Origin of the sequence: Brevibacillus brevis (assembly GCF_022026395.1) — a bacterium.
Lineage (GTDB): Bacteria > Bacillota > Bacilli > Brevibacillales > Brevibacillaceae > Brevibacillus.
Window position 1 is genome coordinate 5,557,672 of record NZ_CP041767.1, and the last position, 57,671, is coordinate 5,615,342.

Consider the following 57,671-nt stretch of genomic DNA (forward strand, 5'->3'; position numbering starts at 1 on the left):
AGAGCCATCGTATTTACTGCGTCATGGATGGACATTTCACCTTCATAACCTGCATTACCGGAGAAGTGTATTACCTGATTCAAGAAATGCATCATTTGTTCAGCAAATCCTGGCTTTGTATCCCGATCCACTTGATTGGGGGTTAAACGATAAGGCTCTTTATTTCGAAAAGAAACTAGTGCCTCTTCCATATTGGTAAACTGAATTTTTCCATCCTGCAAATACAATTCGTAATTCCAGTTCCCCATTGAATGCCAATACGCTTGGAATGTAATCGGTATGTTCCTCTTTGCGACGATCAATGCTGCATATCGATGATTAAAAGGCTCCTCAGACGATTGATTAGAAAAAGCATGAATGGCATCAAGATCCCCGCAGTAATAGCGTATTAAATCTATGCAATGAATACTATTAGCTGTGAACAGCTTCTCTAATTTCTCTGAAGGATAACCGTTTTCTCGCAATAGTCTATAGCGTTCAAAAACATCCATTCTCATTCCCAGCAGACCGCCTGATTCTTCTATCAGTCGTTTCGCTTGATCGACTACACTATAGAAGCGGCGGTTAAATCCTACCATTACACTTGCCTGATGCATTCTCGCTAACTGCGACAATTGTCGGGTTTGCTCCATAGTTAGACCCGGCGGTTTTTCAATTAGCAGGGGAATCCGCGTAGGAATTAGATTCATAGTTACTTCATAAATGCTAGGAAAAGGAACAGCAACGATAATACCGTCCAGTTTCTCCGCAGAAATCATATCGTGAATACTAGTGTAAGTTTTTGGGATGCCTAGCACATTTCTTGCTCTTTCATTACTGGCTTCTGTGCGATTAACAGCTGCAATTACTTTTATTTCCGTTTCTCTGTGTTGATTTAACCAATGGATGGCTTGTATATAATGGGGGGCTATTGACCCCGTACCTATTATTCCTAGCGATATCATCTGTCTCCCCCCTCACTACGTAAACGAAAACAGTTTGTTACAATATTCTTCATCGGTTATAGGTAAATTGATTACTTTGTTACCTAAGTGGTGAGAGTAATGAATCCCAATGACTGTTTCTAACGCATCGACAGCAAATTGAGGATTGGCTGGTATGTGGTCCTGTAACATGTTCATTAATAGATTTTGGCAAAACTCAATAATGTTTAACTCCAGTTTACACGTTTGCGTTTCATGTAAAGGTGTCCCATAACGAGTGACAGGAAGTTCCCGATCCTGCTCATTCCGCGCTTCTATAAAATAAGATCGTTGGAGCTCGTTAACAGTAATCCGCCCATATTTCCCGTTAATAACTAGCACAGGAGGAATGCCAAGATCTTCGGTTAATTCAAAGAACATACGAGTTCCAGCACTGAAGTGTATAATGGCATATCCACCAGGGTCTTTAAAATTTGCTCCTCTTGGATTCGGTACACCTTCATCATTTAAAAATCCGCATACTTGTTCAACCTTATCGTCCAATAGGAAACTGGCAAGATCAATAAAGTGAGTACCATTACACCCCATTTGACCACCTCCCATAGAAAACATCATGCTTTCTACAGGACCGATAACGCCAGATTTCAATTTTTCCCGTAAAAGTAAGTAGTCAGCCGCCCATCTCCGACCATGATTGACAGCTAGCTTCACTCCTTTTTCACGTGCAATCGACACCATTTCTTGCGCCTGGTGAATTGAAGTGGCAATAGGTTTCTCACAGATAACCCTGTTAACTCCAAATTTTATTGCATCTAAAAACAAAGAGTAATGACTAGGTCCATTTGTAGCGATAATCAAGACATCTAGCTGCTCACTCTTCAACATGTCCTCATGATTGGTGTAGACACTAAATTCCTGTTTCGGATACTTTGCCTTTGCTTGTTCGATCACATCTGTTCTTAGATCTGTAACAGCGATTTTAACTGGTTCAGGCAACATTTGAATTGCTTCTACGTACCTATGTCCCATCGGTCCTAAGCCAATAATCCCTATGGTACTCATACTCATGAGTTCATTTGCTCCTTTATCATGTCCACAAGTTGAGGTAAGGCTGGATGCTGTATTTGATTCATCCGAACAAATTTTATATACTCAACTGTCTTTCCCCAGTCTTGCATTTGGTAAGATAAGTAAATCAAATTGTATAAATTATCACCAAAGTACGGAAAAATTTCATACGATTTTATAAAATGCTTGTAGCTAAGCTCCGCATCAGTCTCAAACATCTTGCAACCTGTAACATTTTCTTGAAATGCCTTTATTATCTCTACAAGACGTCTACTGATTAATTCATTGCCTTTCTTATTCAAGTGATGATCATCTGGCAAGAGATAGACATGAGGATTGTGACTGTTAATGTACGACTCCATCTCCATAAAAAATACTTGGTGATGATTTTCTCCACTCTTCAATACTTGATTGTACAAGTTTATCTGCTGCAGGATTCCTGGATAGCGCTTTTCCATCTTAATAGAAGTAGGGCAAATTCCCACGACAATAAGTTTGGTTTCTGGCCGTTTCTGCAAAAGGGTAAGAATAGCACGATAATGCTGTTCAAATTCGACAATATTGACCAGTTGTTTACCACCAAGCTCATCTCTTATCCAGCAATCAACAATGCCTACCTGCATAACGATAACATCTGGCTGAAAGTAAAAAAGATGATCGCCAAATTGGGCAGCTATATCCTTAATGGTTGTAAGCCGTTGCGCACGATTGGTAACAGTAAACCGAACTGTCGGGTATGCGTTCAGTAGTTCGTTCTGTAACAAACAACCGTAAGTTTCATCAAAATGAACGGCCAATTCTTTATCCACTTCAGGATCGAAACTTTTTATTCGATGTGGCCTTGGTAAGGCAAGCGAGTCCCCAAGTATGATTATTTTCATGTTAATCCCCAACTTTGTGATGTAATTAGTAGTGATCGATTACCAGACTGACAAACCGCCATCAACTACTATTTGTTGGCCGGTAACATAACTAGATGAATCTGAAGCTAGATACACCAATGCTCCTACCAGCTCTTCTGGCTGCGCCATTCTTGCTAAAGGTACACGATTCGAATATTTTTGTTTAAACTCCTCATTTTGGCCACTTTCTACACCACCAGGTATGAGTGTATTGACTCGAATCCCTTGTGGTGCCCAATACGTCGCCAAGTACTTCGTCAGCCCAAGAACAGATGATTTCGATGCGGAGTAGACTGCTGGGGTATTAATTTGCCTGTTCAAATAAAACGAGCCATCGTATATTCTATTATCCGGTGCAACAATTCCGTAAATAGAGGCTGTTTGTATAATGGAGCCCCCCTTACCCTGAAGGACCATTTGCTTGCCAACGGCTTGTGCAACTAAAAACATGCCATCTATATTGACAGACATAATTTCCCGCCATTGTTCCATTGAATATTCTTCAAATGGCGCAAAAAAAGCATCTAGATCCTTTGATTTACTAGCAGCATTATTATGCAGAATATGTATCTCCCCAAATGCATTTACGACTTCCTCTACCATCTTATTAACCGACTGCTGAGAAGAAACATCACAAGAGACACCTAAGCACTTTACTCTATACGAGGCCTCGAGTTCTTGAGCAAATGCCCTCGCACCTTCTAAATCAAGGTCAACTACTGCGACATTAGCTCCGAATTCGGCTAATCCTCTGCAGAAGTGCCTTCCCAAGATACCTAGTCCGCCTGTAACAATTGCTGTTTTTCCCTGTAAATCGAACAATTTTTTATAAGAATAAGGTTTCATATAGATCCCTCTTTTGGTTTAGTAAAAAGTCAACAAACATAAAATCAACTTCAGAGTCGATATCAATAGACCGCTCCTCTGGCATTTCAAAAAGCATGGTATCTTCATAAAAAACCGAATTTGCCCCGTAGAACGCATCGCGACTCCAAACATATATCGAAGCATTCATGTCATAGCATTTTGGTGAATCTTGTCTTCTTACAATAGCTTGGTCTAGCTTTTTTGATAGTTGAACAAATCCATTTGTGTTTAACTCCACTAAATTAAAGTAGGGTGATCTTCTAGCTGGTGCAGCCGTTATCACATTGGAGCACTGCTTCCTCTCCAACAATTCAACTGCTCCTTGAATATCCTCAACTATTCGCAACGGGGATGTTGCATCCAAATCAACAAGGGTACCAAACGTGACCTTTAATTGTTTTTCAACTTCACTAACGCAATGTTGAATAGCAGGAAGTTTTGCTGACTCATCCGTTGCCATTTGATCGGGTCTCTCAATAAGAATGTCTGCCCCATATTCCCGTGCTACTTCCAGTATTTCCCTAGAATCACTACTAACTGCTACGCAATCGAACAAGCCCGATTGTTTCGCCTGTTTTATACTAAATGCAATAAGAGGACGATCCATCAAGGGACGAATATTTTTATTCTTCACCCCTTTTGAGCCTCCTCTTGCGCAAATCGTGCACAGCCTTTTCATTTCGAGACCCAACTCCTTTTCTCATTTGCCTCTTCAATTGCGTTTATCATATTCATTACATCCATTGCTTCTTCTGAATGACAGACATCCCATACATTGTCTGACAAAACCGCTTCATGTTGCATTTTATATGTATAATCTCTAGAAACCTCAAATGGCTCTGTCCGTTCATTCACGGTTAATGTATTTCCTATCATATCCACTTTTATCGTATCCTGATCTGTATTCACGATAATAAATCGCTTAGGACTCTTCTCGATATAATTAATATTTATGCTTGCAATAGGACACTTCTTCGTCTTTAGCATAATGGAGTAAATATCATCACTATCTATTTCTAAAGAGCTGAATTTCCCGCCGACTGCGGTTAAGCTTTCCCATCCATCTAATAACCAATTTACATAATCCAACTCGTGACTCAAGTCTCTGAGAACCCCTCCACCCTCACTTTTCTTAGCTGAATACGTCTTTCGGTAGTCTGCGTGAGGGCGCCATTGGGGAAGATACTGACCAGTATAAACATGAAGAGATAGTATTTTTTGACCCTGCATGAGCATTTTCAGCTTCTGAATTGCAGGATGGAAACGGAGATTATAGCCAACAAAAATGTCAAAGCTATGAGGCGGCATACTTGCTTCCAAATGAAAAAGCGGCTTCTCTACAAGAACCTTCCCTCTATAGCCTTGATTTTCTAATTCCAAAAGCGTCTGATAATGCTCAGATGTTTTATTTGCAACAATAACATACTGAGGGTTCTCTTTTTGCAAGGCTTCGGAAAGAGCGTGGTAGGAGCAATCCCAATCAACCTCTCGACTGCTAACCACACAAACTTTGCACCCTAACTCTCTCAATACACGTGCATGTCTCATTCCGATTGATCCAAAGCCAATGACGAGCGCCCTCAACTGAATACCTCCATATACTCTTTGTTCGCTTTTTCAAAATCAGCAATGCGCCCAATATCCAACCAATACTCTCTAATCGGGAATGCGATTGTTTGCTGTTCTTGCTTCATCAATTGCTCAAACAAACTTGGCATATCCAAGTTTTCATTATGTGGAATGTGTTCTAAAACTTGCGGATCCATGACATAAATGCCTGCGTTGACAAAATATCGCTGAATCGGCTTTTCCTCTATAGCTGTCAGTCGATGCTTATCTAACCGGACAACACCATATGGAACTTGATATTCGTACTCTCGAACGCACATTGTTGCTTTTGCTTGATACGTCTTGTGAAAATCTAATAGTTGTTCAAAATTCACCTTTGTTAGTAAGTCACCGTTCATGACAAAAAAAGGTTCCACTGGCTTGTCTGGCAATAAACTTAATGCTCCTGCCGTACCCAATGACTCCTTTTCTTGCAAATAGCAAATAGTAACACCCCATCGCTCACCGGTGCCAAAATAGTCCTGAATCATCTCTGCCTTGTATTTCACTGAGATATAAAACTTATGGAATCCTTGATCAATGAAACTCTGCAAAATCGTTTCCAATAATGGCTTGTTCCCAACTGCCAATAAAGGTTTGGGGCAATCATGCGTTAATGGATGAAGGCGAGTTCCCAATCCACCGGCCATTAGAACCACCCAATTGTCCTTTTTTTTCGGACGCAAAAGGTCATTTAACATCTCTACATGCACAATTCGCCCGTCTTCATCAACAATCGGAATTTGATGAAGATGCTTGATTTTCATGAGGGCAAGGATATTCTCTTTTGAGTCATACGGAGAAGCTACCGTAGGATATGGATTCATAATTGTGGAGGTAGGATCTTGAAGCCCCCTTCCCTTTAGCAAGCCTCTCCGGATGTCACCATCTGTTACAGTGCCGAGCAATCTATCATTTTCATCTGCAACTAAAGCAATTTGTCTGGCATTCTTATCGATAATTTCCAATGTATGAATGATAGGCGTTTGCGGTGATACCAAAAGGTCTCTCCAATTCACCACTCCCCACCCCTTTCTTGTTGCTTATCCAATCACGTGTGCAGGCACACCTGCTACTTTTCTATTTTTCGGAACATCCTTGATAACAACAGCTCCGGCCCCAACAATACTTCCTGTCCCAATCTGAATACCTTGAATAACTACAGCACCAGCGCCAACGAATGCACCTTCTTCAATATGTACACCACCGGAAAGAGTTGCCCCTGGTGCTATGTGTACATGGTCATTAATCCTGCAATCATGATCAATAGAGGCTCGTGTATTTACAATAACATTACCGCTTATATGTACATCTGCTTGCACGACAGCGCCAGCCATTATTTGAGCGCCTTCATCAATGACTACTCGAGGGGATATGATCGCAGTTGGATGAATAACACTTGCGAAACTGTATCCCCGCTCTTTATAAAAACAGAATAATTTCTTTCGGATTGAATTATTGCCGACTGCACCGATCCCATTTACTAGTACCAAATCTTTGGGAGAAAATTTTTCGATCTCTACATCATGACCTAGATACGGAATTCCCCATATGCTAGCTTGGGACTGGAGGTCCGTGAATCCCAAGATATTATGACCCTGTAAAATTAACGTATCCAATAATACTTTGGCATGTCCACCGCCACCAAGTACAATTACAGGCTTCATTCCTGAATCAACTCATCTTGTTCGTAATCTTTACTTGCGACTTTCCCAATCAAGTCCCAGATTCGAATCGGAGGAATACCTGTTCCTGGTCGTTTTGCAGTTAGATTGTCGATTGTCAATATTTCACCTTTTTGAATACTACATGCTGCAACCAAGCTCTTGCGGGCGATAAATTTGTTTTTTTGTTCCGAAGGTGTAGGCATTTTATACGCTTTACCCAGCGATAGCTCCACTTGCCGAATTGAATCAATCATTTGCTTGAGTTCTGCCCCCTCTAGGGAGGCCTGATGATCAGGCCCTGGCAAAGTTCTATCCAGCGTAAAATGCTTCTCGATGACCTGCGCACCTCTAGCCACAGCCGCAATCGGAACAGCTATTCCAGCGGTATGATCGGAGAATCCTACTGGAAGTTGAAAGGCCGCAGCCAAGGTATCCATTGACCTCAAGTTCACATCGACATATGGTGCTGGATACTCAGTTGTACAATGAAGTAACGTTACTTTTTCACGAAGAACTTGTTGCCCCTCCTCACTTGCATACGCCTCTTGAAACTCTCTGATAGATGGCGCCTGCGAGAAACGTAAGTAGCCAAAAGCCAAAACTCCTAGAGCCTCTTCTATTTCTCCTAGATTAGACATTCCAGTGGAGAGGATAATAGGTAGCCCCGTTAGAGCTGCTTTTAATAAAAGCGGCGCATTTGTTATTTCTCCCGAAGGTAGCTTAAGTAAATCTACACCGATTTCCTCAGCCAACAGGTCTACACTTTCAAGATCGAACGGGGTGGACAAAAATTTAATGTTACATTGTTTACAAGTTTCTACGAGTTCATGATGCATTTCCAACGACAATTCCAATTTCTGCACCATTTCTAATTGCGATTCTTCAACACCGGTCGTTCTCTTCTGATAATCGGCTTTTTCTGCATATTTACTTATAATACTTTTGGCCCTAAACGTCTGGAATTTCACCGCATCAGCACCTGCTTCTGCAGCACAATAGACGAGCTCTTTGGCCATCTCCAAAGATCCGTTGTGATTTACACCAGCTTCGGCAATAATAAATGTCTTCGTCATAATAGTACCTCCTAGAGATGTTTGCACATCTCTACTAATCCTCGATGTCAAAAAAAGTTTTATGCAGCAAATTGTCCAGGCTTACTTCCTTCAGTACATTTTTCACTTTCGCCGAAACGTATTCCTTACCGTAAGGAGACTCCATACTTCGTAGCTTTTCCTGGAACTCGTTTGAGAGAGCCTGTCTAATCGCTGAAATAATGGAATCTTTTTGTTCTACACAATCAATAACGGATTCCGCTCGAATCCTCCCTTTTTGGCGATCCCCGATATTAACGGTGCCCTTCTGAAAAAAAGGCACTTCGATAATGCCACTTGATGAATTTCCAATTACGGCATCTACATGTTGCAGTGCGCTTAAATAACGTAATTGCCCAAGAGAAGTAAATGAAACACATCTGGAAGAATTAATCTCCACGTATCTATCGATCATTTCACAAATGATGCGTCCCCCCATATCCGCATTTGGCTTTGTGAATATACAGGTTGCATCAGAAAAATGATCAAGTGCTTGTAAAAGCTCGAGCATTGCAGATTCAGAATGGTTCTTCTTCAATGTAACGGGATGATAAGTAATAAGAAAACTTGGCTTGCTTAAAGCAAAATCGATAGACTTTTCAAAGGCTTCCTTATTTAGAAGCGGTAATTTTCGTATATTATCAAGCCCAATTGCGCCCACGTTGAACACTCGATCTGGATTCTCACCTAGTTGAATGACTCTTTTTCTGTATTCATCTGCTGCTACAAAGTGTAGTTGCGACATTTTGGTCACGGCGTGTCTTATCGATTCGTCAATGACTCCTTCGGTTGTTTCCCCTCCATGCAAATGAGCGATGGGTATTCTTGCAATCATTGCAGCTTGAGCCGCAGCCAAAATCTCAAAACGATCCCCAAGCAATACGACCAGATCAGGTCTCAGACGTTCATACGCCTGTGAAAACCCAATTGTCCCTATGCCAACCGAAGTTGCAATTCCGACCGAGGTATCGCTGGATAAAAGCATTTCAATTTTTTCGTCAATAGCAAAACCATCCTGCTCTATCGAGCGATAAGTCAACCCAAATTCAGGAGATAAATGCATGCCAGTTACAATAATCTGTAATTGCAAATCTGTATCTTCTTGTATTTCTTTCATAAGGTGATACAGAAGGCCATATTCGGCACGTGTACCTGTAACTACACAAAGTTTACGTTGTGACATAACTAGCCCCCAGGTTAGAGCTGCTTGGAATATTTATGATTCTTTCTTCTAGCTGTTTTGCTACCACGATATCCATCTTCGGAGCATTCTTATACATTGGCAATTCGTGAAGCAGTTTCCAGGCGGGACGAGTCATCAAACCTTGTTCGTTTGTCATTTCCAGCAATTGATCACGATTTTTCTCCAACTCAGGCGATAGCAAAAGCACATGTAACCAGTAATTACTCGTCGCTAATTTGGGCTCATGAAAGAATGTGATTTCAGGAATAGACGCAAATACCTGGGCATATTTTTGTGCCAGTGCCCTTTTCCGCTCAATAAACATTGGCAACTGTTCTAATTGCGCGCATCCTAATGCTGCATTGATGTTTGGAAGACGATAATTGTAACCGATTTGGTCATGTTCAAAGGCCCATTTATGCGGCATTTTCGCAGTTGTTGTAATATGCTTTGCGTATTTGCCTAAGGCCTCATCGTTCGTTAATATTGCTCCTCCGCCACCAGTCGTAATTACTTTATTTCCATTAAAACTGAGAGCCGACACACGTCCCAAATTTCCCGTATGAACCCCTTTGTAATAGGAACCTAGTGATTCAGCTGCGTCCTCTACAAGTTCAAGATGAAACCTCTCGCATACATCTATCAATTCATCTAATTCAACAGGATGCCCAAATGTATGCATAGGAACGACAGCTTTTATTCTTTTGCCAGTTATTTTATTAAAGCACTCCTTGCCCCTTATCTCTGCAATTTCAAGCAAATAATCATTTAATTTCTTGGGATCTACACCAAGAGTAGTAAAACTGCTATCGATAAAATGTGGGGTCGCTCCACAATAGGCAATTGCATTAGCCGTAGCAATAAACGTGAGAGCCGGCATTAATACTTCATCTTCCGGCTCTACTCCAACTAATTTCAGACATATATGCAAAGCGGCCGTGCCATTCATTACGGCCACAGCTCGCTTCACCCCCGTATATTCTTGTAGCTTTTCTTCAAACTGATCTACGTATTTTCCTACTGATGATACCCATCCAGTATCTATACACTCTTTCACATACTTCCACTCATTCCCTTGAAAGCATGGCTCATGCAAAGGAATAAACTTGTCCGCAAAATGGGTGACTTCTTTCAGTTTGGCGACTATTTGTTCTAGCGAGGTTAGCTGACTCATAGGTTATAAATCCCTGCCTTGTATTGGGATAGATGAACGGGATTAGTGAACCACTCGATTGTTTCACTTAGTCCCCGTTTGAAACCTTCTACTCCCCCATATTCGGGGTGCCATCCAGTTAAATTCTTCGCCTTCGAATTATCCGCCCATAAGCGCTCTACTTCGCTCTTCTCTGGACGAATACGCTGGTTGTCTGTCTCAATGTGTATTTTTTCACCCATTAACTCTGCTATAAACTCTACTGTCTGGCCGATTGAGACCTCGTAATTACTTCCTATATTTATTACTTCTCCAATGGATCTGTCAGATTGAGCGACCGACAGAAATCCTCTAACTGTATCTTTCACATAATTAAAGTCTCTTGTAGGTGAAAGCGAACCAAGTTGAATGGTTTTCTGTCCATTGGCAATTTGTGTGATAACTGTAGGAATCACCGCACGTGCTGACTGCCTAGGACCATACGTATTAAAAGGACGGATTATGGATACTGGCAAATCAAATGAGCTAAAGAAAGACATCGCCATCTGGTCGGCACCAATTTTACTCGCAGAATAAGGAGATTGTCCTTGAAGTGGATGTTCTTCAGTAATCGGGACAAAACGAGCAGTTCCATAAACTTCACTGGTTGAAGTGTGTACCACTTTTTCCACGTTTAATTCTCGAGCAGCTTGCAGTATGTTCAATGTACCTTTTATGTTCGTGTCCACATACGTTTCTGGAGAATGATAAGAATATGGAATCGCAATTAAGGCAGCCAAATGAAGAACAACATCGCATCCCTTCATCGCTTGTTTAACTCCATAGGGATCACGAATGTCCCCGGCAAATACCTCAATTCCTTTCAAGGTTTCTTTCGGTAAATGATCCAGCCATCCCCATGAATTAAATGAATTGTAATAAACGAAAGTTTTTACATCATGACCTTGACGTACTAGTTCTTCTGTTAAATGTGAGCCGATGAAACCATCTGCTCCTGTTACTAGTATTTTTTTGTTTTTCAAATCCATTAGATCATCTCCGTATCAAGTTGCACTGCCTTCCTCAATCACTTTCTCGTACATATCTTCTAGTAATCTTTTAATTGCGATACTGTCATTTTTAGTGGCAAACAAATAGTTTTTAAACTGATCGATAACTCTGCGTGCTTTCATCACGATATCTGAAGAGGATCGTACCTCATCAAACATTTTAAGTATCAAATTAAACTCAATATAATTCATGGATTGAATTATTCTTAGGTAGTACTTATTTCTTTGCAAGCGATCAAAAAGCTTATCAAATTTGTTAAAACACAGATCAAGCTGTCGGGAATTTTGACTAGAGATGTAATGCTCCATCTCATCAAACAACTCTTCAAAGCGCTTGAAAACAACATCTAGTTCCGTACTTTCTTTTGTCATTGTTTTCACAGTCATCTTGAAATGTTCCAAGTCGTAAGAAAACGTATCTTTAATTAAATCTAGCCAATCTTGTTGAACAATCCCCGTTGTACTGAGTCTTTCACGAATGACGGTTTCCAAGGGTAAGAAGACTGTTCCTTCAATATGAGCCCCTTCTTTTGTGGAATTGATGATATCTGGATGTGAGACACGTTCGATCAACTGCTCCATCTCATCTTTCATAGACAAGAAGAGCTTACTGGTGTATGTGTCTTTCCCTTCAACATCCTTTACAACGATAGCCTGCTCTTTTCTCCAATCAGTCAACTCAGTTTCCGTATAATTGATACCTTTTGCATATATTTCATTTCCACGAAAAGCAAGGTTGATCCCCACTAAAATAATGGGTGAAAATTGAATCTGGCTCAAAACTTGTAGTGTTAAGGTCGCAATACTTCCAAATCTATCAATGTAATGGAATGTATTTTCGTCATTTCGTTTAATAAACATGTCCATGATGTAATCGTCACGAACCAAGAAGTTCGCCATTTTACCATGATAGTTATTAACGGTTTCAAAACCCATTGTACTACCAAACACTAAGGGAACATTATCGATTTTGCTATCAATCACTTTTTCAAACACCTTGGAGTTCAATGCACTACCATCATAAGCAAAAGTCGCATCCGGTGTAATACCAGCATTAATCAATTGGTTAATGGCTGAACCTACGGAAAAAATGTATGCAAGTCCATTTTCTTTGATGTAGCGCAAGTTCTCAAACTCATCGTTTAAGGATGGACCTGCCCCCACAATGATAGCCGGCTTGTCTTTAAAATGTCCTCCATGACCATCTAAAATATTGGGTGTTTTCATAATATGGGGCATGTTGAACAAGCCATTGATAGCCATCCTTTTCGCAAAGACTTGACCTGTTAACAATCTGTTACGCGCCTCATAGACAACATCTCTAAATGTATCAATAAAAGCTTTTGTTTGCTCTGCAAAAATTCTCTCGTAGCTTGGATGAACGACCACATATACTTCTTTATCTTGCAAATGCGTAAACTGCGATAATTGGCTCTTCACATCTTCTGCCCGTACCTCTAGCATCAAATGGACAAGCTTTTTCGAAGGACCCCAATCCTCCAGCGATCTACTTTCCACTAACTTTGAAAAAATAGCAGCATTAGGCTCATAAATGGAAAACATAGCCGTTGGATGCAATTGTATAAATTCATCAATGTGATAACCGAAACCGACACCATAAAACAGGACATGGCGATCTCCGATATCTTCGAGAGTTTGAATAAAGCGTTGTGCTTCTTGTACCGGATTGTATTTGCTATGTATATAGTTCCATCCGGAATTGGCTAGAACTGCGATCGTGGTTCCACCTGTTTTCGTTTCTTCCACACGTACTTTTTCATTCTCATTTCGATCATATTTCTGAAAGTTGTCCCATAGCTGTGGGTAGTACTTTTTCAAACACGTTAGGTTATCAATTTGCATCATGCTGGCCCACCTCATGCATGGAGAGTTCACCAATTCCTTGATGCAATGCTTCATATTTTGTAATGATTTCATATTGAATAATATCTGCAATCATCGTATGGTCTTGTTGCATAACAGCAGTATTCAAGTCTTCAAGCTGTTGAGTAAAAACAAAGCTATCAACAAAATCAAGGTCAGCGTAATATTGTGAAGAGTTCTGTATCCACTGTACACCCTCGATCATTTGAGATAATTTCGTCCACTCCTCTGAAGAAGGGCTACCAGAATAGAACGCCTCAACAACCCCTGGGAGAAGTGCTAACGCTCTGCTCACATACTCACGAATGGAGATAAGCGTTTCTTTTGCAAGTTGCTCTTTTGTCACCAAAATTAGCTCAATAACTTGAATCGATTCCCTCTCGGATAAGAGCTCTTCAAAATGATCGTAAATTTCTTCTCCATCCACTTTCATCCCACAGAAAACCATTGAGCTTTCAGCAATGATTTGGTTTATAAAAGATATGATAGAGGTAACGCTATTGGTTTGTTGATCTTGTATATGAAACTCTTGATTATTCGCAATAATTTTCATAAGTGCCTCCTTAGTGTCAGTCATTATGTATATCGGAAACTTTTAGACGTTCAATTATATGATAAAGATGGAAATAAAAAAAAGCACGACTTCTGTAAAGAAGTTCGTGCTTTTTTAATGGAGAAAAGATTAACGCAGCAATTGCAGAACACCTTGTGGCAATTGGTTTGCTTGTGCCAACATTGCTTGAGAAGCTTGAGTCAGAATGTTGTTCTTAGTGAACGCCATTTGCTCTTTCGCCATATCTACGTCACGAATACGAGATTCAGCAGCAGTCAGGTTCTCAGCAGTGATGTTCAGGTTGTTGATTGTGTTTTCCAGACGATTTTGGTTCGCACCCAGGTAAGAACGAGCTGCGGAAACTTGGTTGATCGCAGTATCGATGCTACCCAATACGCTCTTAGCGCCGCTTTGAGTACCGATTTTCCATTTTTTAACCATATCCTCAACGGATTTCAGGTCAAATTTGGAAGTAACAAGAGTCAAAGTTTGAGCTTTTTCTTGACCAATTTGCAAATCGATGTCTTTGCCACCGTTACCATCCAGCAAAGAGATGCTGTTGAACTTGGTGTTGGACATGATGTTTGTTACCTCTTTAGTCAACTCATCCAACTCTTCTTGCAGACGGGAGCGGTCAGTAGTATCTTGGTAAGTACCGTTCGCAGATTGAGTAGCGATTTCTTTAACGCGAACGAGCATGTTGTTAACTGTTTGCAATGCACCCTCAGCAACTTGGATCAGAGAGATACCATCTTGGGAGTTGCGGGAAGCTTGTTCCATACCACGAACTTGTGCGCGCATACGCTCGGAGATGGAGAGACCAGCAGCGTCGTCAGCAGCACGGTTGATGCGGTAGCCGGAAGACAGTTTCTCAACGTTTTTGGACAGGTTGCTGGAGTTTACACCCAGTTGACGATGAGTGTTTTGAGCAGACATATTGTGTTGGATAATCATGTAAAGTTCCTCCTTGAGTTGTCGACAGTCACGTCCCTGTGACTGTTGCAATATTTTGAGACGATTCACAATCGCGCGCTTGTGACTTTGTCTCTACACTATAGTTATCGGTTGGGAGCATTTGTGTGTTTAGTGTTTTTTCTACTTTTTTCTGCAAAAAAAGAAAAAAGATGATCTACTGACCATCTTTTTTCTCCTTGCTGGTTTCAAAAAGCTGTTTCACAGCAGCCCAATCACTCTGATTCTTCGTAGCAAGTCGATTCTCTTCCTGAATGGCTTCAAAAATCTCTTTTCTATGCACATCCAAATTACGCGGTGCTTCGATGCCAAGTTTGATCTGATCTCCATCAACGGAAATAATTTTAATTTCGATGGTGTCTCCAATCATGATCGATTCATTTTTCTTTCGAGAAAGGACGAGCATGCAAACACCACCTACTTTCTATTGACAGCTTGTTGCTCGAACAACGGCTGACGAATGGAGTATATATCTTCCTGTATAATGACCTGCCTTCCCATCCGATTCGACAGGTTGACAACAATTGGAGCCTTTAGGTTTACTGTTGCTTGATTGTTTCCGCGGATTGTAACGATAGAAAACACTCCGATTGGCGAGTCCTCTTCCACTCGTAATGCTTCTTTTGCTACATTGGATAATTCAAACTTGTAGTCTGGAAAAAAGGAAAAAGGATCAATGACCCAAAAACCAATATCCTTCTCTTCTGTCGATTGAATTAGAAAAAAGGGACTATCCTCTTCTTGCATCAACTGAAAAAACTGCAAATGAGAAAACCCTGGGATGCCATCCTCAAAAAAGAGCCTACCCAATTCAACCTGTTGACTTCCACTCATGTTTTCCCCTCGCTTACATCATTTGATCCAGTTGACTTCCTGCCACGCTAATCTTCAGGCTATTATATTGTATCATATAAGGCTCTACCTTACCCGGTGTATAGGAAAGTTCTGGAGGTCTTGATACAGGATCAATGCTCATGCCATTCCGCGTGACATGGATGGAGACCGGGTGTACCTGAAAATTAATATCTACACCTTCATCATTAGATGTTGACGATGGTCTGTATCCACCCTCTAAGACTTTTAAGCCTTTTTCTCTGCCAATTTCCGCGATTGCATTCTCTTTTGTATAAATTTTCATCATACGGTCGCCATCTTGACTTTTCTCAGCGATCGCTTGTAACCACTTTTCCCGCCCATAGGCTGCATTCTTGTCACTAAACTGCATCGAGGTCATGATGCCGATGTTTGCGCGTGCCTGACTAGAATCGATCTGTAGCTCGATCCTTCCTTGTTCAATATTAAGCTCTGCAGGCTTCTGACTAAGGTTCATTTCCGCTTGAGGCTGCTTGATTTCCTGTATCGGTTTTCGGATATTTAGACCAAGCTGCGCAAAAGTGCTTTCCATGCGTATCTGTGGAATCTGCATCACGCCATCCTCCTACTCTCTATCTCAAAAAGTCTAACAGAGTTGGTTGAATAATGCGGGCCCCAGAACCCAATGCAGCTGAATGTACACTTTCCTGCGTTTTTAGATTGGTCATAACTTCAGCCATATCAGCATCTTCATTCTTCGACATTAATCCCGTAATACTTACTTCTTGGGAATTGAGCCTCTCCGCAATTAAGTCCACACGATTCACACTGGCACCTAATGATGCTCGCTCGGCTAGGAGATTATCATACTGCTGATCTAATCCCCCAATAAATTGGGAAGCGGATCTTCCGTTATTCAGTTCAGTCATAATGTTATCCAGCAATTTAAACATATTATTTGCATTGTCTGGGAAATTAAAAATGTTTTGGGCATTGACATTCGATGTAACAAAGACATTTTGACTCACTTCTAAATTAATGGGAGAACTATTATTGCTTACAAAATCTCCTTTACCGCCGTTTGCATTTGAATCATAGGGAGGTTTATTTGTATCAGTTCCTGCAAAGATATACTTTCCATTTATTTGCTGGTTAGCAAGAGTTCCTAAATGGTTTTTCAGTTCCTGAACTTCAGATCCCATTGTTTTCAAGTCGTCAGGCGAAATGGCACCATCCCCAGAGTACACTAACAGCTCCTTGATACGCTTCATGACGCTGCCCACTTCATCCATGGTACTGTCTGTCATTTCCATCCAAGACTGTGCCTCACCCACATTTCGCTTATACTGGTCATTCTCCATCAACGAAGAGCGGTAAAACATTCCACGCGCTGCTATGACTGGATCATCAGAAGGTTTCTCAATTTTGCTTCCAGAAGACAATTGATCTTGCAAACTATCCATATTTCGCATCGATTTATGCAAATTCCGCAGCATATTACTATTCAGCATGTTCTGCGTCACACGTACTGCCATAATCTATTCCCTCCCAATTAGAGGCCCACTCGGCCCATACCGTTGATGACTTTGTCCAAAACTTCGTCCATACTTGTCATGACACGAGCAGAAGCACTGTATGCATGCTGGTATTTCACCATTTCTGCCATTTCGTCATCGATCGATACGCCAGATACTGATTGACGTTGGTTGTCAACAGTGCCCACGAGCATTTCAGCGTTTAATTGGTTACGCTCAGCTTCCTGGGCGTCAACTCCCAATTGGCTGATCGTGTACCGATAGTAATTATCCAGCGTAGAGCTTTCAGCCAAATCGTTAGGTCCAGTGCCGGCAGCCAGTACCTTGAACTTAATTGAAGCAATAGCCAGAGCGCTCTTGTTATTTCCTACAGGGGTGCCTCCTGCTTCTGCTTGTGCAGCCGCAATCGCATCCAAGCTCTTCATAATTTCCGGATTAATGACAATCCCAGATGCACTCGTTGGATAATTTTTGGTTGCTGGGTTAGCAGCCAGTGAATTCGCATCCACAAAGAACGGCAAATCCTGTACAGTCCCATTGTTAATATCACTCAAGCTTCGTCCTGCCCGATGCAGATCATTAATTTCTTTCGTCAGATTCACCGCCAAAACATCCAAGCGTTTCAGCATGCCCGGCACGATCTGATCACGAGATTGGAGGGTTCCTGCCATGTAGCCGGTTGTCGGCACAAACGCCGCTCCGCCCAGCGTCATGTCACTCATGCCCGTAGCTGGATTCTGTACAGTAGCTACCGGCTGCGATGTAATTCCAGTAACAAATTCCCGACCTTCAATGGTCACGTTAACCATACCCGCTGTTGATTGAGTCGCACGGACCTCCACCAGCTTGGAGAGCTTGTCCAAAAGCACGTCACGCTGGTCGTAGAGATCATTTGGCTGATAGCCGTGAGGTACAACGTTTGCAATCTGATTGTTCAGGTTTGCAATCTGTTGGCCCAAGGAGTTGATCTCCATTGATTTTACATTGACCACGTTATTGAGATCAGTTTGTACTTCCTTAATATGATTGGTCAGCGTATTAAATGTATCCGCTACTGCCTTGCTTCGTTCTCGAACAACTGCGCGAGCTGATGTATCAGTAGGGTCTTTGGCCAAGTCCTGCCATGCTTGCCACATTTGGTCCATAACCTTTTGCAAACCAGTGTCAGACGGCTCGTTCATGATGCCTTCCAATTTCTCCAACGTTTCCAAACGCCCATCCCAGTAACCTTGACGTTTGTACTCATTCCGATACTGAATATCCAGAAACTCTTCCCGCAGACGCTGGATACTAGTAGCTTGAACCCCAGTCCCGAGCAACCCTGGCTCGATACTCGCTTGCATCCCTACATAAGGCAAACCATTCGTAGCCTGCATATTCACGCGCTGGCGGCTGTAGCCTTCCGTATTCGCATTGGAGATATTGTGGCCCGTTGTATTTAGCGCGGACTGTTGAGCGAACAAGCCGCGTTTGCTGACTTCAATTCCATGAAAAGTTGAGCGCATTTCGACACCTCTTTACGCTTTTTTATTGAAAAATGTTCGATTAGCCTGACGGTACGTATCCGAGGTTGGCCTTCCGTAGATGTAGTCGTCCTCGGGTGTATCTGTGATCAGGTCGAGCGTCATGTTAACAAAAGAAAGGGATTGCTCCAGTAACTGCTGATTCAGGTCGTTAGCATCCCGCAGTTCAGTCACAATCCGGCTTAGCTCATTACGACAGGAAGTGAGTCGCATCTTCTCTTCCGCACTGGTCGTCAACTTGATCAATTCAGCCAGTGTGCCTTCTTGCAGCGCAAAGCCCTTCTGTGCTGTCAGTTCTTTTACGACTTGCTGGCGGGCTGCTTCAGCTTCTGTGACGCCCTTGATCAGTTTTTGCTCCTGGCGTGTAATGGCTATAAGTTCATCCACATTTCCTTTTACCAGCACTTCTTTCTTGTGCATGGCTAAGGTGTACAAGGCTTTGTGCAACTGGATCAAGTTGTCGAGCAGATCGTAGAGTCTGTTCATTCCTTGCTTCTCCTCATCTTCCATCGAAACTATTCAAAGAGGCTATTCAAAAAGCCCTCTTTTGATCTGTGTTACAGATTTTTCCAAAAGGACAGGAGCTTATCAGCGATCCGCTCACTTGAGACGTGATATTTTCCTTCCTCTACTTGCTTCTTCAACTGCTCCACTTTTTCCCGACGTTGCGGAGAGTTGACATCTTCTACTTGCTTTTGCATTTCCAGCGCTTCTGTGGAAATGTTTACTTCATCCTTGCCCATCGGGATTTTGCCGCTTTTGCCTACCTGATTGTTGCCTGTTTTGTTGTAAGCATTGATCATCCCGACACGGTTAGGTTCATTAATCCGCATCTGATTACCATCCTCTCATACCAACGGTCTTTTCATAGAAAAAACCGATGACACCTCTTAGTAGTATCATCGGCAATTTCATCATGTACGATTAGTTTTTTTGCACAAAACTATTCGTCACTATTCTGCTTTCTTCGATAAGCTGCATTAGCCAGTTCGGCGCGTTGGAATTCGTCCAAACGTTGCTCTACCTCGAGTTGTTGCGTAATTTCATGCTTCAAGCCTTTTAGACAAGATTCGCAAATATTACCTACTCGAATTAAAAAACCGCAGCGCTCACATGGATAACCAAGATTGGGATTTCCCGCAACCGAAATACGCCCTTCTTTAATAAACTTCGTGATTTGCCTCACGCTCACGCCGGTGGCTTCGCTCACTTGATGAATATTCGATCCGCGATTTTCACGCTTACGCAAATACTGGGCGCATGCCTCATATTCTTGTTCCACTTCTTTATAGCATTTGGGGCAAATGTCACGGACTGCTTGTACAAATACAGCATCACACCGCGAGCAGTTTGCCAACTTGCCCATAGACATATCGGACAACCCCTTTTCCGTTCAGAAAGTTCATACGGTTCCGCATCCGTTGTATGCATACATCATAGCTTAATTTTTCCAAACTGGCTATCGGTATATTGTCAAGGAGTACATCTCGCAGCTTGGCCTCAAATGTTCTCTGATTGTCCTCGCGCACGAACGCAACGTCGAACCAGTTGTATAAATATCGTCAAGGAGCAGGATTTTAGCAGCAGAGGGCATATCCTGACCATTCCACACAAAAGCTCCGTGCATGCTTTCGTGACGTGCAGCGCGCCCTTTTTGCTTACTCAGCTTTGGGGTGTCCCTCGCCCGGAGCAGCAACGGTTTTACAGGAATTTTGATTGCTGCTCCTAAATGACGAGCCAGCAAATCAACCTGATTAAAGCCGCGTTCCCGTAATCGCTGCGGATGCAGAGGAACCGTCGTGATACAGGTAAACCCCATAGACTTGTAATAACGCTGAACGGTAATGGCGAGAAGTGTACCGTAGTATGAAGCTAGCCGCTCATCACCGCGGTATTTAAACAATCCGAGCAAATCCCTCTCTCCCTTTTCGTAGCGAAGCAGGCTCCGATTTGCGACCAAACTCTGACCATCTTCTCCATGAACACAATCCCTGCACAACCCTTCGTGGCTGATATTATCCTGAAATTCCCTATCCCGCCCGCACCGCTGGCAAATATCATGCCCAATCAACGGCAAAGCATCAAGGCAAGCTCCACATAACATAATCCCTTTTAACATACGATAGGTGATCGGATAGCCCGCCTGGTCTGATAGCTGTCGCGCTTTTTCTCGAGCGACCGATTCCTTTAGGGATGCTACGATACGCCCACCACAACGAACACACATCCAACTGGTCATGAAAGGCCTCTTTGTTCCGCGAGCTTTTGAGCCAAGCAGTTCATCTGTGAAATCTGTCTGACAGCCCGCTTTGGAGAAGTAGAGCGTTCTGCTTGCAAAAATAGAACGCTACCCGACGTATCCTCAACGGATCGTCCTACTCGCCCTGCTATCTGAACCAATGACGCCTCGTCAAAAACGGGTGCCTCCGCACCTACCACTACAACGTCACTCTTCGGTATGGTCACACCCCGCTCCAGAATTGTCGTCGTCACCATGACGGTATACCGTTTTTCTCGAAATGCGAGTACCTTCTCCTCCCGCAAAGGGTCTGCCGCGTGGACTCCTGCCATCTCCCCTGCGTGAGCAGGAAGCCACTTTTGAAGGTATGATAGCATCCTGTCAATTTCATCAACTCGAGGGACAAAAACAAATACTTGCCGGTCTTCATTCAAGGAGTTGTTGACCGTGTCAATTAGCGGTGCCACTGCTCGATTCGTCTGAACGCGCTTATGTAAGCCTTGTACCGTGAGAATCTTGGGGACAGGAAGCGCAGCACCATGATAGCGTCCAGGCAACAGAACATGTGTATCAGAGAATAGCGGTATCGCGCCAGAGGAGCCTAGGCTTGAACGCCCTTTTCTAACGAGCCGCTTTTGCAAATATTCCGGAGGTGTCGCGCTTAAGTAAAGGAGCTTCCCATTCTTTTTCACTGCTCTGGATAGCGCGCGATACAAAATGGGATCATTATGATAAGGGAACGCGTCGGCTTCGTCGAGAACCACCAGCAAAAAACGTCGATGATAGCGCATGACCTGATGCGTGGTCGCAATCGTGATGTCACTTTTTTCCCACTTTTCCGCGCTCGAACCATGGACGGCAATCACTTTAGCCCCCGGAAAGACTCGCTTAATGCGCGGAGCCAGCTCCAACACGACGTCCTTTCGAGGTGTCGCAATCAGAACGCGACCGCCAGCAGCAAGTGCCTCCGTAATCGAAGGGAATAATAGCTCAGTTTTTCCTGATCCACAAACCGCCCAAATCAAATACTCAGACAGCCCTGGTCTCGGATTGGCTACAAAGCTACGCGCTCGGTCAGCTGCCCGCGATTGATCTGCCGAATACTGTCCCACCCACTCCAATCTCGCCACGTTTTGCAAGTGGTCTGCGCTACGGATTAGCGATGACCCTACATCCATTAAAAAATACGGCGCACAACACTTACTCCTGCCCATCCCTAAACAAGCTGTGCAATAAGCACAACCTTGCTCACACGTATGACAATAAGTAATCTCCACCTTCATTCCTGCACTTCCGCAGCGCTCACAGACCAACTCTAGCCGATTGCGCCACCATCCTCTTGTGACGGTAAAACGAATACCAGGTCGCCACTCTGCTTTGTTTGCAAGCACGAATGAATGCAAAGTGGCTGGTAAATCATGCACGTCCACCCCTCGCTTTTTCAGCAAGGACTCAACTTCATCCCATAGAAGCGCACGCCCATCCAAAATCTCGCTCAAAACAGCTTTTTGTAAATTCTCGTACGCGGAGCTCCTTTGTAGAAGTTCGCGACCACTCGAATAGCCCAACTGAGCACCCGGCAATTTCCCCGATTCTTTGTCACCTTGATACGAAACCTTCACACTCTCCTCAACCGACTCCCAAGAAAACCACCCATGCTCTCGGCGATCCTGTATGTTCACTGCTTCCCGCCCATATAAGCTGCTCGCTTCGCACACGCTACTTACTGCCAGCGCTCTCAACTCTTTTACATATCCATCAGTCAGTACCCGTCCTTTACCGACTTGATCCGTCAAATACCCGTTCACTTTTGCTCGCAAGGAAAAAGCAAGAGCAAGCGACGAGGTCTTCCCGATGACATGCAAAACACACCCTTCTCTCTCCTGCCAAAAAGACCGATCTACAGAAAAGCTTGGCGTAACATAAGTCTGCACCTGTGGTATGGATCCGTCGCAAGCTTTGATATACAGCAAATACTCACGCATACGCTCACTCCTCGCCTTCTTGCTCTTAGTGTGCAAAAAGACAGACTGGTCCAGCAAATAAATTTCAGAGCCAAAATCAGGTCGTAAAAAATAAAAAAGCCGCCGATCTATTGTCGACAGCTCATAATATTTACGCTCAGCAAACTTTTATGCTCCCTCTTTATTCTCCCGCAGATCAATGACAATGGTTCCAGCCGCTATCTCTTCCTGTACGTCTCCTAAACAATAGCCGTACGGATAACGATTCAAGACGGCTGTCATCCGTTTCGTATCATCGTCAGATCCATCATCTATCAAGGTAATTCGGATCGGTCTGCCACTCCAATACGAGCGAAACAGCAGACTCCTCACTACACGTTCCAGCACCTGTTCCGAATTGCGCACCAGCAACCGATAATGCTCATGCGGGAGCTCGCTCACGCTATCTGTCCGATTGGTCCAGCGCTCTGCGATCATTACCAGCAAAGAGGAGCAGCCAAATGCTGCCAAAAGCCATACAATCAGCTCTTCCATCACGGTCATACCTCCTCCTATACCAAGGTATGCCGCACGGCTTGAACAGCGTGCAAATAGGAAGCGCTTCCTACAATTTCACCCAGCCGTTTTTAATGGAGATGACAACCGCTTGTGTCCGGTCTTGAACATTAAGCTTTTGCAGAATGCTGCTGACGTGATTTTTAACTGTCTTTTCACTAATAAACAGGAATTCCCCAATGGCACGATTACTTTTCCCTTCAGCCATCAGCTGCAATACTTCCCGCTCGCGACGGGTAAGCGACTCGATCACTTTTGGATCGATAGCTTGTGACTCATCTACGGAGAAGCTACGCTCGGCGGTCCCTTCCTGCTCGCTCAGACGACGGAATTCTTCAATCAGCTTGCCCGTCACCTTCGGATGTATGTAAGCACCACCACTCGCCACTACACGCACAGCGTCAACGAGGTCTGACGTTCCCATTTCCTTCAGCAGGTAGCCAGACGCTCCAGCGCGAAGTGTACGATACACATAACCCTCATCATCATGAATCGAGAGCATAATCACACGAGTAGAAGGGCTAACAGAAATCACATTTTCTGCAGCAGAAACGCCATTTATGTTCGGCATGTTAATATCCATCAACAAGACATCCGGCTTGTGCTCTTCCGCCAATACTGTGGCTTCTCCTCCGTCCGCACCTTCCCCGACGACCTTGAAATCTTCTTCCATTTCCAATATTCGCTTTACGCCTTCGCGAAATAATTGATGGTCATCCACAATTACGATGCGGAGTTCTTGCTGTCTCTTATCCATGGTTCATCCCCCAGTACTTATTTACGTATCACGTCACAATTTTATCGGTATTTGGAATATAACCTTGGTTCCCTCTCCCGGAGCAGATTGCAGCTCGACACTGCCCTCTAAGAGCTGTACACGCTCACGCATTCCCAAGAGTCCAAAAGAGTTGCCATTCGCCATGCGTTTTTCCAGATCGAATCCTACCCCATCGTCTTTTACGACAAGGCTTAACGAATCTTGTACAAATTCCAGCTTCACTTGTACGGTCGTAGCGCCTGCGTGCTTCTCCACATTGTTCAGGCATTCCTGAACCAAACGGAAGATCGCAGCCTTTACCGAACTGCGCAAAGGAGGCTCCACACCAAATACTACCAGATCGATGGAAGACTGAATACGCTCTTCGCACGTTTGAATATATTTTTGCAAGGTAGGTACTAGCCCTAAGTCATCTAATGCCATTGGCCGCAAATCAAAAATAATACGTCGAACATCTGCCAAGCTCAAGCGTACCATTTCTTTCAGCTCGTGAAGTTCCATTTGCGCTTCCAAAATGCGCTCGTTTTTCAACATGCGCTCTACAATTTCCGAACGCAACACGACATTCGCCATCGATTGAGCTGGACCGTCGTGAATCTCGCGCGCGACACGCTTGCGCTCTTCTTCTTGAGCCTGGATGACCTTTAGGCCCATCAACTGATGCTGCTTAGCCGATTCCAGCGCCTCACCTATCTTGCTTAAGTCACCCGTCAAGTAACCAAGCACGACGCCCATTTGAGAAACCAGCTTTTCCGCACGGACGATGGTTTCTTCCAAGGTACGCAGCTGACGCTCCAAATCATTTCTTCTGCGCTTCAAATTGTTTTCCCGCTCGCGGTAAATGGACAGTTCTACCTGAATACGGCTCGCCTCTTCATATGCAACCCGGATATCCTCCTCCGTGTACATATGAAAATTACGACTGACCAGCACGAGCTTGTTGCGCGATTTGCGATACGCCAGTTCAAGCGCATCGACTTTTTGAATTACTTTGGAAATCTCTTGTCGAAGTTCATGTAAATCAAACTTCAATGAGTTGCCATGCTGTCTGGCGTTTTCAGCTATATCAAATATTTGGGTTTTACTCGTTTCTACGGTTTCAATCGTTCGCTTGATCACCCCGTCCAGCACGCTGATGTCTATCGCTTTGTTCATGATTGCTCTCCTTCAAACTCTTTTTTAGCCTTCGTGAACAACTGTTGGAGGTGCTCTTCTTCTACATCTCGCAGTCCCATGTCATTACGCGGAATGGCAAACGGATCTGTTCCCTGTTTAACGAATCCACGATTGGATGTAAATACATAGCGATAGCCAGCTTGACGAGCTGTCTCCAGTACGATTGGACTTGTGAAGCCAAACGGCAAGGAGATAACTTCGATCTCTTGCTTCATCCATTCGCTTAAACTGACGCGAGATATACTAAAATCCACATAGAGGCGGTCTCTGTACTCTTTCTCGTCCTCTAAACGATGCAAGTCCTTCAGATAGACCGGAGCTGTTTCTGGGCCAAGATCGCCCCACTCATTTCGTTCTTCCTCTTCATGCAGACTGTACGTATGGGACCCGATCGTAACCAGTCCCGAATGAATCATTTCGTTAACTTGTTGACGCGTAAGTGGTGGCGTCATATTCTCCCGTTTTCGGTCAGCTACATCTCTTAAGCGCCCCGCAATCGCGAAGTTCACTGAAGGGTAGCCGTATGTACGTAAGATCGGAAATGCTTCTTTGTAGTAACTCTCATACCCATCGTCAAACGTAATCAAAACAGCATTCTCAGTCGGTAAGGTACCCGTCTCCATAAATCGCAGGAACTCCTCCAACGAAATCGGATTCAGGTCGTTATCATGCAAAAATTTCATGTGTCGGGCAAATTGATCAGGAGCTATGACATACCGCTGATTCGATTGATCCGTGACATGATGGTACGTCAAAACCACAACCTGATTGTTATACCACTTTTTCGTTTGAACCGCTGCTTCTTCAATTGGTGTGACGTTTGGCTCAGCATTTTTTGTCTCACTTATGCTTATAGACGTATCCACTTGGGGAAAAGGTTGCACTTCTTGTTTATTCTTTTTTTCCAGAAAAGATTCGCCTAACAACCCAATAGCCACTGCAAAAAACAAAAAAGTAAGAAACACGATCAGGAAGAGCCTTCTGTTCGGCAAAAAAACCCCTCCTCTACTTCCTCACTAGGAGATTCGACACAGTCCTACAAATTCCTGTGCAACAATTGACCCAATAATTGGATGACTTTGCACCTAACATGAAAAAGAGCCCAGTAGCAATACCAGGCTCTTTTTATGTCATTCAGCAATATTACAGTTGAGCAGCCTCTTGCTTCAGAACTTCTGCTTTGTCTGTTTGCTCCCAAGGAACATTCAGGTCATTGCGTCCGAAGTGGCCATATGCAGCTGTTTGTTTGTAGATAGGACGACGCAGGTCGAGTTGCTTGATGATACCAGCAGGACGCAGGTCGAAGTGTTTGCGAACCAATTTCACCAGAGCTTCTTCGGAAATAGTACCTGTACCGAAAGTATCTACTGCGATGGAAACTGGCTGTGCTACACCAATTGCGTAAGCAACTTGTACTTCGCATTTGTCTGCGAGGCCAGCAGCCACAATGTTTTTCGCTACATAACGAGCTGCGTAAGCACCGGAACGGTCAACTTTTGTTGGATCTTTACCGGAGAACGCACCGCCGCCATGACGAGCATAACCGCCGTAAGTATCTACGATGATTTTGCGGCCAGTCAAGCCAGCATCCCCTTGTGGTCCGCCAATTACGAAACGGCCAGTTGGGTTGATGAAGTATTTGGTTTCAGCGTCCAACAGTTCAGCTGGAACAACTGGTTTGATTACGTGTTCAACCAGATCTTGCTTGATTTGCTCCAGAGTTGTTTCAGGAGCATGTTGGGTAGAGATAACGATTGTATCGATGCGAACTGGTTTGTCGCCATCGTACTCAACGGTTACTTGTGTTTTTCCGTCAGGACGGAGGTAAGCAAGTGTTCCGTTTTTACGCACTTCAGTCAGACGACGAGCCAATTGGTGGGACATGCTGATAGGAAGTGGCATCAGCTCAGGTGTTTCATTGCAAGCAAAACCAAACATCAAACCTTGGTCACCAGCACCAATAGCTTCGATCTCAGCGTCAGTCATTTTGCCTTCGCGCGCTTCTAATGCTTGGTCTACACCAAGTGCAATGTCAGCAGACTGCTCGCCAATTGCGGTAATAACACCGCAAGTGTCAGCGTCAAAACCAAATTTCGCACGGTCATAACCGATTTCACGAATGGTTTCACGAACGAGCTTTTGGATATCCACATAAGTGTTTGTAGTGATTTCACCTGCTACGAGAACCAAACCAGTAGTTACGGAAGTTTCGCAAGCTACGCGAGCGTTAGGATCTTTGGACAGGATCGCATCCAAGATGGAGTCGGAAATTTGGTCACAAATTTTATCCGGATGTCCTTCAGTTACAGATTCGGATGTAAACAGACGACGACCTTTTTGCAAAGCCATGAGAAAATACCTCCTTTGACCTCATACAAATAGTGTGGTAGCCGAGTCAGGATTTTATCTACGTAAACGCAAATAAAAAACCTTTTCCATTTTTTAGGAGGAAAAGGTTTGAGCGTTTTTTGCTTCCTTCATCCTCTTATCGGCCAGAACAGATGTCCGTTCTGCTGGTTAGCACCGCTCTAGATCGGTTGCCGGGCTTCATAGGGCCAGTCCCTCCGCCTGCTCTGGATAAGAGTATCCATTACGGATAATAGAATAATTGTTTTTTTCAGAGATGTCAATAGGAAAAATTTTACTTATAGTTGATAGGCCTTGGAAAGTACCACTACTACCTCGGCACGAGTTGCCCTTCCATTCGGTTTAAAGGAAGAACCGTACCCATTAACCCAATTTCTTGATGTCAAAGCCTCAATAGCAGGAGAAGCCCAGTGACTCGTTGGCACATCCTGATAATTGGAAGTACCACGGTTATACATCAACACATTACGTGCTCGCGCGATCATTACCGCCATCTCTGCACGCGATATCGGCTGATCCGGCTTCATTTCATTCTTCGGATACCCTTTCAAAATTCCCAATTGGTAGGCTACACCCAGGTTGTGATACGCCCAGTGCCGCTTTGGCATATCCCGGAAGGTCGTTTTTCCTGTATAGGTAGTCGCTACCTTGGAACCGGTCGCACGCATCGATTTAAGCAGCATGGTCGCAAACTCTGCACGGGTCACTGCCTGATTCGGCTTGAACGACGCATCATTAAATCCATTTACAATATCGCGTGAGCTGAGTCTGACGATCTCTGAGCGCGCCCAGTGGTCCGAAATATCGCGATAGCCGGCTATCAATTTTTGCTGCGTCACCGTGAGTCGGTACGATTCATATTTGAACGAAGTACCGCTATTAAGGCGCACATAATATTTTCCTGGCTGCAGACGCAAACCGATAATATCGTTTCCTCGGTTAGACAGCTCCGCTACCTCATTCGTCGAAGCAATCGCATAGTTCATGTTTCGATCGCTGTAGAGCGCGAAACGAAAGCCGCTATCGACAGGAATGTATGGCGCTCGGAACGTCACATACGATTCACTATTCACAGTAAATTGGAACCAGTCGGAATCAGTAGCTGTCGGTATCGTCCCTGACATCACTGTCCCCCCGCTTAGCGGAGACGCTTTTTGGTAGGTGTCATTCGGCTCATTAAAATCTTTTTTTACTGGCGTGTATCCCAGATCCAGCTGATATTCGCCATTCACCGCATTGCGATTGTACTCACTCACACGGATGTAATACTTGCCTGGTGACACTTCTTTTTGAACGCGCTCTGTCGGATTGTCCTTTGTTCCATTATCGTAGTTAGGGTCCCAGACAACCATCTTTTTTCCGACCTCTTGTTTACCGATACTCAGCAATAGATCGACACGCTTGTTATCAGGACTAACGGAGACATCCAAATGCCCGTATTCACGAACATAGTAGGAGAACCAATCCTGATCCCCTTCATCGTGAAAATTGCCTGTTACACTGATTTGGTTGCCTACGAGCGGCCTTGCCGTCTCTTGCGTATCGTTCGGTTCGTTACGGTCCGGATTGATGGTAAACTTACTCGTCAATACGTAAGTAAAAGCGTTGTTGACCCCTCCGTTACGCATTAACCGGATATTCATTTTTCCCGCTTTAACCGGAACCGTTATCGTATCCCCATTCCCGAAGTACTGCGTAATCGGCGGACGATTCTCTGGGTAAAAAGTAGCTGCCATCGCTGAAGAAATACCGGAAGTCACTGACGCTGTGAAGCTGACCTTCCCATCGTAAGGGATGTCCATCTTCAGCCAGTCTATCGTGTCTTTTGGTCCCAAATTTCCACGTATCTGAGATTCGATCGGGAACGCCTTAGCTGAGTACGTCTGATTATTCGGCTCTAAAAAGTCATAGGATAAAGGCGTTCGAACTGCCTTGTCGACGTTTAACAACCCGTAGCCCGTTTTCCGGTCCCATCCCTTTTCCCCTAAGTCGGTAGCCGTTTGATAAAGCAATTGTCTTACATCAAATGGACTTAGTTTGGGATGACGAGCTAGTATGAGCGCCGCTGCCCCCGCAACTTGTGGTGCCGCTGCTGAAGTCCCGCTAAAAGAACCGTATTTCCCCCCTAGCTTGGTCGTATAAACATTGAAACCAGGCGCTACCAGGTTAAGCTCAGGTCCCGTATTGCTTTGATACAGCACTTCATTGTTACTCCTCACAGCCCCTACCGCTATCACCGTTGGATAGGCTGCCGGAAAAGCCACTCGGCTACTCTCATTGCCACTAGCTGCAATCAGAACAGCTCCGCTTCTTTCCGCTCGTTGCACAGCATTCGCCAGCTCCTTGGAGTAGGACATACTGCTAAGAGACATCACAATGACTTTGGCGCCACGATCCAAGGCAGTATTGATACCCTTAGCAAGAGTCTGTACCGTAGTATCTCCATTTTTGGCCAAAACTTTAATCGGCAAAATCTTCGCATTCCACAAGACACCGGATACACCAATGCTGTTATTCCCACTGGCAGCCAGTACACCCGTTACTTCTGTTCCATGTCCGTTATCGTCCTGGGCAGATCTCCCGGGATTGACCAGATTCACACCCGGCAGAAGGTTGTCCTTCAAATCAGGATGCTTATAATCTGCACCAGAGTCGAGCACCGCGATGATAATCTGTTCATTACTATTTACGACTGACCAGGCTTGCTGAGCTCTAATCTGATTCAAGTGAAGCTGGTTACTCAAATAGTAGTCATTCGATGCTGGTGGTGCTGCAGCATAAATTGTTTGGTGGTTTGCCATCATTAGCGCGACACTTATCGCAGTCGCTACTGTCATGTTCACTGATTTTTTCATGTAAAACAGTCCTTCCTTCTCTCCCCTGCAAAATCAGCAGTCTAAAAGGAATTCAGGTATTTATCTTCTCGTCCTAGCATAGCGGATGAAAAGGGAGACACGCAACCCTGATTAGCCAATATTTGGAACGTTATAACAGTACAAAACCCTTTTCACCATGGGCAAAAAGGGTTTTCTCCTTACTGTAACAAACCTTTATTGTCTTCCACTTCAGGTGCTACCTGAGCTTTTTCTTTTTTTCTTTGCTGAGCTTTTGGAATAAAAGCAGTCAGTTCCGCCAGATTTACCTCTTCCTTTTTAATGGAGGAGAACGGAATATCAAATGCCCATACACGATGGCTATTTGCTTCTACCTTCATGTTTTCCAAGGTGAAGTGTACACGTGCAACGGTATCGCCATCCTTATCATGAACGATAATCGGCACTTCGGTAAACTCCAGACGTTTTGCCAGGCCGTTGCGGAAAGCAACGATGACTTTCAGGCCGTTATCTTCACCTGGCTTGATGTCGAGAACTTGCAAATCTACTTCGCCCTCTACAATCGGAGCCTTCTCTGCTGCCTGCTGCATGTATTGCTTGGACTCATCTGCACTCAGACCCAAATTAAAGTTTTGGTTCTCTTCTACTTCGTGCTTTTTCGGCTTGATATAGGTCAGCTTTAGAGGGACCTCTTTTTCAGGAATACGGTCGAACTCATCCCAGCGGAACATGAATTCCATCGGACGGCTGGACATTTCCATCACTGGACCAGATGTAATCAGATCAAAAGTCTTTCTCGCGACTTCCTCTCCATCCTCCGTCACCAAAGACAACGGAAGCTTTTGCAGCAAAATGCTGCGGTCAGTCGCATTGCGAACGTAGGTAAGAACCAAGTAACCATCATTGGTAACCTGTGTGAAGAAAGGAATGATACCTAATTCGTTACGAACAACCGGGGGCATTTCATCATGCGCGTATTGCAAGAGCTCATGCTCCGCTTCGTCCAATTGATCATCCCACGGACCGTTCAGCACCAAAAACAATTCCTTGGATTCCACACGGTTCGCAGATTGTTGCGGATTCTCCAATCCAGATACACCCAAGTAAAACTCTCTATGAAGATTCTCATGAATATCTTCGCGTACTTGTTCCAGGCTCTCCTTGGAACCAAACCAATTTTCCAATAACCAACTCATAAGTCAACCTCCTCTTTCCCACACCTCAAAAGTATTGCGCTCTATTCTACCTCAAGCGTCCATCTTTTCAGGTCGGCATCAGGCTTTTTCACTAAATTTGGCGGGAATACAATCATCCACGGACGGCTGTGGCCCGGCTTCACATTAATGCTGCTTGCGTCCAGTACACCTGTTGCTACCAGATCACCATTTGCATCAGCAATTGTCAGCTTGATTTCATCTGGACGGTATTCGTGAGCCATCCCATTGCGGAAGAGCATCGCTGCTACCAAATGTCCTTCCTTTGTCATACCGATGTCAAAACCAGTAACCTGTACCGTATTAATCGGAATCACTGGCAAAGACTGCGTCAACGCTTCCAGACGATCCTTTTGGCGATCGGTCATGCGCTTTTCCATTTCGGGATCGAGCTCCAGATTACGAGGCCATACATGCGAATTTCTCCCCGCCTTCATAACCACTTTCCAGCGTTTAAAGGTGAAGTTTTCATGCAGATAGCTTTCTTCCGGGAACAATACTTCCCACGGACGGCTGGTATGAGGCGGAATTGCGCCCATATCAGACAAATCCACCTTGATCCTTGCAAACGCCTTATCATCAAGATAAATCGCTAACCCAACGTTTTTAATCCGCACTGGCTTATTCGTGGAGTTACGGAAGAACATCGCTACCGTCATGCCGTTTGGCTGGGGAATCATACTGAATCCCGTTACGCTAATCATGCCTTTACGCATCTCAGGCAATTCTTCTTGCAAAAAGCGAAGCGTATACTTTTTCTCGGAATCCAGCTCGCTCTCCCAAATCGGGCTCAGAGACAATTCCGTACGGATTTTTTCTACCCCACCTACAGACTCTTCCTGTTGCTCGTTGCTCTCCATTTCGACCTCGGTGTTTTTCAATTCAGCAACATCGATGGCAGACTCTTCTTGAATATCTTTTTTCAGATCCTGTTGATCCTTACCTAATAAATTCTTCATAAAGGAAAACATAGACTACCTCCTCACACGTCCGAACACGAACGAAGCTCTCTCATCATGATAAACTTTTTTGACTGACCCATGCAAATTTGCTCTCTTGCATTAGGCTCCTTGGGGAACGCTCACTTTCCAACGGGACAAGTCAAGCTCTTCCTTTTGAATGCTCTCAGGCGGGAAAATAAACAGCCATGGCTTGCTCGTATTGGCATTTACAGTCAGGCTTCCTAGTTCAAACAGACCCTCTGCCACTTTATCTCCGCTTGCATCATACAGCGCCAGCGGCAACGTTTCGAAGGACAGCGACTGTGTAGAGCCATTGCGAATCAAAAGCATCGCATTCAGAGCACCACTTTCGGTTCTACGAATCTGCACACTCTGTATATTTACTTCTCCCTCTTTTAGAGCGGGGAGGTTCTTCGCCAATTCAATTAAGGACGTTTTTTGTTCATCAGTCAGCGCCTTAATCCAGGATTCCTCCAACTCCAGCTGCTGTGGAAGGACCATCTTCTTCTGCGCCATTTCAAAGGCAATCTTCCAATTCACGAGAAGAACTTCAACTTGTAAAAAGTGCTCTCTGGCAAATACAAACGACCACGGTCTTGCGGAACGCGGCGGAATTTCTCCGAGCTCACTCAAATCAAAGGATTGGCGAGTAAACAACTCCTGATCCCCAAACAGTACCACCAGTGTCATCTCATTTAAGCTGATTGGACGATCCGTGCTGTTCCGGACGAAGGCTACCACTTCAATCCCGTCATCATGCGGAACGAGTGAAGTCCCTGCCAAGGAGATATTTCCTGGCTGCAACGGTTCCAGTTCCTGAGCCATAAAGGAGAGCGAGTATTTCTCTTGCGCACTCAGCTGACTCTCCCAAGATTCATGCAGAGAGAGTGTTGTTGTGACGCCAGTTGATTCAACCTGTACCTGTTGTTCTTTCTGATGTGACTGTTCGGTATCAGCAGCGGAAAGGATTGATTCCTCCTGCACCTGCTCTCTTACCTCGTTGGTTGTTGGTTTATTCCCCATTAAATTTTTCAAGAAGGATAACATATCGTCGCTCCCAACTTTTCTCTACATCTATATATAGTTACATTCGTCATCCACTATAGCATAGTGACATCCTTTTGCAACATAGAAAACTTGGCATTCCAAGCAGAAAACAAACGGCTTTTGCAACCTTTTCATTGCCCTATTCGTACTGTTAGTTATGTTAGGATACCCGTACGCAGCAGGGGATGTCAAGGAATGGAAGGATGGGCGGTGGGACAAAAACGGAGAGCCTGGTTTGCTCGCAGCCTCAAGGACCGTTTCTTAGTCCGTCTATACCGTGCCAACACCTTTGAGCGCTCACCGTGTCTTCGTTGCATATCTAATGAAGAAAAAATTTTTATGCTATCGAGATGTCAGAGATTTTGTGTATAACATTTCCATAATGAGTTAAAGTTTACAACGTTGTTTATTATTGATAAAATGTAAGGGTCTAAACAAATAACTTGGGGAATTTCTTTTTGGCCAACTGTCTTGTGCAGTTGGTTTTTTTTATGTGGATTACAGGAAAGAGCCTATACGAAGCGACAGGCTCTTTCTTATATGCTAATTTCCGAGTTCTATTCTTCCTAACTCTTCCGCCTGCAATTCTTGGATGGTTATTGCCCCCACCTATACCTTCAATCTGATGTACCTTGACTTGGACAAATGGATTTTTTCAGTTCCTTCTATTATAAGGATGATTTGTCCTTTTCAATCATTTCGTTTACCTCCTCCATGACTGCATAAGTGATAACGTCGTTGTTGATTATGGAAACTTTAAACATTTTTGTACATGTATTATTCGTACCACCAAAAACAAAAAGCCTATCCTGCCTAAGGATGAGCTTTTACTACTAGGTTAGAGGACTATTCGTTAATAGAGTGGTCCTATTTAATTTTACCAGTTTTATTTTGCTATTTTTTCAAACCATCAACTTCCAAAGGCAAAACTACACTTCCATATTGTGGGGATTTCCATTACTTAGCAATCAGCTACATCTATATTCCTTTTTTCTACAAATGATGGGTAACATGGACACTATGAAAATACTGGTAGGACGTGATTTGCTGGAATTGGTGAACAATTAGAAATTATTGTAAGGGTTAGTGCTATTAACGGTACAACTGTTGAAGTTAAATTCAACAAAGAAGTTGATGGAACATCTTTGTTTGATGCAAACGGTGCTTTCCTTGCTAATGTTGTAGCAATGAAAACAATTGATAGCGTTGACGCTGGTGCTCTGTCCGGTAAACTGAGCGAAGACGGCAAAACTTTGACTGTGACTACAGCAAATGCAGTTTCTAAGCGTTACAACGTAGTTATCGATGGCATCAAAGCTAAAGATGGCTCTGCTTTCGCTAAATACGATGAAGTTGTAACATTCGCTGCTGACACTACTGCTCCAGCTATCGTTTCCACTGTAAAAGATTCCGCTAGCACTTTCACTGTTACATTCTCTGAACCAATTAAACAAATCGGTACTGTAACATACAAATATGCTGACGGTACTCCAGTTGCAGATGGTCATGTTACTCATAACTTTACCACTACAACTGACAAAGTGACTTTCACTTTGACTTCTAATATCGCAGCTGGCAAAACAGTTATTGCAACAGTAATTGGTGCGCAAGATACTGCGAGCAACCTGCTTACTCCAAACCCTGCAACTGTAACTATGGTTAAAGGTGCTTTGGACGGAGTAGCTCCAACAGTTTCTGCTATCGCACAAACAGGTGCAGATACTTTCACTGTTAAGTTCTCTGAGCAACTTTCTGCAAACCCAACAATCTCCATCGATGGAGTTGATGTTGCAGCTGATAAAGTTGTAAAGAATGCGACCGATTCTACTCTCTACACTGTAACTGCTCCAGCTGTACTTGATGGTGCTAAAACAATCACTGTAAAAGGCTTCAATGACCTCAGCGGTGAAGTTGGTGCAGACACTAGCAAAGTTGTAGTGTTCACAAAAGATGCAGCAGCTCCAAAAGTTGCTTCTTCTAATGTAGTGGTAGATGCTACTGATAGCAAGCAATATCTTGAACTGACATTTGATAAAGATGTTAAAGTTGCTACTGGTAAAGTAAATGGTACTGGTACTTTCGTAAAAGACCATATCACGAACACAATCACTGCAACTGAAACAGATGTTAAACAAGATGCAACTAACAAGAAAGTAGTTCGCGTAAACCTCGATGCTCTCTTGGGTGACGTAGCTACTGATGTTGAGGGTGCTACATACAACCTCGACCTGAAGTTCACTGGTGTAACTAGCGCTGCAGATGTAGCTGTAGAAGATGCTAAAGCGACATTTACCCGTGGTAAAGATGGTGTGCCAGCTAGTGATGCAGTTGTGAAAGTAACTGCTGTTGAGCAAGGTACTGATAACAACAAAGTAAAAGTTACTTTTGACCAAGCAGTAGACGGAGCTTCTGCTACGAATGCAGCTAACTACAAAATTGACGGCGCTGTTGTTGAATCTGTAACATTGCTGCCAGCAGTAACTGCAAATGGAGCAACTACTCAAGTTGCTGTTCTGAACCTGAAAGATGGTTCTAACGAATTCACTGGTACTCGCAACATCAACATCTCTGATGTAAAAGCTCTTGGTTCTACTAAAGTGATGGAGCCATTCCACATTAACACAGTCGAACTGAAAGAGAACGTTGCTCCAGTTGTAACTTCTGCTAAGTTGACTGGAACAAAAGAAATCACTTTGACATTCTCTGAAGCTGTTGTGGGTGGAACAGAAGTTGATTTCGAAGTATTGATTGAAGGTAAATCTCAAGCTACAGCTGAGAATGTAGATGCTGCTGTTGATGCAACTGCAACAAATACTGCTAAAGTAACAATTGCAGAAGTTGATGCAGACAAAATCAAAAAAGGTATCTCTCTGAAAGCATTGACTTCGATCGATGTAAAAGATGCTGCAGGAAACGTTTTGTCCGTTCCAGCTAACATCGTTGTTACTCAGTAATAGAAATATTACTTCATAAGCTCTATCAAAAGAGCAAGGGAAGTTGAAAAAGCACCCCATACGCAGAAATGTGTACGGGGTCTTTTTTTGAACCGTTATAAAAATATTTGTAATCCGTTGCAAATGCTGGAAGGGGACTAACGTAGTCATGCGCTAGCCCCTTTCATTTTCGATTGAATGTAGCTGAAAAGTTATAATATTTTCAATGACAAAACACTTTGTTTTATTGTATTTAAATATCCAAAAAACGGTTATACTTAAAGTATTGCCCTTACCTTACAGGTACTCTTTTTACTTGAGTACACTGGCATTTATGGTGGTGTTTTGAGACAAATGGTCTTAACTCAAGCGATAGATATTTTCTTGCAATACCTGTCTTCAATTGGCCGGAGTGAACAAACGATTACGGGGTATAAAAAGGATTTGTCATACTTCACCCGTTTCCTGGAAAGCAAATACAACTGCGAACCATACATCGACGAAGTATTGGTAACGGATATTGAAGATTTTCTTCTATATCTTAAGACAGAACGTGCCTATGCACCTGCTAGCAGACAACGAAACCTTCATACTTTCCGTTCATTCTTTGCTTATGCTCAGAAAAAAGAATGGGTCCCCCGGAATATTGCATTGTCCGTTGAGAAAATAAAGGTACAGCAAAAAGAAAGAACATATTTGGAAGAAGCAGAGGTAGACGAGTTGGTTAATGAAATTGATCACCCACTCATTAGACTCGTCGTCATGGTTTTATACATGACTGGTATGCGAATTTCAGAGTGTCTCAACCTGAAAGTCGATGAAGTGAAATGGGATCAACAAGTAATTCATGTGGTGGCGGGTAAGGGAAACAAGGATCGGTTTATTCCCATCTCCACTCGTTTACTACCGGTGTTGAAAGAATATGTACTTCATCATCGACCTGATTCTGATTCCAATCGTTTTTTTTGTACAAAAAAAACGGGTAAACTTTCTCCGGTCTACGTTAATCGCGAAATTACAGAAGCAGTCAAACGATTAGGATGGAGCAAGAAAGTGACGGCGCATATCCTCCGCCACAGCTTTGCAAGTCAACTAGTCAAAAAGGATGTTAATCTGGTTCAAATACAAAAACTTCTAGGACATTCATCTTTGAACGTAACCAGTGTTTATACACACACCAATTTAGATCAGCTGCGAGATGCTATCAGCCATTTGTAGGTGAGTGTATAAAATATCCAAACACTTTAAAAGAGAGATAAATAGGAGTGTAGAGAGTGGATATACGTACAGAGAAAAAACCAATCTATGACGAGCGTGTCAACGAGATATTGCGCGGCATGGTTGAGGGAAAAACGAGAGATGAGCTAGCGAAGGAATTGGGACATAAGAATTACAAGACGTTAGATATATACATGCGTCGCAAGAACTTTATGTGGGATCGTTATAAACAAGCCTATGTACCTATACATACAAGTACCGAGAAGTGGGACCCAAGCAAAGATTTAATGAGGTCTTCAATGGAGTCGACGATCCTCTCGCTCTTTCAGAAAGAAGGAGCAGATGCGAAGACGATTGCCAAACGTATGGGCTTTCAGGATCATCGGGAACTGGCAACATATATGAGGGCAAAAGGATACAAGTGGTGTTCTGATACGAAGAACTATGTGAAGGAATACGGAAAACTGGCCGATAAGGAATTGGTCCATAAGGAAGCAGAATCGAATCCTTCTATGGATATCCCGCTGGAAGAACTTGAGGAGCCTTTTGTAGCGTCTAGAACTGGCCTTACGGGTCCGAACCAGATGGATCAGTATCTTTCCCTACTCGAGCTTTTAGAGCGCAACAGAGGCCGTCTAATCGATCTAATCGTTCCTGGCTCGGAATCAGGTAAAGTTCCTCGATATGCAGTACCTGGAGTCTTTGTTACGAAATCCGTTCATATGACAAATACACTCGATCAAATGGTCCGCGAATACAGTAAGGAAAAAAATATTAGTCAGAGAGATATATTCGCTGTGGCATTGATTGAGTTTTTCAAGCGATATGGATATGAGAGAGAGATCAGTACATTGATTGGTAAAGTGTAAGTCAAATCGCCTTCTAATCCCTGTGATTTACTACGGGATATGAAGGCTTTTATTTTTATATTCATACAAGCATAGCGAATCGCTGCAATAGAGGCATTGGCCCTACATTACCCAAGGGATTTTGGCACTCATTTCGCTTACCTTCTTACGAAAGAAAAAGCCTGCCTCTGTGAGGCAGACTCTTGTGAAGTATTAAGGATTTAAAAGCTTCTGATTGAAAACTAATTACTGGTAACTGTAATTGTAATATTTTGATCTGTTACTGTTTTCGTAGACGTAAATGTTACTTTCGTGCCAGAAACCGTGATATTCTGACGGAATATCCCTTTTCCATTGTTGAGGGCTTGAAAAGCAGATCCAATTTTGTCTGCAATTTCAGCAGATGTTTCTGTACCTTGAAGGGTAACAGTCGCCGTCTCATTCAAATAGTTTCCATCGGTAAAGTTAACACTCAAATCCCTCGAGCCAGAACCAGCCTCAGTAATTTCAAGTTCATTCACCTCAGCTACCCCGCCTGTACCAGCAACTCCCTTTCTCCATTCTGAACCTACTCCAGTGACACCCGTCGCGTCAAGATCTTCTAACGTGATGGTAATATCCTTGTCTGCCTCTTGTGTTGGTTCGTTAATATAAATAGTCATACCACTTCCTGTAATATTATAATCTGCTTTTAATTCTTGATAAATCGCATCATATAGCTGGAAAAAGATCGTTGAGGTACTGTCATTCATGTTCACCGATTGAATAATGTCTTTTCGAATCTGACCATCATCAAATACTACCTGAATCCTTCCCTCTTTATTTGCACCTGTTAAAATTTCCAACTGATTGGTCTCTTCTCTACCACCAGTTGGTGCCATACCTTTTACTACTTCCTTCGCATTCCAGACAATCTCGCTATTCTCGTCTTATCCCGTTTGAAATTTGGGGTTATAACGAGCCTACACCGTACGGGCGACTTTCATCGCATACGGCGTTCCATCAGCGAAGAAGGAAATGTTACGTCTTACAATGGGCATCTTCATCCTATCAAATGCTTCTCACAAATTTCTCACAAACATAATCATCTTAAGGAGCTATACTGGCAGCCGCTCTTAAAGCAGGATAAAACGCAAAAAAGGACTGCAGAAATGATCTCTCTGCAATCCTTTTTGGAATTCGTTCATTTGTAGGCTTGAGAAACTACAACGCCCATTGTAAGTTCTCGTATCCTTCTTATCCGCTGACTGGGTTCCTTCGCTCCGGCCAGTTTTCTCCTCCCCGCCTGTGTTACCACTACGGGTTCAAACGGCAAGCCATCCACACTACTACGAACCCGCTGCCATCTTATCAGCCTCACTGGTGCTAACCCACCTCTTCTGATAAGACTTCAAACGTTCCACCTTGTCTATCCCTTGTTTTGCTGACCTTAGGTCCCCACTATACAATCCGAGAAAAACAGGTTTAACAGCCTGAAATGTTCCTGTTTCGTCTGTACGATCTCGCGTACATCGACTGTTGTTAAACCCCTAGCGCTTCATTACCTAACAACAGCTATCTCGTATTGGGTCACCATGGATTCGTCCCCTGACCATAGTCAACTTTTAAGGAGCCCCGCCTTGCCTCTCAACAAGTACGACTTCACCTGACTTCACGGGAAGCAGTTGGTATAGGACTGCTTTTCGTGCAGGAGGATTAAGCACATGAGTCATAGGCTGTTCTCACGGATTGGAATTGCACCAATCTATTTGACAAGATAGTTAGAGAAAACCCCTAGACCGCTACGAAAGTTGTCTAGGGGTCGTTCTCCACTTCTTTCACTCAGGTAATGAGTTTATGAAGTAACGTTTCGTGATTTTATTAAGAGATTGTTACATTAAACGTTACAGTGACAGGATCTTTACCATCTGTTACATCAACTTTAATTGTAGTTTCACCAGCAGCTTTTGGTGTAATTTCCAGTTTGCCATCTTTCAATGCAACTGCTGCTTTAGTGTCATCGCTAGAAGTAGGTGTACCAATAATTGTCAAGGTGTCACCAGCATCAGCATCTGTAGCGAGATCCGAAGCACTGAGTTCAAAAGCAGGATCAGATGCAGCTTTGGATTGATCAATTCCTGCTTTTGCTACAGGAGCTTGATTTGCAGGAGTAGGATCACTGACTGTTACTTTGAAAGTAGTGTCTACTTTACCGCCTTTACCATCTTCAGCCGTTACAGTAATAGTTGTTTCACCAGCAACAAGAGGCTTAACAACAATATTGGTTCCGCTAACGGTTACTGTTGCTTTTGCTTCATCACTGGATTTTGCAGTCAAAGTCAATTTATCATTGTCTTTATCTGCAAAAGTTGTACTTAGGTCTACAGTTTTGTCAGTTCCAACAGTTGCAGTTGTATCAGTAATTGGGGAAGCAACAGTTGGTGCGTTATTAACTGGATTCTCTTCAGCACCTACAGTAAACTCGAATCCATTTCCTGCATATGCGTTAGATTCCTTATCAGATACGCTACCTACAAAACGTACTTTGAAACTTGTGCCTTGTTCAGCAGCTGTACCCAATACAATCTCAACTTTTGTTTCATCAACAAGCTTCACATCTCCCACAGTGTAGCCTGGTACTTCAAAATCTTCAAGGCTTACTGTGGATGGTTTCAGTGCTTCAGTAAAGGAAACGATCACAGATGCAACATTACCCTTAGCATCTTTCTTCAGTTCCAGATCTTTAGCATTAACAGCGTTGTCGCGATTGACATCTTTAAACTCAGGAGCTAAACCATCGATAGCTGTTGCCAAAGTTGTATCTTTAGCAAAAGTATCACCATACAAAGAGATTGTAGACAGTTCAGCATTTTTTGTTTTAATTACTGGTTTAGCATCTGTGGCAAAGGCTTCTTTAACTTGAAGAGTAACAACAGATCCATAGGTACCATCTTTAAGCGTTTGATTCTCGTATTTGGCAAACTCAACATTATTAACACCTACAATAAAGTCGGCAGCTGCTACAGATTTCAATGGCTTATTTACAGTAAACTTAACTGTATTCTTGTCTACAGTAATGGCAGAGTTTGCAACTGTATCGATTTTTCCAGCTGGATTATTAACTTTAACATTCGTAAATACCTTAGCAGTTTTGTTATTAGCAAGGTCAGTCAATTGTCCAACAATCACAAAATCAATATCTTTTTTGATATCATTGCCTTGCGAATCGTACACTGCTGATGGCAGTGTGATAGATACGGAAGAGTTATTAGGTCCAATAACTACTTGAGCATCAGCTGGCAATGCAACTTGTGTTCCTTTAGCAGACAATGTGTACTTACTCTTATCTAAGAGTTGAGTACCGTTCATTGCTTCAGAGAAGAAGATTGTGATTTTGCTGTTTGCAAGATCATACAGACCATTCTCAGTTACAGATGGAGGTGTAGTATCAGAAACTGTAAAGCTGTTTGTGTACTTATCAATTTCGTTTGGAACAACTGCGTGGTCTTTAATACCTGTAATCTCGATACTGTATGTTTTTCCTTCTTTTAGTGCAGAAGTAAAGTCAACAGTGGCCTTTTTATCTGTGCTGTCATATTTGACATTATAACCAGAAACGGCAGCACCTGTGCTATCAGTAATTTTGTAGTTTGCTTTGCTATCTGCCCCAACTACATCTTCACTGAAAGTAAGAGTCAAACGTGTACCACTTACCACTTTCAGTTCGGTGACAGTAGGTTTCACAGTATCAGAAACAATAGAAACATTGGTGCTCAACACGGAAGCATTCTTGTTATTAAAGTTATCTTGTACTGCTTCCTTAGCAAGGTTAATCGTAACTGTACCTGTTGGAAGTGGGTTTTTGAAAGAAACTTTCCACTGTTTTTTACCTGAACCAGGCACTTCCGTAGCATCAGCTTTTGCTTGATAAGCATCGGTATTAGCAGTGTGATAGATTTTGTTAGCTGCGATTCCTGTAATAGGCTCATCAAAAGTGAGAACTACATCAAACTGTGATGTTGCAGTAGCAGAGACTAACACTGGAGCTGTTGTGTCAGCAGAAACTGTAAATTTAACATCAGTTTTTGCAACTAAAAGTCCAGCACCATCTTTAACACTCTTGGATCCGTCAGGGTTCACTGTAATAGTATGTTCTCCAAGAGAGAGAGAACCTGTAGCGAGCGTAATAGTTTTAGCAGCAAAATCTGGTGCACCATCTACTACTACAGAATATTGTCCTCCATCAATCATGAAACCTGTGCCACCAGCAACATAAACAGGTTCATTAAAGGTTACCTGTACTTTACCAGGGGCTACCAACTTCGCGGATATTGCTTGTGGTAAAGACAAATCCAAGAAGCTTACTTTACCTGAGTATGCAGAAACTTTTTTGCTTGTATCTGCAGCAGATTTAATATTGTCCACTGATAAAGTTTTGCTCTCTTGTTGGAGAGAAGCGACTTTATCTGCTTCAAGAGTAAGAACTACAGTTTTGTCATTCACCAGTGTTGGAACAATTGTACCAGCATAAGATTCTAACTTGTAGTTTTCAGGAGTTTCAGCAGACTTTTTCTCCACTGGTGCTGCAAATTTTACTTCAATCTGAGAAGCGTTAATAGCACTTACAGATTCAACTTTCAGTTCACCTGTATTATCGCCATCAACTTTTGCTCTAGCATCTTCAGTTTCAGTAGAAGTGCCATCTGGCTTAACTACTTTGTACAGGTCAACGAAGTCGGATTTTTTCAGTGGTTGCGCGAAAGCAGTTGCGCTACCATCTTTGATGATCTCGGAGAAGAAAGCACCTTTTCCGTTGATGTGTACGAATACGAGGTTGTCAGAACCTACACGCAGATCTTTTGCGTATTGAGCTTTTGCTTCTTTAGTCAGGTTCAACAGAGTTGTTGTGGAGTAAAACTTTTTAACATCTCCGCCAACATAAACACCAGCTTGTGGTGCAGCATAAGCAGAAGCTGCCATGCTTGCGACTACTGCAGTAGAAAGAACAGAAAGTGCTACTTTTTTATTCACGTACTACCCCTCCGTATGTTTGATAGGAAGTTCTCTTTTTAATAGGGTATGTAGTACAGAAGGGGGAAAATCCCCCCTCTATACTACCCTGTAGATCTGGTTACTATTGAAGCGTAATCTTACGCTTCGTTGTAAGTTACAGTAGCTTCGTCAGCCTTACCTTCTTTGTTAGTAACTTTGAGGGAGCTGCTGTTAACTTTACCTTCAGCGATAGCTTCTACATAGATTTCGCCATCTTTGATGGACAGTTTGATATCATCTTGAGACAGTTTAGAACCATTTACGTAGAGTTCAACTTTCTCGATATCGGATTCTTTAACACCCGATTTCAATTTAGCTGTAACAGCCAGTGTTTTCATACCTGCACCAGCTTCTACGTATTTACCAGTCAGTTTGGAATCAATTGCATCCCAGTCACCTTGACCTGGTTCTTCCTTAGTTGGCTCTTGTTTCAAGAATGCTTCTGCTTCGTCTTCCAGGTCTTCTTTACGAACTGTCTTCTCGTCGGAAACGATCAGAACGAAGTCGTATTTAGTACCGGAGATGTCACCGCTGTCGATCATTACAACGTAGTCGCCTTCGTTAACGCCATCTGCTTCACCGAGGTCATCGAACAGATCGAAGTAAACTGTAGCAGATTTGATGCTAGCTTTCTTCTTGTTGCCGTCAGCATCTTTGTAAGTGATGGTGTCTTTGCTTACATCATCAACCAAACCAACAGTCAATTTGTCGATGTTTGCATCGCTCAGGCCTTTTTCGTCAGTTACTTCTGCGAGCATGCCTTTAGCGTTTTTGTTAACTACTTCAACTACATCGTCAACGATAACTTCGTCGTTGGAATCAACTGTGAATGCGATGAAGTCGTTACGACGGATGTCGTCATCTTTCAGATCGTCTTGATCGCCATCCAGTTTGTATTCTTTCTCAACGATTTTGTTGCTATCTTTCTCTTTAACCCATACTTTAATGGTGTCTTTACCGCCAGCGCGACCGAAGTCGATAACTTGACCGTAGATAGCGTCACCAGACAAACCGTCACCTTCAACAACGAAGATTGCTTCTACTTCGTCTTTGTCGTTTACAGTGTAGATTACGGACAGGTCGTTTTCATCAGCAACGTCTTTGAATTTCGCAGTTTTAGCGTTTTTCAGTTCAGCACGTTTGCCGTTTGTTTCCAACTCACCAGTCATGTTGAAGACAGCTGTTTTGTCAGTAACTTCGTAGTCGCCAACCATATCGTCGTCTTCATCTGCGAGGTCATCCCAAGCTTTGCCGGATTCTTCTTCAACCTTAACAGGTTTCAAGAATTCAACTTTGTCTGGTTTGCCATCTGCATCAAGAGTTACTTCTACGAGCAGAGTGTCTTTGTCTTTGCTAGGTACCAGAATGTTTTCCAGATCCCACTCGGACTTGCCATCTCTGGAGAAGTTTTTGCCATCGAAGTCATAGATGTCTTTAGCTTCGAGGGAAACAGTTACTTTTTTACCTTTTTGAGTCAACACAGTGAAATCCCAAGTGTCTTTGCTTGTGTTGAAAGTAGCTGCACGAGTGATGATTGCTTTTTGTTTGCGATCGTCGATAGCATCCTTAGTTTCGATGTGACGAACACGACCAGAAGCATCCAGGTACAGTTTTACTGTTTCGTCGTCCAAGCTGTCAACCAGATCCCAGTGGTCTTTGTCGATGTCTTGAACATCTTTGTTACCGTCATCGGAGAAAGTAGCACCTTCGTAAACGCGGTATGTTTTGTCGCCGATAGTCAGGCGGTAGTCGTTGTTGTTACGGCTAACAACTTTGTCTACTTTACCTTCTACTACTGTGTCAGTAGCGAATACCAGCAATTTGTCTTCGTCGCCATCAGCGTAGTATACGCTGTAAACCATGCCTTCTTTCAGATCGCTGAATTTAGCTGGTTTACCGTTGAGGAATACCAAGAAGTCTTTACCTTCTTCTTTGTCTTCCAGGTCGTTGAACTTGTCGTTATCACGGTTCGTGATTTTCTTTTTATCAGCATCGATTTTGGAGATAACTTCGGAACCGTATTTAACGCCTTCGTCTTCTTTGTTCATGGATTGGTCGTCAATAACGTGGATGTAAGCAATCTCGTTATTGTTGTCCAGAACAACTTTTGCACCGAAAGTGAATCCGCCATCAGCGTTGTCCTTGATGATTTCTTTCAAACCATCAACTGGATCGTTGAAGCGAGTGAAGTTGTAAGTTACTTTAGTGTTTTTGTTGAAGCGGTAGCTTTTTTCGCTAGCATCCAGTTCCAATTTCAGATCAGCCAGATCAGAGTTGCTCAGATCTTTTGGATCTTCCAGAAGTTTGCCTTTCAGCGTGAACTCGCCAACGCGGTCCATGATAACTTCTTGGTCTGTGGAACCTTCCATCCAAACGATTACGTCTTCACGGTCGTCTTTGATCCACACTTGTACGTGTTGACCATCGAAATCGTTAGCGTTGATACCGTCAGCTACTTTGTAAGTAGTGTTGCCGATACCAGCATCTTTACCGTTCAAAGTAACTTCGTTAGCTTTGATTTTACCCAGACCGATAGCTGGTACGTTAGTTACCAATGGCAGGTCTTCGCTGTCGTTGCCAGCTTCTTGAGCCCATTCCATGTCACGAACAGTAACTTTCAGGTATTTAGTCAGGAGAGTTTCTTTCGTGATTTCATGACGAATGTCAGTACCGAATTCAACTTGCTCCATCAGGTCTACGCGAAGAGCGTTGTCGAGCATTTTGAAGATGTCGCCACGAGTTGCTGCATTGTTAGGAGAAGTGATGCTTCTAGCAATGTTCAGCTCGGAAGCTTTGGAGATCATGCTGTTAGGCCATACACCCTTAACGGATGGCTCATAACCCAGTGCACGAACGATCATAGTTACAGCTTCAGCATAAGTAACTTGGTTTTGTGGTTTGAAAGATTTGTCCGGGAAACCTTTTACGATTTCTTCGCCGGAAGCTACGTTTACGAAACCAGCAAACCAATCAGTAGATTTTACATCTGTGTAAGTATTGCTGAATTGTGCCAATTTCGCACCTTGCTCCAGTCCGCGAGCGCGAACAACCAGAGTAGCGAACTCTGCACGAGTGATAGTTTTGTCTACACCGTATTCGCCGTTGCCATAACCTGCTACCAGGCCAAGAGCTTCCAGACGTTTTACGGTTTTTTCCATATCAGCATCCATTTTAGGAGCTGTAGTTGCTGCTTCTTCTGCTGCGAAAGCCATTGGAGCAACAGTAAGTGCGAGTGCACTAGCCAATACACTGTTAACGACCTTTTTCATAACCTTGTGTTCTCCTCCTCTAGTATAAACAAATTGTTCTTGGGGAATATTTGTTGTTAATCTATCTTTCTTTTTAAAGCCCGAATCCTGCAAGCGCGTGTCACCTCCTTTCGCAGGAAAGCCTCGCTTTTTGTGTTAAAAATCTCTAGTATATTCAGTATTGTGTAAAATGCAACAATCACTAGTGTAACACAACTGCTAGAATTCGTGAATCTTTTTTACACAATTCCCCGTTTTTCGTGTGACATCCTATTAAACGCCTGAGCGAATCAAAAGTTGCGGCGCCTTCGAAAAAAATTTAAAGTTTTTTTCGTGGTTCGTTATTCACCTGTCCATTATGTACGAAGTGACATCCGCCACAATCCGTATTATAGGGGACATATGGCGGGCTGTCACGACTGAACCTTTTTCCAATTTGGGTCAAAACCTCATAATCTTGCTTGAATTAGGTTAATTTCCTAATGCATTTTCAAAGTTTACGACAGCCAAGTTGTAAGACAGGACAGCTTTTTGGTACTCGTTCTCACGAGTAGACAGCGCTTCTTCCGATTGGATCACTTCCAAAGTCGTCGCGAGTCCATTTTCAAAACGCAAATTTTTCAAACGATAGCTCTCAGCAGCAGAATCTTTTGCCGCTTTTTGGAAATCAATCGCCTCGCGAGCTGCGTTTAGGTTGAGGTATGCCTGTGCAACATCTTTCGAAACGGTACGTTTTGCCTCATCAATGGCAAGCTTCGATTTCTCGACGTTGTTGCGAGCTTGTTGACCAGAAAGAGTTGACGCCGCTGTATACTCGGCGATCAGCTTCACATTCAATTCTGCCAGCTTGAGCTCTTCTTCTGCTTTGGTAATTTCCAAACGTTTAGAGAGGGCCTGCTTCTCAGCATCTTCCATGGTGATCGAGATTGGAGCCATTTTCTTATTGGCAGAGACGATTTTCCATTCTTTTTGCAGATCAACACCAAGGAAATCGTTCAAATTCATCAGGGCAATTTCCAAGTTGTTTTCCGCAGTCGTCAACTGAGCTTTTGCACCAGCTACGCCCATTTCTGCTTCAAGAACATCAGTCTTCGCGTTCGTTCCAACATCAAATGCAGCCTTGGCTACTTTCAGTTGTGCTTCTGCACGAGCCAAGCTTTGTTTTTTTAGATTCACGTCATCTTGAGCAAAAATCAGTTTGTAATAGGCATCTTGTGCACCTAACTTGATTTTTCCTTCTGTAGACTTAACAGCGAGCGCATTCAGCTTCTTCGTCATTTCACTTTGGGCGCTTCTTACATATTTTGCTTGCGCTGCATCCAAGGATTCCAGCATGTCTGCTGTCATTTGTGCCGTGCTTCTGTAAGTAATCGAGTTGTTAATATCTGCATTTTTCGCATCCAGAATAGCATTTTGTAATGTGACGTTGGTTTTCAAAGCTTGTTCAATCGCTTTATCCAACGTCAACTCTTCTGTTGCGGCAGTATCAGGCGTTGTCGTATTCTCTTTGCCTGCCTCAGCTGCTACTTTATCGTTTGATCCTTGTACAGTCGTAGGTGCCTTTGCTTGATCGGAGCCTGTATTCGCAGATGCCGTCAAGGTTCCTGCGCCAAGGGCTGTTGTTAATAATGCCGCCAAACTGATAGACATCCATTTCTTTTTCGAATATGGAAAATTCACTGACTTCCACTCCTTTATTTTATATTGAGCATAAAATTATTAACCACATTAAATATGTGGTTTGTCCCAAGATCACTATATCACAGAGTTATCCTTCTCACACGCAAAATTATGCCATACCAGCATTTTCATAAGGGAATCATAAGGAACTCCTCCCTTTCCTTTTTTATTCCACAAGCACCACATAGAGTACTACGATTATGTGTCAAAAACATTTCAATGTTCGCCAACATTTCTTTGGCATGCTATCCTTTTCTTGAGGTGATTGTACGATGCTTACCCAATACAAAACCATCGCTGGCTACGGTGAGGACTATATCGTTATTGAGCGCTCCCGTTTTATCGGATATGCCCAGCGGGTTACCACTGAGGAAGAAGCGACAGCATTTATCGCGATGATCAAAAAGAAGCACTGGGACGCTACTCATAACTGTTCTGCTTTTGTCATCGGCGAAAACGATCAGATTCAGCGCTCGAGCGATGATGGGGAGCCTAGCGGTACGGCAGGCAAGCCGATCCTGGAGTGCATCAAGAAAAACGGCGTGAAGGATACGGTCGTGGTCGTCACTCGCTATTTCGGCGGAATCAAGCTTGGGGCTGGTGGACTTGTTCGGGCTTATACAGCTGGAACCGTCACTGCATTGAAGGCTGCGAAGATCGTGGTGCACACGCTGCATCAGACAGTCTCTGTCAGCGTGGACTATACGTGGTGGGGCAAGGTGGAGAACGAGCTGCGCCTTGGTGAACATCGCGTGAGTGGTACGGATTTTACAGACAAGGTGACTGCGCATGTGCTGATCCCTGAGGGTGAACAGGATGAGTTTGTCGCAGGGATGGTTGATTTGACAAACGGACAAGCTCAAATCGTGCTGGGGGAAAAGGAATATGTGGAGGTTCCTGTAGACGCGGTTGGCGATGTAGAAGAAGAGTAATTTCTCCATGAAAAAAGCTGAAGAGGCGATGACCTCTTCAGCTTTTCTTCTATTATATATGGCGAAATATCTCGGCTTACTGCTTAGGCAGTTTTTTGAGTTGGACCATCACACGAATAGTGATGACAGCCATTTCAGCACGAGTCAGGTTGTTTGTTGGTTTGAAGCTGTAGGTTGACTTTTTCTCACCTGGATTATCTATTTCGCCGTTCATCAGTTTCGCCTTGCTGACAGCAAGTACGGATGGAGCTGCATAGTAACTAACATCCTTGGCATCTGAGAACATTTTGTTCAAAGCCAGTTTGGAAGCATCGAGTGTACCCAATTTGAGATTAAGCGCACGCGAGATCATAATTGCTGCTTCTTCGCGAGTAAGATTTTCATCTGGACGGAAGTAGCCGGGTTGTTTTCCACGGATAATTCCAGCACGAGCAGCTGTCTCGATATATTTGTACTCATAATCCCACGAATTGCGATTCGGACGAACATCGGTAAAGGTTGGTTCTAACGGATCACGCTCGTTGCTATCCCGATATGGCCCAGCGTTAATTGGCAGATCCATTGCTTTAACCAGCATCGTTGCAAATTCGCCGCGTGTCATGTCACGGTTAGCCCCAAAGCTGCTTCCACTGTATGCTGGCATGATGCCTTTGGCATACAGCGTCTCAATTGCATCACGAGCGAAATCATGTCGAATGACATCATCGTATGTTTCTCTCGTTTTCATGACCATGTAATAACCAAAACCAGCAAACGGCACCGTAACAGTCTTTTTGCTTGTACTCACTACGCCACCAATATTTTTCCATTCATCCCCATTGTGGTAGAAAACGGTCAGGATGTTATTCGCTGCGTTAACAATGGATGGGTCGTATTTGATGGTAATTGTACCACGAAGGCTAGGAACCAGATTGTCTTGCCAACGACTCTTGAAGTCTTCCGCATCGCCTTCATCGAAGTATGGATCACGACCACCCGGGGCTTCTGTATCACCTGCATCTACATAGTACAGGGGACTTGCATAGTTGAAGTTAGCTTCCAGAACCAGTCGTTCTTCCAGATTATCCTCGTCGATGGATATTTGTCCTGTTGTCCGATCTGCCATACCGAAGTATAGAGGTACATCGACAAAAATATCTCCGCTTGGATTCTTCACTTCTTGACCAGCACGGCTATCATCTGGCGACAGCAATACTGTACCTTTCGGGAACTTCAGCTCAAATTGCTTATCAAACACACTAAAAGCAGTTTTCTTTCCTAATACATCGCGATATTCTGCACCATTTACAGTTGAGCTCGCATTGTAGATTTTGATTTCGTCTTTATAGGTGCTATCGCCAACCACGACCGAGAACTTAATTGCGTTTAGACCTTTTTTAAGTGGAACAGTAGATGTAAACACATAATAAGTCTCTGGTATGGTCTTGCCCTGCTTGTCATCGTAATAGAAGTCAGGATTGCTTGTATTGGTCACTTTTGCTTCTGTTTTTCCGAACAATACTTTGTCCGCATTTTCCGCAAACACTTTCACAACTGCACTGTTACTATTTACAATAACGTATGGATCGTTTTCTTTTGCTTTTACTGGGGATAGAACTTCCCAGCTGGAATATTTCTGATCGATGTTGATGTCATAGCGAATGACAGTACCATTGTCATCTTCAGCTACGATGGTGTAGACCGTTGTTCCACCCTTTTTCAAAGTCAGAGGGAAAAGGGCCAGTTTCTGTTCCTGTTCCTTGGCATCTGTCACGGCGTCTTGTACTTCTTCAACAAGATCACCATATTTCTTCGTGTTCATCTTCCCTTCAAATCGGGAACGAGACTGTGAATCAATGTTTGTCTCGTCAAACAAGTCTTCCAAATCATTATTCAACGATGCTTCCAGGCGCGCTTTTACGTATTCCTGGTTCGTCGTATCTTGTTCCCAATCTCCACTCTTGTAGCGGAAATCATTGATCCGTTTTCCGTTCTTTTCGATGTAGACATGTGTTGCATCATTTACAGTAAAGCTCAAGTTGGTCAAGAAGTTGGCACCTGTTTTATAGGATGCATCTCCAGCTTTCTTGGTCAGCTCTTCAGTATCACCATTGGAGATGATCTCCAGCTTCACATCCTCGACAGATGGCGTCTTGGATGAGTTATAGGAAACGTTATAGGTGAATACTGTTTTTGGATCATCTTTCAAGGTGATTTTCAGGACGTTGTTGCCTTTTTTATATTTCAGCTCATCCTTCGCAATAAGGAACGTACCTTTATTTGTGTCAATATCACTATCTTTAATATTGATTTTTGTACCATTTAAGGTTGCCTCAATGTTACTTGTGGTGCCACCCTTCAATACATAGTTGTACACTTTCCCATCGAGATTTCGGATGTCATTCTCACTCTTTACTTGATATCCATCTTCAAAACTGCGTACCTGTCCAGTTGCATCTACATATGTGATTTGAGCAAATGGGGTAATGCGAATATCCAGAGTGTAAGCAGCAGATAATGAACCCGCTGCACCAGTATATCCAATCACCAGTTTTCCTTGACCCTGGGGCAGCTTTTTCAGAGTAAGCGTAAAATCATCTGTCCCAGCTGTAATTACATAGTCTGTTCCTGAAGTTAACGCTTGCCCGTTATACGTGATCGTTGCAGTAGTTGGATCTGGTATATTTTTCGTAACTGCTTTCAATTCCAACGGTGAAGTAACAATGATATTCGCAGCCGTTGGAGACAATACTTGTGCATTTGCCAAATTAATCACTTGTGAAATGCTCGGCTTAGAGCTATCCAAGTATTTGAATTCGTACTCGTAATTCGCAACATTAATGAAACCCGATGGAGACGTTACAGAATTATCCGAAGCCTTTGTCAGGTATTGATAGCTCAAAGAGACCTTGTACGTTTTACCGTCCACGAAGCTACCTGCAGGTATCGTCGTCATATTTACCGCATATTCCGTAAATCCACTTTGCGGGTTGCCAATCTGTGTATAGCCTACCCCGTCGGCACTCTTGTATTCTTTTTTTGTTGCACCTTCGGAAATTGTAACCTTGAATTCTTGGAACTGCTGCTCACCAGTAATATCTACAAATTTCAGCAGTGCCGAACCATGCAGTGCCATAACTGGAGAAGTTGCTGGACCTGATATCGTCGCTTGCTGGTTAGGCAGAAGTGGTACTCCATTCAACATTACTTTGTAAAATTGATCCGAGCTTCCTGAGGATGTAGTGGTGACTAACAGCTTACGAACAAAGGTCCCTACCTCTTTGTTTTGGTTAAAGACTCTGATTTCCAAAGTATTTTCGCCAAGCTGGGATGGTACACTCAATCCAAATGAACCAGTACGGTTCACCTGTGTTTTAACTACATCACCTGTACGCAGGTTTTTCACTTCAACGGTATCTGCATTTAGCGCTTTCCCGTCCAGATTCAAATTAAGACGGTTGAGCGATGGAACCGTGATATAAGTCGGACTCGTGTTGACATTCGGATCGTTCAGTGGTGTATCATTTACTTTCAAATCACTAACAAGCGGTGTGTTGTTGTATTGAACATAGAACTGGTAGTGTTCTTTGGTTACATTTCCTACCTTTTCGTAAAAAGCGATCTGATTCAGCCCGGGCTTCAAGCTGATGTTATTAAATGTAAAAGTGCTACCATTAATCGTTGGTGCAGTGTTGGCTAAGTCTTGAATGGAGCTGCCGTTGTTCGTAATCAGCTTCAGTCTCAAGCTACTTCCCGTTACTCCACTTCCATACGTACCGATCAAGGTAATAGTTGAGTCCCCATAAATCACTGGAGTATAGGCTGTCGTTCCTCCAGAGAAGTTGGTAATGGAGATCGGGCTGTTCTGTGAGTTGTACTCGTAATATACAATGGCACGTTCTCCTGTATTCGGTGCAAACAACTGAACTGCATTCAGACCAGGAGATAAATCGATATCTGGCAAGGTACCTTCGGAACCGGTTACGGTTCGAACGGTTACTCCGTTTACCTGAACTTCGACAGCTTGTGATTTATCCACTGCGGATGAGACAGTATATTTGTATTTTAAATTCGTTACTGTTCGATTGGTTACCTTGATAGGGTCACTTTGATGCTTACCCGCTCCGGCGTTATCAAAAATTAGCGGACCTGTTCCTGGAGCAGCAGGGGTTGGTGTGTACTGGAAATAAATCTCTGCTGTATCGTTCGTTGGATCCACCGTTACTTTTGGCTTCACTGTAACTTTTGTTACTGCTCCACTACTATTCAGTTGAAAATCAGGCAGTGTAATTTTTTCGTTTACAAATAGTTGATTGTTCGGAAGTGGAACATTATCAATTAAAACATCAAAACCTTGGCCATTTTTAGTGGCATCCTTGTAGAAAAGCTCGACTTGGTATACCAATTTGGATTTTGTCTTAATCGGGTCGCTATAACTTGTGCCCCCCCCGCTGATGACATAGCTAGATGGTGGTGTCTTGATACCTGACGTAGTATTCCAATTGGAACCCAGCGCCGCAAAAGCTGGTACCGCTGGCATAACACCTGTAACAATCAGCATCATCGTCAGGCACATTACCAGCCAACGACGGAATTGTTGATAGGACTTGTTCATATTTTCACCTCTCCGTTTTATTTTTGAAACCTCTTATGTGTCCCACACTATTAATGGGACAATGTAATTCTCCCTATCTTTATCGGACAATTCCCTTCTTCACTTAAGTGTTTCCCCCTAAATATTGGCGAAAAAAAGCCCTAGCACCATTAGATGCTAAGGCTCTGTTTATTTTTAGTTCGTCCGACGCTGTTGCTCGGTCTGTTTAATTTTGATCCGTCTGTAAGCGTTAATCAACGGACGGTGACGGCGACTAACGAGGCCAACGATCTCCGTTCCAAGATGAATGGCTATCAGCAGCGCGACCATGACAATAATCGTAGTCCACTTCGTCGTCTTCGTCAGCAGGATCGCCATCGTCCCGAAGAAAATGCTGATCGAGTAAATCGTGAGTACAGTCGAGCGGTGCGACAGACCCATGTTTAGCAAGCAGTGATGCAAATGCCCTTTGTCTGGGCTCGAAATCGGCTTTTTGTTTACGATCCTGCGCACGATGGCGAAGAACGTATCCCAGAGCGGTACACCCAGCACGACGATTGGAATGATAAAGGAAACGAACAACGCTTCTTTAAAGCCCATGATCGATAGTGCAGCCAGGTTGAAGCCCAAGAAAAGCGAACCGGTGTCGCCCATAAACAGACGAGCCGGATGAAAGTTAAAGTAGAGAAAGCCCAGGATCGCTCCAAGGAGCACGAAACAGTAGGTCGCTACCTTGTAATCATCCATCAACAAGGCCATGACACCCATTGTCCCTGCAGCAATTGCTGATACACCTGCCGACAGTCCATCTAGACCGTCAATCAGGTTCACCGCATTCGTTACCCCGACAATCCAAAACATTGTGATCGGAATCGCCAGCCAGAAAAGCCAGCCACTGCTGAAATCAATGCTCCCGCTATACGGTAGATTCACGACGCCAATCTTCAAGCCAAAAGGAATGACGACAATCGCTGTTGCGACTAGCTGGCCAAGCAGCTTCCATTTTGGCGAGAGTTGGTATTTGTCATCGAGCATGCCTACGACCATAACAATCGTACTTCCGATGAAAATTCCCAGCATTTCTGACATGGTTGTATGTGGGACAAATAGGAAGAACGCAACCAGATAACCGATATAAATCGCCAAGCCACCCATACGTGGCATGATTCGCGTGTGTACTTTGCGCTGGTTCGGAGCATCCACAGCCCCTACTTTTACAGCCAAGTTTTTTACATACGGTGTAGCAATAAACGATATGATCAGCGAAGTCAGAAATCCGAGGATTAGTGTAGACATCGACTGTTCTCCTCTCTACGGATGCATCTAGGAACGGCTACTCCATTTTTCTTTCAGTACGGTTAGAACAAACCGAGGAATAGCCAGTTGACGCTTCCAGCGTGAAGGCTCAGAAGCAAGTCGATAAAACCATTCCAAATGCAGTTTTTGCCAAATCTCGGGAGCGCGCTTTACTTTCCCGGAAATGACGTCAAAGCTGCCGCCTACCCCCATCATTAAGGAGGCATTTAACTGATCGCGATACTTCGCCATCCATTCATCTTGTCTGGGCGCACCCAGTGCGACGAACAGGAGCTGTGGTTTCGCTTCGGCAATTTCTTGTACAATTTGAGTTTCTTCCTCTGGGCGAAAATAGCCATCCCGACATCCGACGATTCGGGCGTTCGGATAACGAGCACTCAGTTTGTCTTTTGCCAAATGAATGACATCCGGCTTGGCGCCGAGTAAATACACGCCCCACTGATGTTGATCGGCTTTCGCCATGAGCGCTTCCAGAAGCTCCACACCGGTAACGCGCTCATAAATTGGCTGATTCGTCCATTTGGCAGCGTACACGATTCCAATTCCATCTGGAACGACATAGGCTTGTTCTACAATAGAACGGAAAGCGCGGTTCTCTCTCGCTACCATGACGATTTCCGGATTGGCTGTCACCACGTGGGTCTTTTGACCGCTTTGTATGCGCTCTGTTATATGATCGACAGTCTCACGAAAACCGCGAGTCGTAAATGGCACATCTAATATGGTTGCGACCTGTTTGGTCATTTCTTCACCTTCAAGTGCTTGTTAGTAAATGAATGTTTAAAAAGACGGCTTTTTAAACTACCTTCTCATGGATGGAGTTGCCCATTAGCCATTCTACCCGAAAAGAAAGGCACATTCAAGATGATCATGAATGTGCCTTATTTCCTGCCGTCAGGGCAAACATTAATCCGCCCTCTGCTACTACTTTTCCATTTACCAGTGCTCTGCCATGCCCTTTGCCGACGGTTCCACGTACACGAGTAAGCTCAACCTCTAGTACCAGCGTGTCTCCCGGCTTCACCTGATCTTTGAAACGGAATTCATCAATGCCTGCAAACAGTCCGATTTTTCCTTGATGTTCCTCCATGCTGAGCATCGCTACTGCCCCAACCTGTGCCAACGCTTCCACAATAAGGACGCCAGGCATGACTGGATAACCAGGAAAATGGCCTTGGAAAAACGGTTCATTTACCGTAACATTTTTAATTCCAACTGCTCTTTTTCCTAACTCCAGCTCTTCAATTTTGTCTATCAACAAAAACGGGTAACGGTGTGGAATGATTTCCTGAATTTGCATAATATCCAAAGGCGCTTTGATTTCCATTATGTATCGCTCCATTTCCATACTTAACTAGACTTGTCTATGCATGAATACCCTTTAACCAACGAAACAATATACATAACTCCCGCCCCAGTAAAACGGTCAAGCGGGGTTAAGATAAAAGGGGCACTTCCTCCCCAAAGCGGAAGTGCTCTTTTTCAACTTGCTGGAACCCTTACACGCGGTTCAATAGTCGAGCCTTTGCCAGATAAATCGCACTCGCAATAAACGAGAACGCTATAACCGACCAAAGTATCGCTTCACTGTACTCATAACGGTACATAACGAGCGGAATGACCAGATACAAAAGAACGGTTGTCAGCTTGCCATAGGCATTAGCCGGGACAGTTTTTTTGCCACGGAAATGATAAACAGCTCCTGTTACTATCATGGCCAGATCGCGCACAAAGAAAAACAGGGCAGCCCATACACTGATTCGATCCGTCAAAAATAATGAGGCGATGACCGCCAGCATCATTAATTTATCTGCCAGAGGATCTAACATCATTCCGATGGTGGTCACAAGCTTATGCTTCCGCGCGATGTACCCGTCCGCAATATCGGTCACTCCCGCCAAAATCAAAATGCCTAAAGCGATTTCAACATGATACGGAAACTCCGAAAAAAAGACATACAGGTA

At 43.6% G+C, this 57,671-nt stretch carries 47 protein-coding genes and 1 riboswitch (2 of these 48 only partly in view); of the genes, 4 read left to right on the forward strand and 43 right to left on the reverse strand.

The window, feature by feature from the left end; translation table 11 throughout:
- The 34 genes from FO446_RS26250 to FO446_RS26415 all read right to left on the reverse strand — a co-directional run.
- On the reverse strand, positions 1–944 hold the 5' portion of the coding sequence (locus tag FO446_RS26250) for a Gfo/Idh/MocA family protein (protein ID WP_173612200.1). The gene continues 22 nt to the left of window position 1, outside the view; the window shows 944 of its 966 coding nt (coding positions 1–944); its start codon is at positions 942–944; its stop codon lies off the left edge, out of view.
- Between the two features lie 15 nt (positions 945–959).
- Positions 960–1,991 carry a Gfo/Idh/MocA family protein gene (locus FO446_RS26255; RefSeq protein ID WP_173612199.1) on the reverse strand — a complete coding sequence of 344 codons (1,032 nt, stop codon included), beginning with the start codon at positions 1,989–1,991 and terminating at the stop codon, positions 960–962.
- Complete coding sequence (locus FO446_RS26260) at positions 1,988–2,872, reverse strand: SGNH/GDSL hydrolase family protein (RefSeq protein WP_173612198.1); 885 nt, start codon at positions 2,870–2,872, stop codon at positions 1,988–1,990. The genes FO446_RS26255 and FO446_RS26260 overlap by 4 nt, the downstream gene beginning before the upstream one ends.
- 39 nt (positions 2,873–2,911) lie before the next feature.
- Positions 2,912–3,739: an SDR family oxidoreductase gene (locus FO446_RS26265; RefSeq protein WP_173612197.1), complete on the reverse strand. Its 828-nt coding sequence runs from the start codon at positions 3,737–3,739 to the stop codon at positions 2,912–2,914.
- Positions 3,720–4,439, reverse strand: coding sequence for an acylneuraminate cytidylyltransferase family protein (locus FO446_RS26270; RefSeq protein WP_173612196.1), 720 nt, complete (start codon positions 4,437–4,439; stop codon positions 3,720–3,722). The genes FO446_RS26265 and FO446_RS26270 overlap by 20 nt, the downstream gene beginning before the upstream one ends.
- On the reverse strand, positions 4,436–5,344 hold the full coding sequence (locus FO446_RS26275) for a Gfo/Idh/MocA family protein (protein WP_173612195.1): 909 nt from the start codon (positions 5,342–5,344) through the stop codon (positions 4,436–4,438). Before FO446_RS26275 ends, FO446_RS26270 begins: the two co-directional genes overlap by 4 nt.
- Positions 5,341–6,390: a nucleotidyltransferase family protein gene (locus tag FO446_RS26280; protein WP_173612194.1), complete on the reverse strand. Its 1,050-nt coding sequence runs from the start codon at positions 6,388–6,390 to the stop codon at positions 5,341–5,343. Before FO446_RS26280 ends, FO446_RS26275 begins: the two co-directional genes overlap by 4 nt.
- Before the next feature lie 21 nt (positions 6,391–6,411).
- On the reverse strand, positions 6,412–7,035 hold the full coding sequence (locus FO446_RS26285) for an acetyltransferase (RefSeq protein WP_237899503.1): 624 nt from the start codon (positions 7,033–7,035) through the stop codon (positions 6,412–6,414).
- Positions 7,032–8,108: an N-acetylneuraminate synthase gene (gene neuB / locus FO446_RS26290; protein ID WP_173612192.1), complete on the reverse strand. Its 1,077-nt coding sequence runs from the start codon at positions 8,106–8,108 to the stop codon at positions 7,032–7,034. Before neuB ends, FO446_RS26285 begins: the two co-directional genes overlap by 4 nt.
- A 34-nt stretch (positions 8,109–8,142) precedes the next feature.
- Positions 8,143–9,309, reverse strand: coding sequence for a UDP-N-acetylglucosamine 2-epimerase (neuC, locus tag FO446_RS26295; protein WP_173612191.1), 1,167 nt, complete (start codon positions 9,307–9,309; stop codon positions 8,143–8,145).
- Complete coding sequence (locus tag FO446_RS26300; protein WP_237899504.1) at positions 9,296–10,483, reverse strand: LegC family aminotransferase; 1,188 nt, start codon at positions 10,481–10,483, stop codon at positions 9,296–9,298. The genes neuC and FO446_RS26300 overlap by 14 nt, the downstream gene beginning before the upstream one ends.
- On the reverse strand, positions 10,480–11,490 hold the full coding sequence (locus tag FO446_RS26305) for an NAD-dependent 4,6-dehydratase LegB (protein WP_237899505.1): 1,011 nt from the start codon (positions 11,488–11,490) through the stop codon (positions 10,480–10,482). The genes FO446_RS26300 and FO446_RS26305 overlap by 4 nt, the downstream gene beginning before the upstream one ends.
- 15 nt (positions 11,491–11,505) lie before the next feature.
- A complete protein-coding gene (locus tag FO446_RS26310; RefSeq protein ID WP_237899507.1) occupies positions 11,506–13,377 on the reverse strand; it encodes a motility associated factor glycosyltransferase family protein in 1,872 nt (623 codons plus the stop codon).
- On the reverse strand, positions 13,364–13,948 hold the full coding sequence (locus FO446_RS26315; RefSeq protein ID WP_237899509.1) for a DUF8042 domain-containing protein: 585 nt from the start codon (positions 13,946–13,948) through the stop codon (positions 13,364–13,366). Before FO446_RS26315 ends, FO446_RS26310 begins: the two co-directional genes overlap by 14 nt.
- Before the next feature lie 129 nt (positions 13,949–14,077).
- Complete coding sequence (locus FO446_RS26320; protein WP_173612186.1) at positions 14,078–14,902, reverse strand: flagellin N-terminal helical domain-containing protein; 825 nt, start codon at positions 14,900–14,902, stop codon at positions 14,078–14,080.
- A gap of 175 nt (positions 14,903–15,077) precedes the next feature.
- Entirely contained in the window at positions 15,078–15,326 is a 249-nt protein-coding gene (gene csrA, locus FO446_RS26325) for a carbon storage regulator CsrA (RefSeq protein WP_173612185.1), read from the reverse strand.
- Between the two features lie 11 nt (positions 15,327–15,337).
- A complete protein-coding gene (gene fliW, locus FO446_RS26330) occupies positions 15,338–15,754 on the reverse strand; it encodes a flagellar assembly protein FliW (RefSeq protein ID WP_173612184.1) in 417 nt (138 codons plus the stop codon).
- A 13-nt stretch (positions 15,755–15,767) separates the two neighbouring features.
- Positions 15,768–16,346 carry a DUF6470 family protein gene (locus tag FO446_RS26335; RefSeq protein ID WP_173612183.1) on the reverse strand — a complete coding sequence of 193 codons (579 nt, stop codon included), beginning with the start codon at positions 16,344–16,346 and terminating at the stop codon, positions 15,768–15,770.
- Between the two features lie 19 nt (positions 16,347–16,365).
- On the reverse strand, positions 16,366–17,268 hold the full coding sequence (gene flgL / locus FO446_RS26340; RefSeq protein ID WP_221867378.1) for a flagellar hook-associated protein FlgL: 903 nt from the start codon (positions 17,266–17,268) through the stop codon (positions 16,366–16,368).
- Between the two features lie 17 nt (positions 17,269–17,285).
- Positions 17,286–18,773, reverse strand: coding sequence for a flagellar hook-associated protein FlgK (flgK, locus tag FO446_RS26345; RefSeq protein WP_173612181.1), 1,488 nt, complete (start codon positions 18,771–18,773; stop codon positions 17,286–17,288).
- A gap of 12 nt (positions 18,774–18,785) precedes the next feature.
- Positions 18,786–19,277, reverse strand: a complete 492-nt coding sequence (locus FO446_RS26350) for a flagellar protein FlgN (RefSeq protein ID WP_142065939.1) — start codon at positions 19,275–19,277, stop codon at positions 18,786–18,788.
- A 71-nt stretch (positions 19,278–19,348) separates the two neighbouring features.
- Positions 19,349–19,624, reverse strand: coding sequence for a flagellar biosynthesis anti-sigma factor FlgM (gene flgM, locus FO446_RS26355; RefSeq protein ID WP_237899512.1), 276 nt, complete (start codon positions 19,622–19,624; stop codon positions 19,349–19,351).
- Positions 19,625–19,734: 110 nt separating this feature from the next.
- Positions 19,735–20,163, reverse strand: a complete 429-nt coding sequence (locus FO446_RS26360; RefSeq protein ID WP_221867377.1) for a TIGR03826 family flagellar region protein — start codon at positions 20,161–20,163, stop codon at positions 19,735–19,737.
- A gap of 87 nt (positions 20,164–20,250) precedes the next feature.
- Positions 20,251–21,030, reverse strand: coding sequence for a ComF family protein (locus FO446_RS26365; RefSeq protein WP_237899514.1), 780 nt, complete (start codon positions 21,028–21,030; stop codon positions 20,251–20,253).
- Complete coding sequence (locus FO446_RS26370; protein ID WP_237899516.1) at positions 21,027–23,015, reverse strand: ATP-dependent helicase ComFA; 1,989 nt, start codon at positions 23,013–23,015, stop codon at positions 21,027–21,029. Before FO446_RS26370 ends, FO446_RS26365 begins: the two co-directional genes overlap by 4 nt.
- Positions 23,016–23,162: 147 nt before the next feature.
- Complete coding sequence (locus FO446_RS26375) at positions 23,163–23,528, reverse strand: glycosyltransferase family A protein (protein WP_173612244.1); 366 nt, start codon at positions 23,526–23,528, stop codon at positions 23,163–23,165.
- A gap of 70 nt (positions 23,529–23,598) precedes the next feature.
- The gene (locus tag FO446_RS26380) at positions 23,599–24,306 is read right to left on the reverse strand and encodes a response regulator (protein WP_015893575.1); all 708 of its coding nucleotides are present in this window, start codon (positions 24,304–24,306) and stop codon (positions 23,599–23,601) included.
- Between the two features lie 33 nt (positions 24,307–24,339).
- The gene (locus tag FO446_RS26385) at positions 24,340–25,482 is read right to left on the reverse strand and encodes a sensor histidine kinase (RefSeq protein WP_047069765.1); all 1,143 of its coding nucleotides are present in this window, start codon (positions 25,480–25,482) and stop codon (positions 24,340–24,342) included.
- Entirely contained in the window at positions 25,479–26,495 is a 1,017-nt protein-coding gene (locus FO446_RS26390) for a polysaccharide deacetylase family protein (protein ID WP_173612176.1), read from the reverse strand. Before FO446_RS26390 ends, FO446_RS26385 begins: the two co-directional genes overlap by 4 nt.
- A gap of 151 nt (positions 26,496–26,646) precedes the next feature.
- Positions 26,647–27,852 carry a methionine adenosyltransferase gene (gene metK, locus FO446_RS26395; protein WP_015893578.1) on the reverse strand — a complete coding sequence of 402 codons (1,206 nt, stop codon included), beginning with the start codon at positions 27,850–27,852 and terminating at the stop codon, positions 26,647–26,649.
- 133 nt (positions 27,853–27,985) lie between these two features.
- A riboswitch (SAM riboswitch) is annotated at positions 27,986–28,087 on the reverse strand.
- Between the two features lie 61 nt (positions 28,088–28,148).
- Complete coding sequence (locus FO446_RS26400) at positions 28,149–30,725, reverse strand: S8 family peptidase (RefSeq protein WP_173612175.1); 2,577 nt, start codon at positions 30,723–30,725, stop codon at positions 28,149–28,151.
- Between the two features lie 179 nt (positions 30,726–30,904).
- Positions 30,905–31,900 carry an SLAP domain-containing protein gene (locus FO446_RS26405; RefSeq protein ID WP_173612174.1) on the reverse strand — a complete coding sequence of 332 codons (996 nt, stop codon included), beginning with the start codon at positions 31,898–31,900 and terminating at the stop codon, positions 30,905–30,907.
- Between the two features lie 41 nt (positions 31,901–31,941).
- Positions 31,942–32,889 (reverse strand): SLAP domain-containing protein, encoded by a 948-nt coding sequence (locus FO446_RS26410; RefSeq protein ID WP_221867373.1) that lies wholly within the window; start codon positions 32,887–32,889, stop codon positions 31,942–31,944.
- Between the two features lie 90 nt (positions 32,890–32,979).
- Positions 32,980–33,927: an accessory Sec system S-layer assembly protein gene (locus FO446_RS26415; RefSeq protein WP_173612172.1), complete on the reverse strand. Its 948-nt coding sequence runs from the start codon at positions 33,925–33,927 to the stop codon at positions 32,980–32,982.
- A 1,145-nt stretch (positions 33,928–35,072) separates the two neighbouring features.
- Between FO446_RS26415 and FO446_RS26420 the strand changes: the two genes are divergently transcribed.
- From FO446_RS26420 to FO446_RS26430, 3 genes are all read left to right on the forward strand, one after another.
- Positions 35,073–36,881 (forward strand): copper resistance protein CopC, encoded by a 1,809-nt coding sequence (locus FO446_RS26420; protein WP_237899517.1) that lies wholly within the window; start codon positions 35,073–35,075, stop codon positions 36,879–36,881.
- Positions 36,882–37,214: 333 nt separating this feature from the next.
- Positions 37,215–38,078, forward strand: a complete 864-nt coding sequence (locus FO446_RS26425; RefSeq protein WP_237901095.1) for a tyrosine-type recombinase/integrase — start codon at positions 37,215–37,217, stop codon at positions 38,076–38,078.
- A gap of 56 nt (positions 38,079–38,134) precedes the next feature.
- A complete protein-coding gene (locus tag FO446_RS26430; RefSeq protein WP_237899519.1) occupies positions 38,135–38,947 on the forward strand; it encodes a hypothetical protein in 813 nt (270 codons plus the stop codon).
- A gap of 221 nt (positions 38,948–39,168) precedes the next feature.
- Here the strand turns inward: FO446_RS26430 and FO446_RS26435 are convergent, their stop codons facing one another.
- From FO446_RS26435 to FO446_RS26450, 4 genes are all read right to left on the reverse strand, one after another.
- On the reverse strand, positions 39,169–39,807 hold the full coding sequence (locus FO446_RS26435; RefSeq protein WP_237899521.1) for a hypothetical protein: 639 nt from the start codon (positions 39,805–39,807) through the stop codon (positions 39,169–39,171).
- Between the two features lie 979 nt (positions 39,808–40,786).
- A complete protein-coding gene (locus FO446_RS26440) occupies positions 40,787–43,936 on the reverse strand; it encodes an Ig-like domain-containing domain (protein ID WP_237899523.1) in 3,150 nt (1,049 codons plus the stop codon).
- Positions 43,937–44,055: 119 nt separating this feature from the next.
- A complete protein-coding gene (locus FO446_RS26445) occupies positions 44,056–47,226 on the reverse strand; it encodes an S-layer homology domain-containing protein (protein ID WP_237901096.1) in 3,171 nt (1,056 codons plus the stop codon).
- A 450-nt stretch (positions 47,227–47,676) separates the two neighbouring features.
- On the reverse strand, positions 47,677–48,885 hold the full coding sequence (locus FO446_RS26450) for a TolC family protein (protein ID WP_237899525.1): 1,209 nt from the start codon (positions 48,883–48,885) through the stop codon (positions 47,677–47,679).
- A 272-nt stretch (positions 48,886–49,157) separates the two neighbouring features.
- On the opposite strand from FO446_RS26450, the gene FO446_RS26455 reads away from it, so the two are divergent.
- Complete coding sequence (locus tag FO446_RS26455) at positions 49,158–49,817, forward strand: YigZ family protein (protein WP_237899527.1); 660 nt, start codon at positions 49,158–49,160, stop codon at positions 49,815–49,817.
- 76 nt (positions 49,818–49,893) lie between these two features.
- Here the strand turns inward: FO446_RS26455 and FO446_RS26460 are convergent, their stop codons facing one another.
- The 5 genes from FO446_RS26460 to FO446_RS26480 form a co-directional block, all read right to left on the reverse strand.
- The gene (locus tag FO446_RS26460) at positions 49,894–54,411 is read right to left on the reverse strand and encodes an S-layer homology domain-containing protein (RefSeq protein WP_232773928.1); all 4,518 of its coding nucleotides are present in this window, start codon (positions 54,409–54,411) and stop codon (positions 49,894–49,896) included.
- Positions 54,412–54,585: 174 nt separating this feature from the next.
- The gene (locus FO446_RS26465) at positions 54,586–55,686 is read right to left on the reverse strand and encodes a glycosyltransferase family 4 protein (RefSeq protein ID WP_173610486.1); all 1,101 of its coding nucleotides are present in this window, start codon (positions 55,684–55,686) and stop codon (positions 54,586–54,588) included.
- 27 nt (positions 55,687–55,713) lie between these two features.
- Positions 55,714–56,451, reverse strand: a complete 738-nt coding sequence (locus FO446_RS26470; RefSeq protein ID WP_048035063.1) for a WecB/TagA/CpsF family glycosyltransferase — start codon at positions 56,449–56,451, stop codon at positions 55,714–55,716.
- A 124-nt stretch (positions 56,452–56,575) separates the two neighbouring features.
- Complete coding sequence (gene fabZ, locus FO446_RS26475; protein ID WP_173605649.1) at positions 56,576–57,034, reverse strand: 3-hydroxyacyl-ACP dehydratase FabZ; 459 nt, start codon at positions 57,032–57,034, stop codon at positions 56,576–56,578.
- A gap of 172 nt (positions 57,035–57,206) precedes the next feature.
- Positions 57,207–57,671, reverse strand: partial view of a CDP-alcohol phosphatidyltransferase family protein gene (locus tag FO446_RS26480; RefSeq protein WP_088909731.1) — the 3' portion only. Its footprint extends 57 nt past the window's final position; the window shows 465 of its 522 coding nt (coding positions 58–522); its start codon lies beyond the right edge, outside the window; its stop codon occupies positions 57,207–57,209.

Coding starts and splice junctions, on each gene's coding strand:
- FO446_RS26255 (WP_173612199.1), bottom strand. CDS start 1,991: ATGAGTATGAGTACCATAGGGATTATTGGCTTAGGACCGATGGGACAT.
- FO446_RS26260 (WP_173612198.1), bottom strand. CDS start 2,872: ATGAAAATAATCATACTTGGGGACTCGCTTGCCTTACCAAGGCCACAT.
- FO446_RS26265 (WP_173612197.1), bottom strand. CDS start 3,739: ATGAAACCTTATTCTTATAAAAAATTGTTCGATTTACAGGGAAAAACA.
- FO446_RS26270 (WP_173612196.1), bottom strand. CDS start 4,439: ATGAAAAGGCTGTGCACGATTTGCGCAAGAGGAGGCTCAAAAGGGGTG.
- FO446_RS26285 (WP_237899503.1), bottom strand. CDS start 7,035: ATGAAGCCTGTAATTGTACTTGGTGGCGGTGGACATGCCAAAGTATTA.
- neuB (WP_173612192.1), bottom strand. CDS start 8,108: ATGACGAAGACATTTATTATTGCCGAAGCTGGTGTAAATCACAACGGA.
- neuC (WP_173612191.1), bottom strand. CDS start 9,309: ATGTCACAACGTAAACTTTGTGTAGTTACAGGTACACGTGCCGAATAT.
- FO446_RS26300 (WP_237899504.1), bottom strand. CDS start 10,483: ATGAGTCAGCTAACCTCGCTAGAACAAATAGTCGCCAAACTGAAAGAA.
- FO446_RS26305 (WP_237899505.1), bottom strand. CDS start 11,490: ATGGATTTGAAAAACAAAAAAATACTAGTAACAGGAGCAGATGGTTTC.
- FO446_RS26310 (WP_237899507.1), bottom strand. CDS start 13,377: ATGATGCAAATTGATAACCTAACGTGTTTGAAAAAGTACTACCCACAG.
- FO446_RS26315 (WP_237899509.1), bottom strand. CDS start 13,948: ATGAAAATTATTGCGAATAATCAAGAGTTTCATATACAAGATCAACAA.
- FO446_RS26320 (WP_173612186.1), bottom strand. CDS start 14,902: ATGATTATCCAACACAATATGTCTGCTCAAAACACTCATCGTCAACTG.
- csrA (WP_173612185.1), bottom strand. CDS start 15,326: ATGCTCGTCCTTTCTCGAAAGAAAAATGAATCGATCATGATTGGAGAC.
- fliW (WP_173612184.1), bottom strand. CDS start 15,754: ATGAGTGGAAGTCAACAGGTTGAATTGGGTAGGCTCTTTTTTGAGGAT.
- FO446_RS26335 (WP_173612183.1), bottom strand. CDS start 16,346: ATGCAGATTCCACAGATACGCATGGAAAGCACTTTTGCGCAGCTTGGT.
- flgL (WP_221867378.1), bottom strand. CDS start 17,268: ATGGCAGTACGTGTGACGCAGAACATGCTGAATAGTAATATGCTGCGG.
- flgK (WP_173612181.1), bottom strand. CDS start 18,773: ATGCGCTCAACTTTTCATGGAATTGAAGTCAGCAAACGCGGCTTGTTC.
- FO446_RS26350 (WP_142065939.1), bottom strand. CDS start 19,277: ATGAACAGACTCTACGATCTGCTCGACAACTTGATCCAGTTGCACAAA.
- flgM (WP_237899512.1), bottom strand. CDS start 19,624: ATGCGGATTAATGAACCTAACCGTGTCGGGATGATCAATGCTTACAAC.
- FO446_RS26360 (WP_221867377.1), bottom strand. CDS start 20,163: ATGTCTATGGGCAAGTTGGCAAACTGCTCGCGGTGTGATGCTGTATTT.
- FO446_RS26365 (WP_237899514.1), bottom strand. CDS start 21,030: ATGACCAGTTGGATGTGTGTTCGTTGTGGTGGGCGTATCGTAGCATCC.
- FO446_RS26370 (WP_237899516.1), bottom strand. CDS start 23,015: ATGCGTGAGTATTTGCTGTATATCAAAGCTTGCGACGGATCCATACCA.
- FO446_RS26375 (WP_173612244.1), bottom strand. CDS start 23,528: ATGGAAGAGCTGATTGTATGGCTTTTGGCAGCATTTGGCTGCTCCTCT.
- FO446_RS26380 (WP_015893575.1), bottom strand. CDS start 24,306: ATGGATAAGAGACAGCAAGAACTCCGCATCGTAATTGTGGATGACCAT.
- FO446_RS26385 (WP_047069765.1), bottom strand. CDS start 25,482: ATGAACAAAGCGATAGACATCAGCGTGCTGGACGGGGTGATCAAGCGA.
- metK (WP_015893578.1), bottom strand. CDS start 27,852: ATGGCTTTGCAAAAAGGTCGTCGTCTGTTTACATCCGAATCTGTAACT.
- FO446_RS26400 (WP_173612175.1), bottom strand. CDS start 30,725: ATGAAAAAATCAGTGAACATGACAGTAGCGACTGCGATAAGTGTCGCG.
- FO446_RS26405 (WP_173612174.1), bottom strand. CDS start 31,900: ATGAGTTGGTTATTGGAAAATTGGTTTGGTTCCAAGGAGAGCCTGGAA.
- FO446_RS26410 (WP_221867373.1), bottom strand. CDS start 32,889: ATGTTTTCCTTTATGAAGAATTTATTAGGTAAGGATCAACAGGATCTG.
- FO446_RS26415 (WP_173612172.1), bottom strand. CDS start 33,927: ATGTTATCCTTCTTGAAAAATTTAATGGGGAATAAACCAACAACCAAC.
- FO446_RS26425 (WP_237901095.1), top strand. CDS start 37,215: ATGGTCTTAACTCAAGCGATAGATATTTTCTTGCAATACCTGTCTTCA.
- FO446_RS26435 (WP_237899521.1), bottom strand. CDS start 39,807: ATGGCACCAACTGGTGGTAGAGAAGAGACCAATCAGTTGGAAATTTTA.
- FO446_RS26445 (WP_237901096.1), bottom strand. CDS start 47,226: ATGAAAAAGGTCGTTAACAGTGTATTGGCTAGTGCACTCGCACTTACT.
- FO446_RS26455 (WP_237899527.1), top strand. CDS start 49,158: ATGCTTACCCAATACAAAACCATCGCTGGCTACGGTGAGGACTATATC.
- FO446_RS26460 (WP_232773928.1), bottom strand. CDS start 54,411: ATGAACAAGTCCTATCAACAATTCCGTCGTTGGCTGGTAATGTGCCTG.
- FO446_RS26465 (WP_173610486.1), bottom strand. CDS start 55,686: ATGTCTACACTAATCCTCGGATTTCTGACTTCGCTGATCATATCGTTT.
- FO446_RS26470 (WP_048035063.1), bottom strand. CDS start 56,451: ATGACCAAACAGGTCGCAACCATATTAGATGTGCCATTTACGACTCGC.
- fabZ (WP_173605649.1), bottom strand. CDS start 57,034: ATGGAAATCAAAGCGCCTTTGGATATTATGCAAATTCAGGAAATCATT.